We start from the raw sequence: 57,671 nt of genomic DNA on the forward strand, positions 1-57,671 counted from the left end.
GCAAGGCCCATACCCGGACTGGCCCTGAAGCTGTTGAAGATGAACTGTCTGGAAGCGGGCAGCGGCGGCGGCGTGCTGTCCGTCTCCGCATTTCAGCGCGCTTTCGTCTATCACGTGTCGCTGCCGGCCGCCTGCATCGACAGCGAGCGCCTTGGGCGCGAAATCGAAGCATTCCTGTCCAAACGCGCGCGCGCCGCGCAATGCCTGGACGCCTGAACGGAAACCAATATGTGGCCCTTTGGAACCAACCAAACCTCGGCGGCGGAGCATCTCGGCCATACCCATTGCACAGCCGGCGCCTACTCTGAACAAGAGCTCTCCAATCTCTTCGACAGCACTTTCATTCCCGCGTTGAGACTGATCCAGGACGCCGGCGCTAGCCAGTCCACCAGCCACGATACCGGCGGTCCCGGCTTACACAATGCCACGCCCACGCCCAGCGCCGACCCGTTGGGTGGCGCCAGCGGCAGCCAGCCGAAAGCAAAGAAGGAACGGCGCGGAGAACACGTCGTGTATCACGTCAACCCTGACAACTACCCGCAAGTGATGGAGGAATTCAGGGACCTCGTGCTGGAAGGCCTGAAGGAAGAAGGCAAGTCTAGCGAACAGATCGCAGCGTTACGCCGCCAGCACGACATGTGGACAGCCCTGCACGCCGAGGCGCGCAGCGGACAGCTAAGATCGAGAAAGGCACAAAAGCTGCTGTTGGGCTCGACCAAGCGCAATACCCGTTTTGTCAAGGAAGGCGAGCAATACACCGAACTGCCGGATCCCACACATCTTGGCGCGAAGGCTGCCGTAGTCGGCTATCTGCGCTTGTCGCAGCCCCGCCTCCCGCCGCCTGAGGCCAGCCAGCAATTGGCGACTGGTTATCCTTCGGTCTTGAACGAAGCGGGCGACTTTGCGGTGAATTTGGCGACGCAGACTGCGCAGTTCGCCCTCGACGAATTCCAGGCGGCGCGGGAAGCTGCCTTGTTCGGCAATTGCGAAGACCGCGACAATCGCGAGTCCTGCGTTGGCGTCTTCAGTAAAATGGAAAACCGTACGGTGAACGCCCGCGGCCAGAAGATCCGCGACGATGCGCTGAAAGGCGCCCTAAACCATACCAGCTGGCTCGGACAACTGTTCCAGACCCCGATGAATATCACCATCGTGCATCTGACGCGAAATGCAACCGCGATGGCGACGCAGATGCTGGGCAGCCAGAGCACGAAGATCAAGGGTTTCAGTGACTATCTTACGCAGAAAATGCCGCATCAGTTTCCCGCGCAGCCGGTGGGCAACGCGACTGAGCCGGCCGCCAGCACGACCGAGCCGGCTGGCAGCGCGACGACCACGGAGGGCGGTCCCGCCACCACACTGCTTGACAGCATGGTTACCTTGGCCGGGAGCGCGCTCACGGCTACGCGGACGACACTGTCGAATGGCGCCTCGGCGGCGGCCAATGGCGCCGGCTCGGTGCTGAACGGAATGGCCAACATGTTTACGCTGCCCGGCGCGGACGCCAGCACCTTGACCACGCGGCCGCCGTCGAACACGACGGCCAGCCCAGCCGCCGGTCCCTCGGATACGGTCTACCTGCGGCTGCTGTCGAGCATCCTCGACGGCTGGATCGACTATGGCAAGGCCAGGGCCCAACGCGACAAGCCGCTGGCGCTGTTGCAGGGCGTGTTCCAGCACCATGGCCGCAACCTGCCGAAAGCCTTTGAAACCGGCTTCAACGTGACCCTGCTGGAAGACGAGGGCTGGTTCGACGAAGCCGCCCTCCTCCACCACAAGCTGCAAAACCAGGCTGCGGACGACGCCGAAGACACCGTTCCGCCGTCCCTTGCCTACCTGCAGCAGCGCTTCCAGAATGCACTACGAGCGGAGTCGCAAAGCAAGCAAGCCCACGCCAATCTGATGCGCCCATCCGCCGCTGCCGCCGGCGCCCCGCAATTCGACGGTTTTTCGATCCGCAACGCTTTCAACCAGACCTTCGATGAGGTGCTGGCCATGCCTGACCTGTGGCGCGATCCAGTGCTTGCCAACGTCGGCATCGACAAGAAGCGCGAAATGCTGAAAGCCAGATTCGCCGAACTGGGGGAGAGTACACAGTACAAGATCGGCACTGCGCAGCAGTCGCTGGCCAGCACCCTCATCCGCATCGCCAAATACCGGGGGCAGCCTGTCCCTGCCGACTTTGAGAATGATGAAGCATTGCTGCTTGCCTTGAAGGAGGTGGAAGATGCCTGGGTGGCTGACCGCTCTACCTTCCCAATCCACCCGCGCCTGCTGTTCTCGATGCACTTGGCCAATGCCAGCGGAGTCGACATCATGAGCACCGCCCAGCGTTTCGAACAGTTCCGGTCGATCTTGCAACGCGGCTTCGAGGGAGCATCGCAGCATCCGCAGCGCGACTACAGGACCTTCGCCTGGATGGTCGATGTCGGCAAGAAATGGAATGATGGCCAAACTTGGTGGATGTTCCGCAACGACAGCATCAGGCGCCAGGCGCTCGCCGCCTGCTTCGAAGCCTTGCGCGCAGAAACCGGCCATCGCCGGCCACCGGAGGGGACGGGCCACGAACGGATCTGGCAGGTGGCCCAGTGGGCGAAGCAGAACAATTTGCTGGGCGAAGTGCTGCTGGGCGACACGACGAACGAAAAGCTGGCCGCCGCGCTGCAGTATGGCAGCGAGCGCCTGCAGGCCGCGATAGGGGGACCGCCTAAATTCGACCGGGAAACAGCAGCATTCGAAATCCTCAAACGCTATGGATTGAGCGATGAAGAGGCGTTACGCCTCGTGCCCGCTTTCATGGAGCGCCTCGGTGCGCCGGACTTCGTGGGAACTATGCTGCGGCTCAACCCGGGTCGCGTCATTAAACCGTACACGGAATTGTTGCACGCTGAACTGCTATTCAATGACGGCCTGCCGAACGATCCCCGGGTGCGCGCCGTGGCGCTCGAAAACCTACGGGTGCAGGGGGTCGTGCCGACCGAAGAGAAGGTGACGGCGGAAATCAATCGCATCGTGCCGGGCTTGAACACCGACCTCGAGAGCACACGTTCCCGGTCGCGGATGCTGGACAGAATCCTCGTCTTTATTCCCTTTGTCGGTAGTGTCCGCGAAGTCTATTCAGGCTGGGCGGACGGCGACCGCAGCCGGCTGGTGCTGGGCCTGCTGTCCGGCGCGATGGAAGGGGTCAACCTGCGCCAACTGAACATGATGCGGGTAGCAATGAATCAACGGCAGGGCCTGCAGGATTTCGTCAAGATCGCCAACAAGCTGGACCTGACATCCCCAGTGACGGTGAGCGACTTGCCGGCCGACCCGCTCGAAGTCGTCGGCGGCCCGCCCGCCGTCGCGGCCAGTGTTGCTGCCCGGGACGGCAATGTCCCGCCGGCTTTCCGCAGACTGGCGCAGCGGGTGCGCAACGGCGAACGCGGCATGCTTTGGCAAGGGCACGAGCTGGTGATGTTGACTAATGAAGAAGACCGCGTCGTGCCGGTCAGGAACATTGGCGGCGCCTACCAAGAGATCGACTGGCAAACCGGCCACGCGGTGGGCAACGGACGCATCATCCATTACGACTCCGCCACGCAAAAATTCCATTCCGACTTGCAGCTGAATGGCGGCGTGCGGCCGACCGTTGAGGTGCCGGTCGACTATCACGGCACCCCCATCGCGGAACGCCAAACGGTGGTCGATGTCATGCGCTCGCTTGCACCCGCCACCGATGCCAGCGTGCGCGATATCGACGCCATCTTGAATCGCCGCTTTACTTTCCAGGAACAGAACAATGCCCTGCGCGAATGGGCCAGCGAAGGGATCAACGGCATGCAGGGTTTGAAGAACTTCCTCAAGCGGATGTACGAGCGCAGCTACACCTTTCGACGCATGCTGAACTATTATGACGATACGGCTGGCGACAAGCGCTGGGATCTGCGTTTCGGCGTGCCTGGTCTGAACGGCAAAGTAGTCGAATCACCGGTCCAGTACCCGCGTACCTCCCATATAGAATTCCCACACGCCGGCGTGTACGACACCTTTACCTCAGTCGGCGGAACCGGCCTATTTACCAAGGAGAATATGGTCATTCATGAATTGATGCACGCCCTGACCGGATGGCGAGATCCGGGCCGCAATCAACCGCATCTCGGCGGCCCGAGCTGGGCAGCCGACAAGATGCTGCATGAGGCAGGTTTTACGGTTCGCAACCGCCTGCTCTACCTCAACCTGGCTGGCGGCGACAACGACGCGCGCCGTCCGCACCTGATCCAGGACATGAATGCCGAAAACATCATGCTCGACGAAGTCATGGACCGGTATCGGGCGCCGCCAATCGACGGCACGATGCTGGAAGACATACCGCTTTCCCAGCGCGTCACCGTCGAGCAATGGCGGCAGCTTGAGGACCAGCTGCAGAGGCCGCCGGACGTCACGGTCGACCAATGCTGGAGCAAACTGCAGGGACAGTTCGATTTCGGCTTGGACAACGTGGGCGACGTCTCGCCCCAGCTGAGGGAAGTGAAGCGTATCACCCAGCGCTTCCTGAAGAGCAAGACCTTCCGCAGCCTGGTCGAAACCATGCGGGTCCGGGCCGCTGGCGCCTGGAAATTCGAATTCGATCCGGCCGTCGCGCAAGAGGAACTCGGCAATGCCAAGTCCAGCACGGGCGCCAGCCCCATGCACGGCAAGATTTATCTGTACGATGCCCAGACCAGCTATCTCGCCGCCGACGGCTTGCATCCGACCGAGTATGCGCGCAAGGTCCTGCTCGGCTATATCAACGCCATGACCGACCTGTCGATGAAAGCCAAAAACCCGTTTCGCAATATGGGCGGGGCCGTGAAACTGGCCAACCGGATTCTGCACGAATCCGGTTTTCATTATCCCGAGCAATTGGTGGCGGCGCGCGCCGCGTCCGATGCTGATGCACAGCGACTATTGCTGGATTACATCACGGCCGCCCGCCGCAACGCCGCGCTGGAAAGCGCATATCTGCACAGGCCGAATTGATTTTGGGTAATTCCGTCTGAGAAAGCGCCCGGTTCAGTCTGCCATGCCCGGACTGGCCCTACCATTTTGCATCCCGTCCCCACGCACTGCATGCGCGCCAGAGCCGCTGCTCGCGCTCTTGCCGTGTGCCGGGCCGATTTGCTTGTGGAACCAGTCATGAACAAACTTAACAATCGCCCCACCACCGACGACAGCTGGGCCGAATTCACGGGCCTGCTGCTGTTGCTGCTGGCCGCCGCCTACTTTGCCGCTTGGTCCAGACTGGGACACATTTCCGGCGTGCTGCCGCGTTTCGATCTGCGCGTCGCCTATTGGCTCACACAGCACACGGCGCCATGGCTAACGCCATTGCTGCGCACGCTCAGCCATGTCAATAGTGGGCCCGCCATTGCCTTGCTGAGTCTGCCATTGGCCTTGCATTTCTTATTGAGGGGCAGGCGCGCCTGGCTGGCGGCCCTGCTGCTCGGCTTGGCACTGATCAAGCCTGCGGGTGGCGCTACCGCCATGACCATCCTGCTCATCGGCATTGGCGGTACTTACCTGGCCGGGCGCCGGCCCCCCAATTGGCAGCGCGCCGCCGTCGCCGGTTTTGCCTTGCTGCTGATCGCATTGGTCGCCGTGAGCCGGGTCTGCGTCGGCGCCCAATACCCAAGCGAAGTGCTGTCCGCACTCTGCGTCAGCGGCGCCTGGCTCGGCGTGTGCCTGGTGTCGGGCGCCTGTGCAATGCGCATGCGTCCGCAGGAACGGCCGACCCGAACCGTGGGTTTGCGCACTGCCGTGACCGGCAAGATGGGGCTGTCGCGTCTGTGCGCCCTGCTCAAGCTGGAGCTGCGTTGTCTCCCCACGCCGCGGCTGGTGCGCCGCTGGCTCGACCTGCTGAACGATTACCCGATGCGGGAATTTGCATTGACCAGCCCGCACCTGGTTCAAAAGCCGTTCCGGCCGTGGTTCAGCCGCCGGCTGGACCGCGCCGCCCGCCTTCAAGCGTTGGCCGGCCATTACCGTATCATCTGCAATCATGGCCTGGCGCCGCTGCTCATCAAGGCAGCCAGCAAGCCAGTCACGCTGGTGCGCTTTGTCGGCAAGGACGAGACGCCTTACGCCATCGAACTGTGCGCGGTGGCGGTGATGGAGCGAGAAGGCGAGCTGGCGCTGCGGCTGCGCAGCGCGCAGGGTCCGGTCTATACGGTCGCTTTTTCCTTCTTACGCGACAACGGCCAGACCTGCGTCGCCATCGGCTGCGCACAAGGCCCCGCCGCCGATGGTCTGGAACTGGTGCGCAGCGCCACCCGTAACCTGTACGGCCTGCGCCCGCGCGACCTGCTGCTGCGTCTGGTCCAACAATTCGGCCTGGTGCTGGAGTGCGAGCAGTTGCGCCTGGTCGGCAACGACAACCGCACTGTGGCGCGCGGCTCGGTGCGCCGCGGCAGGATTAAGGCCGATTACGACAGCATGTGGCGGGAGATGGGCGCCAGGGGGCGCGCCGATGGCGACTTTGAATTGCCCTGCCTGCCCCTGCCCGCACTGCACCTGGAAAGCGTCCCGTCCAAAAAACGCGCGGAAGCGCGGCGCCGCCACCAGTTGCTGCAAGCGCTCAATGACGCTGCGCTGGCACGCCTGTTTCCCGCCAACAAACGACTAAGCGCCGCATGAACGGCAAACCACTTTCCCGCGCCGCCATGGCCGCCGTACTGTTGCTGCTCGCCTTTCCCCAGTTGAGCGAAACGATCTATGCGCCGGTGTTGCCCAGGATCGCCGCCGCGTTCGCGGTGGCGCCGGGCATGGCGCAGTGGGCCGTCAGCATCGACTTCGCCGCTTTCGCTGTCGGCGTTCTCTTCTGGGGCCGCCTGTCCGACCTGCAGGGGCGGCGTCCGGCCTTGCTGGCCGGCTTGGCATGCTATGCGCTGGCCGCGCTGCTGGCCCTGGCGGCAGGCAGCTTCGGCACGCTGCTGCTGGCACGCGCACTGCAAAGCTTCGGTGCTGCCTGCGGCTCCATCGTGGTCCAGACCATGTTGCGCGACCGCTTCCAGGGCGCCCAGCTGGCGGCGGTGTTTTCCACCATCGTTGCAGTGCTGGCCCTGTCGCCGGCGGTCGGGCCGCCGCTGGGCGCCATGCTGGCGTCGCGTTACGGTGTTCACGGTGTGCTGGTCTGCCTGGCCGCGCTGTCGCTGGTCTTCCTGCTGTGCGGAGCCAGCCTGCCGGAAACCCGCCCCGCGCACGCCGCGGCGCCCGCGCCTTTGCTGCCTACCGCATGGCGCATGGCGTGCGACCGGCAGCTGTGGAGTGCAGCGTGGCTGGTGGCCGGCTTCAACCTGATCCTGTTCGGCTATTACACGATCGCACCGTTCACGCTGAACCAGCTCCAGATGCCGGACTGGATGTTCGGCGCCAGCGGCATCCTAATTGCTGTCGCCGGGGGCCTGGGCGCACGTCTCAATCGCCGCGGCTTGCTGCGGCACAGCCCGGCACATCTGACCGCACTGGCCGCCCTGGGCGCCCTGCTTTCGTCCGCGCTGCAATGGATGGCAATGACTGCGGCCGCTGGCCACCCGCTGGCGGCGGCGCTTGCCATGCTCGGCACGCAAATGCTGCTGGTGCTCGCATTTGCCTGCGCCATTCCGAACGTCCTGGCCTCGGCCCTGAGCCGCTATCGCGATGTGCAAGGCACGGCCGGTGCCCTATTCGGGCTGGCCTACTACCTGATGCTGTCGGCCGGCCTCGGCCTGCTGAGCGCACTGTACCGGCCTCAGCCCATGTTTCAACCCGTTTTCATGCTGCTTGTCAGTGCGGCCATCATGCCGTGCGCCGTCCTGGCGCGACGCCAGGCCGCGCTGGCACTGCGCACGGAGGCCAGTAGCTAAGGCAGGCATTTTTCCGCGTCCGCCACCCTCGCACCACAAGCCGGCAGCCAGACGACGCTCTTCTTCCATCATGCAGCAGGAGGTAATTTGAGTATTTGGCGTACCCTATTGATGGTCTGGCTGCTGGCCGCCCCGGCTGCGTTTGCCAGTACGCCCAAGGCCGGCGGCGACGGCGCCCGGCAAATCTGGCAGTTGCTCGATTACGTGGCGGTCGACTACGGTGGCGCCGTGGAGAATGGCGCACTTGCCAGCGCCAGCGAGTATGCCGAGATGGTCGATTTTGCGGCGCGCGCGCAACAGCAACTGCAGTCGCTGCCGCCTCATGCCGGCAAAGCCGCCATCGCAAGCGCCATCGGAAAGTTGCGCACGGCCATCGGCACCCGGGCCAGCGCAACCGACGTGGCGCGCCTGGCGCAGGAAGCCAACAGGCTGCTGCTGGCGGCCTATCCGTTTCCCATCGCGCCGCCACTACGGCCCAGCCTCGCACGCGGCGCCGAACTGTATGCCAGGCATTGCATCGCCTGTCACGGGGAACGCGGTGGCGGCGACGGGCCGCTGGCCGCCACGCTCAATCCCGCGCCAACGGCTTTGAACGATCCGGTGCGTGCGAAGCTGCGCAGCCTTGGCGCGCTCTACCAGATCGTGTCGCTCGGTGTACCCGGGACTGCCATGCCGGCGTTCAAGGAGCTGCCCGCCCAGGACCGCTGGGCACTGGCCTTCTTCGCCGGCACCTTGCCATATGACCAGGCCATGGCGCAGCGCGGCGAACAGCTGTGGCGCCAGGGCCGCCCCGTCACGCCACAGCGCGTTCCCGACCTCGCCACGCTCAGCCAGCTTAGCGAGTCGGCACTGGCCCAGGAGGTGGGCGACGCTGCCGCGCAGGCGCTCACCGCCTACCTGCGGCGCCAACCCGCCGCCATCCAATCCGGCCAGCCCGAGGGCTTGGCGCTGGCGCGCCAGCTGCTTGACGCAAGCCGGGCGGCCCTGCATGGCGGCGACCGCGCCGCTGCGTTACGGCTCGCCTTGTCGGCCTACCTGGACGGCGTAGAACCGGCCGAGCCGGTGCTTGCCGCACGCAGCAAGTCCCTGCTGGCAGCACTTGAGAGCGCAATGCTGGCTTACCGTTCCGCCCTCACTGCCGGCGATCTTGCCCAGGCCGATGCCAGCGCCGCCCAATTGTCCGAGCTAATCGATCAGGCCGAAGCTGCCAGCAGCGCCACGCGCGCCACCCCGCTGGCCACTTTCCTGGGCGCGCTCGCCATCCTGCTGCGCGAAGGCTTGGAAGCGCTGCTCATTGTGGTAGCCATGATTGCCTGCCTCAAGAAGGCTGGCCAGGAGCAAGCGCTGCCCTTCGTCCATGCGGGCTGGGCCAGCGCCCTGCTCGCCGGGCTGATCACCTGGGCGGTAGCCACCTGGCTGGTGGCATTCAGCGGCGCCAGCCGCGAGTTGACTGAGGGCCTGGGTTCGCTGCTGGCCGCCGCGGTCCTGCTCAGCGTAGGCATGTGGTTGCACCGCAAAAGCAGCGCCGGGCGCTGGCAGCATTTCATCGACACCACGCTGGCGGCCGCCCTGTCGCGCCGTTCAGCATGGGCCTTGTTCGGGCTGGCATTCCTGGCGGTTTACCGCGAAGTCTTCGAAACTGTGCTGTTCTACTCGGCCTTGCTGGCCGACGGCAACGGCACCGCGTTGCTGGCAGGGTTCGCCAGCGCTGCCGCGCTGCTGGCCGCAGCCAGCTTCGTGCTGCTGCGAACCAGCACCCGCCTGCCGATCCGCCAGTTCTTCGCCCTCACCTCGGTCGTGGTCGCCGTCCTGGCAGTGGTCCTGGCGGGCAAAGGCATCGCTGCACTCCAAGAAGCCGGCTGGGTCGGCGTGCGTCTGGTAGCCGGCCCGCGGCTGGAGATGCTGGGGCTCTACCCCACGTTGCAAACCATGCTCGCGCAAAGTGCGGTGGCGCTGGCGGCGCTGGCGGCCATCATGTTCAATCGCCGTCCGGCCAGCGAGCGCGGCACCGCAAGCAGTTAGTTGGTCCTGATTTTGATTACCGTCGCGCGCCAATTGCCAGTGGCTTTGCATACTGGAGTCCAGCCTCGTCGAGAGGCTGACGCAAGCATCCCAATCACATAGGAACCAACAATGAAATACAAGAAGTACACGTTGACCGCTTTGCTGCCGTTCTGCTTCGCCCTGTATGGCTGCGGTGGCGGCGGCCATGGCGGCGACGCTCCGCAGAAGAGTCCTACGCCCCAGACCAAACCGGTACAGCACGGCAGCAGCGCCGAAACGCAGACCGATCCTGCCGGAGAAGGCAGCAGCACCGAAACGCAAACCGACAAGGCCGACACCGTGGATGCGGGCACCATGACCGACGTCCCGCAGAATCCAATGCCTCCCGACATCGCCATGGATGGTTCGCAGGGCGTGGCAAACGGTATCTGGATCGGCAAGGCGGGCAACGGCCTGCCCGCCTTCGCGCTGGTGGCAAACGACACGCCCATCGCCAATGGGCCCGCCAATTTCTATTTCATTTACAGCTCAAGCGCCGAGCACAAGTACGACGTGCTGCGCGGCGGCAGCATGCGCATCAACAAGGGCGCCATCGCAGCCGACGTATATTCCAGGGGCGGCGCGCACTACAACGCGCTGCGCGGCAAGGTTGATCCCGCCAATACCCTGATGGGCGACCTGTACAACGATGCCGGCCAAGTGCTCAACAACTACAGTTTCAGCTACAGCGCGGACAACGCCATTGCCCCGCAACTCACGCCCCTGTACGGCAACTATCTTGGCGTGGCGGCCAAAGCAGGGGACCCTGTTCCCTCGGTCGTCATCAAGAAGTGGCCCGACCCGGCCACAGCCACCACGCAGGCCGCCATCGAAGGCAATATGCCTGGCTGTACCTTCCGCGGAAGCATCCGCGTCGGCACCGGCAAGACGGCTGTTTATGCGCTGGAAATGCACGCCGAAGGCCCACAGTGCAGCCTGCCGGACAGCACTGGCGGCAAGACACACCTGTACGGCATGGCAGCCCTGACAACCTTGCCCGGCGCTAAAGCGCCCAGCCTGGTCTTCGCCGCCTCTGCCGACCAGGTCAAGGAGGGCAAGTACGGCACCAGCCTGATCCCTCTGGCCAATCTGACCGGCACCCTGCAGAAGCAGTAAGCAAGGCCGCTCCAGAAAAAACCAGGGGCCTGCGCATCAGCGCAAGGGCTCCTGGTTTTTCAGCAGGGCGGCAGTTTCAAATGCTGCCAGCCTTGCCTGTCGGTCCAAACAACGCCGCCACCAGCGAATCGCGCCTCACCTTGCCCTGCTGCTCAGCAGCGACCCAACTGCGGCGACACTCGATCACGTCGACTTCTTCCTCCTCCTCGATTGCGATCCGCCAGGTACAGGCGATCGACCCTGGCCGCCGCGGGCCAGGCCGGATTTCGCCGACCGCGTGCAACACCTTCAAGTGAAAACGCAGCTTCGCTACCGGTACGTCGAAGATCCGTGCCATTTCCGCTGGCGTGGCGTCGCCGACCTCTTCCAGCAACATCAGCACGGCATCGCGAATGATTTCCGCGCGCTCGTCGCTCACCGTACGCGTGCTCCCTTTGGGTAACGTAAGTTTATATTTCAACATCTTATTAAGGCCAAGAATGGATGGTCGTCCGATTCTACTGACGTGCCGCCTAACCCCGGTCGTCAGCGCCCAATCTAGGACCAGGGAAGGTGGCCAAAGTAACTAAGTCCTATTTTCAGGACCGACTGCGCCTGGCGTTCATCGGTCCGATACCATGCAATTCGTCTATCTGGGCGCCTGTTTCGCCGCCCGTATTCCTGATTACAAAGAGAGAAAATCATGTTCAAAAATATGAGGCTGGCCCACAAGCTGGCGCTGGGGTTTGGCTTGACCATCGTGGTGGCGGTTGTCGTTGCCGGACAAGGGCTGCACAGCACCGGCAGGATGAACGACCTGCTCAAAGGCATCTACGAAAACAACCTGATGCCGATCAAGGATGTCGCCAATGCAAATATGCAAGCGATCTATCATCATAGAGCCCTGTACGAAGTGGTCACCGCCAGCGATGCGGCAGCCATTGCCACCACGCGCAGCAAACTCGACAAGCATGCCGGGCAAATGAACGGACTGCTCGACAAATACCGTAAGACTTTCCTGACCGATAAAGAAAAGGAATTGCTGCAGCAATTCGAAACCGCTTGGGACGCCTACCTGCAAGCGGCCGGCAAAGTCGAGCAGTTGGCCATCGCCGGCCAGCAATCGGACGCCCAGCAACAATTGAACGGCGCGGTCGCGTCCACCTTCCAGGTCGCGGATGACCTGCTCAGCGACCTGGTAAATATTAACGAAGAGCTGGGCCACGAGGCTTTCGAAAACAGCCAGGCCGTTGCATCCGCAGTCCACATCGAAAGCATTACCGTGCTGCTGCTCGGCGCCATCCTGGGCACGGGGTTGGGCTACTGGATCACGCGCTCGATCGCCAAACCCATGGGCGAAGCAGTGCAAGTGGCGCAAACGGTGGCCGCCGGCGACCTTACCAGCAACATCGAGGTGCGCAGTGCCGACGAAGCGGGCCAGCTGTTGCAAGCCCTGCGCCAGATGAACGGCTCCCTGACCAGCATGGTCGGCGATGTACTGGACGGCACCTCGCTGATCGCTTCCGCCTCCAAGCAGATTTCGGCCGGCAATGCCGACCTGTCCTCGCGTACCGAGCAGCAGGCAGCGGCCTTGGAACAGACTGCAGCCTCGATGCATGAATTGACCGACACAGTCAGGCAGAATGCCGCCGGCGCGCAGCAGGCCAGCCAGCTGGCCCACGATGCCTGCGAACTGGCGACCAGGGGCGGCACTGCGGTGACCCAAGTTGTGCAGACCATGGGCGAGATCCAGGCGTCCGCCAAACAGATCGTCGACATCATCGGCATCATCGAAGAGATTGCGTTCCAGACCAACATCCTGTCGCTGAACGCTGCCGTGGAGGCAGCGCGCGCAGGCAAACACGGCCAGGGCTTTTCCGTGGTTGCATCCGAGGTGCGCAGCCTGGCGCAGCGCTCGGCCGCTTCGTCCAAAGCCATCAAGACCCTGATCGAGGGATCTGTCGGCAAGATCAATGAGGGCACACGCCTGGTCGGCGAAGCTGGCGCAACGATGGAAGAAGTCGTGCGCAGCTCACAGCAGGTGGCACACATCATGGACAGTATCAGCGCGGCCAGCGGCGAACAGGCCGAAGGCATCGAACAAGTGCGCCAGGCCATTGCTCAAATGGACCAGGTGACGCAACAGAATGCAGCACTGGTGGAAGAAGCTGCCGCCACAGCCGAATCGATGGAAGAGCAAGCTGCCCGGCTGGCGGCCCTGGTCGCCGTGTTCAAGATCAAGCAGGAAAGCGCACCATTTGTTTCTGCTCCCAGGCCAAGGGACATCAATCCGGCATGGCGTCCGGCGTTGATGCGCCCACAGTCGACCTCAGCAGGTAATTGAAGAGCGGGCTGCCATGCGAATCTCCTATATCGAATACACCGCCGTCAAGGCCGAAAACAATGCCGCCGAAGTACGCACCGATGTCGATCTGGCGCTGCTGATGCTGGTTTCCCTGGTCAAAGCGCGCGACAATGAAACGGCCAGCCACCTGGTGCGTACGGCGCAGTACGTCCGGCTACTCGCGGAATATTTGCGCAATCATCCGCGCTTTGCCCAAACCCTGTGCGATGAAACCATCGAACTGCTGGTCAAGTCGGCGCCGCTGCACGACATCGGCAAGGTCGGCATTCCCGACCGCGTGCTGCTCAAACCAGGCCGCCTGACGCCCGATGAATTCGCGGTCATGCGCACCCATGCCAAGCTCGGCTACGACGTGCTGGCGCAAGCTGAAGCGCAGCTCGGCCATCCACTGCCCTGCCTCGCCTTCGCCAAAGAAATCGCCTTGTCGCACCATGAAAAATGGGATGGCAGCGGCTATCCGCAAGGCCTGGCAGGGGATGCGATTCCGATGTCGGCGCGCCTGATGGCCGTAGCCGACGTCTACGATGCGCTGACCAGCAGGCGCAGCTATAAACCGGCGATGTCGCATGAAGAAGCCTTACAGATCATGCGCCAGGGACGCGGTCGTCACTTCGATCCCGACGTGCTGGATGCGTTCCTAGTCCTGGAACAGCAGTTCGCGGCCATTGCGGCGCGCCATGGCGACACGGTCGGCGATCTGACCGCACTGGCCCAGCGGGTGCTGCACGGCTAACGCAGTCACGGCCAGCACCCGGCTGGCCCATGATTTCCTCTTCCCGCGCCCCCTCCTCTGGCGGCCTCCTGCTTGGGACCTTAACCGTCATTGGCGCTCCCTCAGCTCCCGGCCCAAAATGCGTACTGAGCAACTCCGCATCCATTCCAGCGCGACGTCGGTCGAACCGTTGATCCTGTAGCGCGCACTTCATTATGCGCCCAGCCCTTACTCATCCGGAAAATGTTCCGGCGCAGCGCAACTTTTGATCAATCCAGCACCGGCAGCCTTGGGAATTCCCAAGGCATGCCATTAACTCATTGGAATAAACAAAGTGAAGTTCTCAATCATTGTGCCCAATCCCGACATCGCGTCGAACCGGGCCAACAACATCGGCGAACGAAGTACGGCAAACGATAATTCAACGAATAGCGGCGGTAAAGTGCCTACCTTGCCACCGCCGTCGGGATGCAATGCGCCACACGAAGAGACGATGTTTTGGATCTATGCGAGTAAATTGGATCAGAAGGATCCAGGGATTCCCCGCTTCTGGATAACAGATCCTAAAGGACTGAAGAAGAAACTCGAAGAATTCCGAAGTTGGCAAACGCTTGGATCCGTTCATTCCAGTCGTGCGACGGTGCTGCAGGATTTTCCCGAAGTCTTTGCGCCATTCTTCAAACACGGCTTTGGCGAATTGATCCGACCGGACCTGCTGGACAGTCTGCTGACCCCTGGCGCCCCCATTCCCGAATCACTGATGCCTGTGCTGTTGCACGGTATTGCCGACATGCTCGGCAAAAGCATCCATGTGGCCGACGTCGGGCTGGCAAACGACCTTCCGCCGAAGGAAGGCATACTCAAGGATGTGCTCCGTGTCTACCAACAGGGGGAGGATGAGGAGGCCCGCTTCTGGGCCACTGACAACGGTCCCACTCCGCCCAATGTAAGTTCCGATCCGGACGGATCGAGCATTTTCAGGGCATTAATCGCCGATGCACAAGGCTTACGCGATGACAAAGTGCGTCAGGAAGATATCAATCGCTTCCGTCAAGATATTTATGAGCACTTTTGCCACAACCATGGGCCTTATCAGGAAGCTTTTGCCAAGGCCTATGGAGAGCAGAAAGAAGTCGATGACGAATACTCCAGCCGGCCACAGCCTGAACCGGGCCTGAAGCAAAAAGCGACTGCCGTGATATTTTCGGGCTTGGCATTAGGCGCCCAATTCGAGCCGGTGCTTCGGCTCAAAGCGCAACGCATGCTCGAAGGCCAGCAGGTTACAGGGCCACAAACCACGACGGTAGCGCAAGGAAGAACCGCCATCTTCGAGCAACGCCTGCAAGAGGCGCGAGCATACGAGCAACAACATCAGGAGCCGCAGCCAGCGGCACAGACTCCCAACGAGCAAAGCAAGGGCTGGCAGGAGGCCGCAACCGAGGTTGCGAAGACCGCCTTGGTGGCCGGGGCTACCATGGCCCTGACTGGCAATCCAGTTATCGCGGCAGGGGCCGCGGTTCTATCGCAGATCGGCACCGCTGGTACCGCACAACCGGTCGAAAACGTGGTTGACGCACAAACCGACGAGGCCGGCGATGATGACGTGACCATTGAAACCGAACATGAGCCTGGCGAAATGCAGGGCGAGCACACCGGCCCGAAGGCAACTTACTCAGACTATATCGATTTCAAGCACGCCATCATTGACAATGCTTCTGCGTCAGCACGGCAGCGCCGCGAACTTGCTCCTAGCGACGCGACCGCGCAAACCAACGAACTGTTCTCAGTGCCGCTGGAAACCGTCCATGCCAACGAAACGGTTTTCCGAAACGACTTTGAAGCCTATTCGCGGCTGAATGCACCAGCACCGCGCGACCCGGTGCAATTGCAACGCGACGCGCAAACGCTGCTCGATCAGCACATCGCCGACACCGAAGCTGAAGTCCAGCGACTTCATGTTCAACGAGGCAGTGGCGAGCTACCACCACCATTCCAGGGATCGAATGCCACCGATGCCAGCAGTCTTGCTGCTAAGCTCGATCGGCTGCTCGAACTGGAGGTCCTGAAGCTGCGCTACACCACAACCCCAAGCAACCACCACCATCGCCACCGCAATGCACGTCTGCATGTACTCACCCATCAGCAGACGCATGGCGCGGCGAAAGCACTTCTTCAGACATTGCAAGCGGACTGGAAGCTGAAGACCGCAGGGGACGACAGCTTCATTCTCAGCCTTCTCGGAAAAAGTCCCGCCCAGTGGTTCAGGGAACATAAGGATCAGCTGAACGGAAAGACATGTGCCCAGGCCAAGGCGGCCATGCTGGCCAGTTGTGCAGGAGAGCTGCCGGTGGGCGAGCAGGGCAAGCTTGCCTTTACCCTCGCCCTCATTGACCAGCTCGATCCTACGCTTCGCCAAGTCCCGGAATCCGTACTGGAACAGATGCAATGGGCCGATGACAGGCATTTGAACTATCGGGTCGGCTATGCAGCATTGAGCGCCGCAAACATCCCGATCAGGTCTGAAAAGGAAATGGACGCAGCGGCGCAGACCATCATTACCCAATTCATGAACGATGATCTGGGCGCGTTGGGGCAGCATCACATGGCAAGCGACTTCGCGCTCCTGACCGGGGCCTACGGTGCGGAGGGAAAATCCGACGACACCGTCCTTGCCGACATCATGAAAGACTTCGAGCAACGTCCCAATGCCGTCCGCGATCAGAAACTTGCACAGATCCGGGCAGCCCTGGTTGACCCGCCTCCATCCCTGGCTGAGATTGCAGCGGTGTTCGGTGAACAGTATATCTCGGGACGGCCCGAAAGTGTCACCACCGTCAAATACCCGGTACGGCCCGTCAGTTTCGACAACCGCGTCGTCCGTAATGAGACCCTGCTGGACGCATTCGCCCATGGCAACCATTACAGCCGCGGTTCCGACGGTAACTCATATCGACAGCGAACTTTCCTGATCGAAGTGCCTCATGGCGGACTCGCCGCTCAAGGCCAGGAAGTCACCATCGACGGCGAGCGCATTTTTGCAGAATACGATCAGCGCGCAAGGGATTATTTCAAGACAGTCGAACGTGGTGCGCATGCGCAATTGGACTTGTTGTTCGGGCTTCATCGCCAGCCAGAAGCAATTCTCAAGCCACAAGTACAGATGGGATCGCACACCGTCAAATCGCCGGATAACATCATGATCGTGATGTTGCGCTCAGATGGCGCGAACCAGCCTCAGCCTTACAGGCTTGCGTTCGATGCCGGAAGGCACGCCTCGCTCACCCCCATGGCCGCAAGCATCGAGGACATCGCTGATCATGATCTGAACACTGTCGAGGATCAAGCCATGTTCTACGTAAAAAATCATCCCGCGGAGTTCTTCGAACGAGCGCCGGATCAGATTCGCAGCGGCACTTTCGGTATCGAGCGGCGTTTCCCCGGTACGCCGCATGAAGTGCGCAGGGAAGTGTTCTCCCAGCTTGGCTGGACCCAGAAACTCGAGGCACACAAACTCAATGCTGAGCGCAGCTTGCACGCCAAGCCCTACGTCGAGGGCTTGCCACTATACGGCTGCGTCAACAGAGTCCGCGACGCCTTTACCGACCCGCGTGTTCAAAATGAGCCCTATGAGTATCCTGTTGGCGCCCGACCGCCACGAACGACACCATCCAGCAGCTATGTCAATCCCTTCCCGACCGACGAGTTCATAATCGGTCTGCAGTGCGGTGGCGCAGTTGTGAGTATGTTGGGTGGCAAGCGCACGCTCATGAATAAGGCGGCAAAGTGGGGCAAGGCTGTTGGAAACTTGCACGGCGTCAAGTTCAAGAGCCTGAAGAGACCCAGGAAGGTCTTCGTGGATGCGCTGATGAAGGGGAAGAACGAGTTCCGTGACCGGCTGCGGGCCCATGGCCTCAGCACGGCCGATTCGAACGATCTAAGCGCGAAGCTGAATAGCGTGGGCTATGGACATGCGTTCCAGCGATTCCGGGATGCGAAAGAACTTGAGGCGCTCGCAAAGCTGACAACCGATGGGTCACGTCTCCGGGACGGCGCTGACCTGCCGCACGGGATGCTGATTACGGGATCGGATGGCAAGCGCTACCTGAAGGCAAGCGGCGGCCAGGAAGGCGGTATATTCTTTGATCCAGACCGGCGTAAATTCATGCGCCAGATTGGCGCCGCCGATGCTCCTCGCTTCGCCGAAGTTGACTTGCACACGCTCACCCTCAGGCCCGGTTCGTCCGGCTATCGGCAGCGCGAGCCCGATGCCGTCGCCATCGACCGTTTGGGACAGGCCAAGACCAGCTACTATGGCGACGGCACCGACGTACGCGTTCTGGATGGACCGGGCTTGCGCCGCGCCCGCCCGAACGAGGGAGAGGCTTATCGCAACTCAGATACCGTCTTGAAACGCGACACGCGCCGCCACGCAGACGGCATCATTCGCTACGTTGAGGACGGCGCTCCAACGTCGGAGAAGACCCACTACCGCCTGACCCAGCCCGATGGCTCGGACGTTGTGACGCCACCGGCCGGCAGCATCCATTCGTATAAAGTTCCGATGCTGCGCGCCATAGGCCCCGAAGGAGATGTGCTGCCTTTCCGCTGGGAGCGCGTGGCGGCCTTTTCCATCGGATCGAAAGAGATTCTCGTTGTCAAAATTGATGGCGCACTTTACCACCTCAAAAACAAAGAAGGGCGTCTGCATGCAGTCCACGCAAGTCCGCACACGGTCCAGGCTTATAACGAAATTTCCTGCGCGCCGCGCATCGGCAATGCGAGAACCAAGCGTGCGCCTGGTCAACAATTGCGTAGGCTATGCGACGCTGGTGCATATGATAAAGCTCAACTGGTAGAGGAATTACAACGCCAGAAAGCGGCATCGACTGACGAAAAAGAAAGGACGGAGATACAGCGCAATATCAACCATCTCGAGCAACACCATATTCAGAGAGGTACCGATGCCGAATTTGCAGAGCTGGATCAGCTCGTGAAGGAAAGGTACAACTCGGTCAAGACTGGCATTAATTGCCAAGAAATATTCAACGTTGAGAATCCGTCCGAACTGGTTAAGGTTGGAAGAAACAAGGTCAAAGGAAGGAATGTGGCGGCGTTCACGATGAACGCATTCGATGGAGAGTCGACGCTCGACTCTGCCACGGTTCAAGGTGTGACCGCCCAGCCACGCATATTGATCAGCGGATCGTATGCATTCAAGGATCAACTTGATTTGCTGCCAGGAGCAGGAAACCACGCCGGTGCCGTGTCCAACCTGGGAGCAATGAACGCGGCTGGTCGACCCAGGGAAGGTCAACAGCCGATCGTCATTCCCCGCGACGGCGACACCGAATACAAGGCTCTACCCAACATTGAAGCAAACATGAGGAAATTCATGGACAGCGTTGCTTCACTTGATAGCGCCTCGGTCAACAATCCAGAGAAAAAGCTTCGCATGGATATCAAGTTTCATACCGGACTTCCACCTTGTCTCTCATGTAGTTTTGCCATGGATGAATACATGCATGGGCTGAAGGAAAAGGTCGCGAAATGGAATCTCGAGAACCTCGGGCCCGGTCGCAATGGGATCCAGATTGACGTCAGCTTCAAGTACGGATTTGATCCGACCAAGACTGAGTGATGGTGATGAAGCGCGTGGACCAGCAGCGCGCTTCGCCCGCCGGAACTGGCCCCAAATGGGGCTTGACTTCGGCGGGCAAGCTCGCGATAAAGAAAGAAAACTGAAGGTTTCGAATTCAGAGTGTATGGCGCAGACCGAGATTGAAGGCTCGGTCGCCACTGCCGTTGCCTGTGGCGTTGCCGACCGTGTAGCCTGCGCCGTTGCGATTCATCATATGGCCGTAGGCTGCATACACATCGGTGCGGCGCGACAGGTAATACCGGTAGCCAAGCGCCAGCTGCGTAGCATCCTGGCGGCCGATGGTGTTGTCGTGCTTTCGCAGCCAGGAAGCCATCCATATGCCTGCGCCCTGGGGAATGGACAGGCCCAGCATGATGCTGCGGCTGTCGTGGCTTGGCCCTGGCGGGACAGCATAGCCGAAGGAATTGGCACTGTCGCGCATCTGCGTGCTGTCCGGACCTTTGTCCCTGCCGACTGCAATATGGGTTTTCGCCACGCCAAAGTCATACACGGCAGCCAGCAGCGTGTTGCTGGCTGGCTCCTGGTCCGGCTCGGGCGCCGGGGCGGCCGGATTGCTGCGCCGATGGTGGCCCACGTGCACCGCCAGAGGCCCACTGGTATAGGAAAAAGCGCCACCGGCCGCGTGGCCGCCGCGCTGTTGGCCGCTTTTGTCACCGCTGGCATAAGCCAGTTCCACGTTCACCCCGTGCCATCTCGGCGAGGCGTACTTGACCGAACTTTCCATGGTACCGGCGAAGCCCATCAGGTTTTCGGTATCGCCCGCCATACCGGTGTCGAAAGGATCGGCGGCCGCCATGGCGAGGTACTGGGGCGTGAGCTGCAGCCCCAGCGTGACCGTGCCCAGCCGGCTTTCCAGGCCGACGTAAGCCTGGCGCCCAAACAGGCGGCCGCCCTGCCCCGCCTGGCCGGTATCGGCGCGAAAACCGCTTTCCAGCACAAAGACGGCGGCGCGGCCGCCGCCCAGATCTTCCCTGCCGCGCAGTCCAAAACGCGAGCCCGACTCGACGCCGCTGGTCAGCTTGGTAAGCGCCGCCTGTCCGCCGCTTTCATGCACCAGCGCCATGTCGATCACGCCATACAGTTCTACGCCCGTCCCGGCCGCCGCGGTCCCTGCCGATGCGCTGGCCGCCAGCGCTAGCATTACTTTCCTCATTGATTCGCTGCCTCATGAAATGGCCTGCGATGAGGCCGACGATCCGATGCTGCGCGAAGCGTCGCGCCGCTGCTGCAGCGCGCCGATTTCCCGGACCGAATGAAGCAGCGGCGGCGTTGCGTGCTTAGAACAGGACTCGCGCCAGGCCAGCTTTCTCGAACAGGTAATCGCGCGAAGCTTCCAGCTTGCGCGTCAACGAAGGCACATCGACGCCGACCAGCCGTCCCTGCCACTTGCGGATGCGGCCGGCCACCATCACGGTGTCGACGTTGCTGCGCTCCATCAAGGTCACCACCGCACCCGGCGCATGGTTGAGGGGGCTGACGTTCAAGGCTTCGCTGTCCAGCAGGATCAGGTCGGCCTGCTTACCAGGGCTCAGGCTGCCGGTTTGCGACGCCAGCCGGAGCGCCCGGGCGCCGCCAATGGTCGCCCACTGCAGCACTTCCCGTGCCGACACGGGAGCAAAGGTATGATCGCCTTCCAGTGCCAACTCGTTGACCAGGCCACGCTGCAGCGTCAGCGCGCATCGCATTTGCGTGAAGAAGTCGGCCGTCATGGTGCATTCCACATCCGAACTCAGGGATGGCATGATGCCTGCCGCCTGCGCGTGCAGCAGTGGCGGCGTGCCGTGGCGCATTGCCATTTCAATCGGCACCGCCAACGAGATGGCGGCACCGGCTTCGGCCACCGCTTTCCAGGCAGGCTGGTTGATACCGGTCATATGAATGATCAGGTTATCGTCCCGCAGCAGGCCGCGTGAAATCAGATCGTCCATCACAGCCTGCGATCCCATGCCGCCTACGCAGTGGAAGACTATCTGCAGGCCCAGTTCACGCGCGAGCTGCCAGGCGCGCTCCCATTCCGGCAGATAGACTTCGCCGCCCATCGCCAGCGTGACCTGGCTTTGCGTGCCGGCGAAGTATTCGCGCTGCAGGCGAAAAATGTCATGCGGGTACCTGCAAGCCAGGCCTTGCCCCTCAAAATACCCCAGGACAGCCCGCCGTCCGGCGTCGAGTAAAGCTGCTACGGCAGCGTCGGTATGTTCCGGCGAATGGTGGATCTGCGACACGTCGAGTACACTGGTGACCCCGGCATCGAGCTGGCTCAGCGAGCCATACAGCTCACTGATATACACATCTTCCGGGCGGTAGGCAGGCGCCAGCCGGCCCAGGATGCGCTCCATGTAGTTCGGGTATTCCGGCTGCGCCGGATCGCCGGACAGGATACCGTCGGCCAGGCTGCTGCGCAACGCCGTTTCAAACTGGTGGTGGTGGGTGTCGACGAAGCCCGGCACGACAATCTTGCCGCGTCCATCGATCGTTTGGACCGGGGCGCTGATACATTGCGCCAAACCGGATCCGATAGCGGCAATCGTGTCGCCGTCAATCAGGATGTCGGCACATGCGTAATCACCGATCTGGTTGTCCATGGTAAGGATGCAGGCGTCTTTGATCAAGACCTGGACGTGATCCTTGCCGCTGTCCTGCGGCATCGCTGCGGGCTGCGTTGGCGACCGCCCGGCTTCCGGCCGCGCGAGCAAGATGGCGCCGGTCGCAGTTCGGCCATCGGCTTTCGAATGATGCTGGCACATTGGGGAATTCCTTTCTGGGTTGCAGTGTTCAACCTATCCTAGGCTGCGCATGCCGGACGGTGCCTGAGCAAGCTACTTTCCCGGACCGATTTACGGACTGCGATGGAACTTTCCCGCTGCTTGATCCACTACTTGACCCGCTGTTTGCCGAGCTTGCGAACCAGCGAACGGCGGTGCATGCCCAGCTGGCGCGCCGCCTCCGAGATGTTGTAGCCTGTCTCGGCCAGGACCGCATGGATATACTCCCATTCCAGGGTCTTGACAGAAGTGGCACGGCTACTGGCCGCAATGTCCGTAGTGCCGGCCACGTGGCCAAGTGCCGCTTCGATCTCATCGGTGTTGGAAGGCTTGGACAGGTACTGGATCGCGCCCAGCTTGATCGCTTCCACCGCCGTATTGATGCTGGCAAAGCCAGTCAATACTACGATGCGCATGGCGGGATCACGCCGGTGCAGCAGCTGCACGCAGGACAAGCCTGTCGCGTGGCCTTTCAGCTTGAGGTCGACCACGGCATAGGCAGGCGCATGGCACGCCAGCCGGTCGCAGACCTCGTCCAGGCTTTGCGCCAGCAGCACCTGGTAGCCGCGGCGTTCGAACGAACGCGCCAGCGTGCGCGCAAATGCGGCATCGTCTTCCACCAAAAGCAGGATGCGCCCGGCATCAGTTGTCATGGAGCTCCTCCAGCGTAATCGCCGCCAAAGGCAGGCGCAGGCAGACTTTGGCCCCGCCCCGGCCCAGATTGGCGGCCGCCAGCGTTCCGCCTAGCCTGCGCGCCACGTTCATGGCCAGGAATAGTCCCAGTCCACCGCCCTCGCGCCCTTTGCTGGAGTGGTATGGTTTGCCGAACTGGGCCAGCATTGCGGCAGTGAATCCAGGCCCCGCGTCTGTCACCCGCACTGCCAGCATTTCGCCGTCGATGCTTGCTTCCATGCGCAGCCATTGCGGCGAGGCTTCGAAAGCATTGTCCAGGAGATTGCAGATGGTCTGTTTTATGATGGAATCGGAAACGATACGCACATCGCGCCCGATCCGGTTGTCGAACTCGAAGTCCGCTACCGTCCTGGCGATGCGCCATTCCGCTGCCAGGCCGGACAGGAAGGCATTGATGGTGGTGGGTCTCGACAGCTCGCCACGCGTCTGGCCTGCGCAAAGCAGGATGCTGCTGACCGTCGTCTTGCAGCGTCGAAGCTGCGCTTCCATCTCGCCGAGCTCTGCGCGCAATGCACGATTGCTGCTGAATTCCGGCATCCGGCGCCAGTCGCCCAGAATGACCGCCATGGTCGCCAGCGGAGTGCCCAGTTCGTGCGCCGCGCCGGATGCAAGCAATCCCAAACGGACGACATGCTCCTCTTCTACCGCCTGCTGGCGCAGGTCGGCCAGCTTGCCGGCAGTGCGGCGCAGGTTGCAAATGATGCGGCCAGTAAACATCACCAGCAGTCCTGCGATGAGCACGAAGCACAGCAACACGCCTTGAATGTACAAGCTGAAGATGCCGGAGCCAAGGTCCGCCGGCAGCTCCAGCGGCCGCGAAAAGACCGCCAGCGCGGCCAGGCAGGCGGTGCTGGCGCCGACGACCAGCCAGCTCGAACGCTGGTCGAGCAGCAGCACGCTGAGCATCACCTGCAGCAGATACAGGAAGGCAAACGGATTGGAGATGCCCCCGCTCAGGTGCAATTGCACCGTCAGGCAGGCGACGTCGGCCAACAGTGCCCACAGCAGCTCGCCGTTCGAAACCGCGGCTTCGCCCCGACAGCGCAGCACGCTGGCAATATTGAAGACGGCCAGGCATCCGAGCACACTCAGCATGGCAGGCAGCGGCAGCGGCACGCCGCAGCTTACGCTGCAAACCATGATCGCCGCCCCCTGCCCCAGCACAGCCAGCCAGCGCAGTGCAATCAACTGCCGCATGTTCTGCCGTCCGGAGGCGTGCAAGATGTTGCCGGCGACGGTGGATGCGGCACCGGCCGCGCCGTCCTCGCTCGCCAGGGAAGCCTTCATGGCGTATGGTGCATCATGCCATTGGTCATGCCTGGCATCATGTTGCTGTTCAGGTGATGCATGACCCAGAGCGAGCCACTGAGCATGATCGCCACCAGCACGAAGGTGAAGATGAGTGCCAGCAAGTTCCAGCCCCCTTCCGACCTGGCATTCATGTGCAGGAAGCACACCATGTGTACCACGATCTGTCCAACGGCCAGGCCAAGCAGGACATAGGCCGCCGTGCTGGAGTGGACGAACACATTGCCCATCACCAGCCAGAAGGAAACGGCGGTCATGATGGCAGCCAGTACGAAGCCGATGATGTATCCGCGCAGGCTGCCGTGCGCCGGATCGTGCTGCAGGTGTTCGCTCATGGCAGCACTCCCATCAGGTAGACAAAGGTGAACACGCCGACCCAGACCACATCGAGGAAGTGCCAGAACAGCGAAAGGCACATCAGGCGGCGCCGGTTCTCCGGCGACAGGCCATGCTTCTTCAGCTGGAACAGCAGCGTGACCAGCCACACGATGCCGAAGGCGACGTGCAGCCCATGGGTGCCGACCAGGGCAAAGAACGCGGTCAGGAAGCCGCTTTGCTGGGGCCCGGCGCCTTCCTGAACCAGGTGGATGAATTCAAACAGCTCGAAAAAGACGAAGGTTGCGCCAAGCACCCCGGTGATGGCCAGCCAGCCCATTACCTGCTTCAGCTTCTGCCTTTGCATCTCCAGCATGGCAAAGCCATAGGTGATCGATGACAGCAACAGCAGCGTGGTGTTGATGGCCACCAGCGGCAAGTCGAACAGTTCGGCCCCGGATGGCGCGTTCGCGTAGCTGCGTCCCAGCACCGCATACGCGGCGAACAGCACGGCGAAGATCAGGCAATCGCTCATCAGATATAGCCAGAAGCCCAGCATGGTCCCGTTCTGCGGATGATGATTGCGCACCAGGAAGCGCGCGCAAGGGTCGGCGGGCATCGCGCCCGCGACGATAGGATGATTGGTAGTCATAAGTTCAGGCGATTTTCAGGAGACGGGTACGCATTTCTTCCGTGTGCGCGACTTGATCCGCGGGAATGTAGTAGTCGCGCCGGTAGTTAAAGGTGTGGGCCACGATTGCCGCCAGCAGCACGGCAAAACACAGCCCGGCCGGCAGCCACATATGCCAGATCAGCGTGAAGCCGAGCGCGAAACTGAGCGCCGCCAGGATGAAGCCGGCGCGGGTATTCTTCGGCATATGGATCGCAGAAAATCCGGCCAGCGGACGCTGGAAGCCGTGCCTTTTCATATCAGTCCAGGCATCATTGTCGTGTACGCGCGGCGTGATGGCGAAGTTGTAATCCGGCGGCGGCGACGCGGTCGACCACTCCAGGGTACGGCCATCCCATGGATCGCCTGTGAGGTCGCGCAGCTGCTTGCGGCGCTTGAAGCTGACCGCAAACTGCACGGCCATCGCCGCAATGCCGACAGCGATCAGGACGGCGCCCACGGCAGCGACGATAAACCAGGGCTGCAGCGATGGATCGTCGAAGTGGCTCATGCGGCGCGTCACGCCCATCAGGCCCAGCACATACAGGGGCATGAAGGCCAGGTAGAAGCCGATCACCCAGCACCAGAACGAAACCTTGCCCCAGAAGGCGTCGAGCTGGTAGCCGAAGGCCTTTGGAAACCAGTAGTTGATGCCTGCGAACATGCCAAACAGGACGCCGCCGATGATCACATTGTGGAAGTGCGCGATCAGGAACAGCGAGTTGTGCAGCACGAAATCGGCCGGCGGAACCGCCAGCAGCACGCCGGTCATTCCGCCAATGACGAAAGTGATCATGAAGGCGACGGCCCACATCATCGGCAGCTCGAAGCGGATGCGGCCGCGATACATGGTGAACAGCCAGTTGAAGATCTTGGCGCCGGTCGGGATCGAAATGATCATCGTCGTAATGCCGAAGAAGGAATTGACGCTGGCGCCGGACCCCATGGTGAAGAAGTGGTGCAGCCACACCATGTAGGACAGGATCGTGATAACTACCGTCGCATACACCATCGATGTATAGCCGAACAGGCGCTTGCCGGAGAAGGTCGAGACGATTTCCGAGAAAATGCCGAAGCACGGCAGGATCAGGATGTAGACCTCGGGATGGCCCCAGATCCAGATCAGGTTCACGTACAGCATGGAATTGCCGCCAAGGTCATTGGTGAAGAAGTTGGTGCCGAACATACGGTCCAGGGTCAGCATGCCCAGCACGGCCGTCAGCACCGGGAAGGCGGCGACGATCAACACGTTGGTGCACAGCGCGGCCCAGGCAAAGACCGGCATCTTCATCAGCGTCATGCCGGGGGCGCGCAGCTTGACGATGGTGGCAATCAGGTTGATGCCCGACAGCAGCGTCCCGACGCCCGAGATCTGCAACGACCAGATGTAGTAGTCCACCCCGACATCGGGACTCGCCAGGATTCCGGACAAGGGCGGATAGGCCAGCCAGCCGGTGCGCGCGAACTCGCCCACGAACAGTGAAGTCATGGTCAGCATGCCGCCGAATGCAGTCATCCAGAACGAGAAGTTGTTCAGGAAGGGAAAGGCGACGTCGCGCGCACCGATCTGCATCGGCACCACGTAGTTCATCAGCCCCGTCACCAGCGGCATCGCGACGAAGAAGATCATGATCACGCCATGGGCCGTGAAAATCTGATCGTAGTGGTGCGGCGGAAGGTAGCCCAGGTTCTCGCCAAAGGCCATGGCTTGCTGCGCACGCATCATCAGCGCATCGGCAAAGCCGCGCAGCAGCATCACCAAGCCAAACACCATATACATGATGCCTACCTTTTTATGATCGACACTGGTGATCCAGTCGCGCCACAATGGCCCCCAAAGCCGGTAACGGGTCAGCAGGCCCAGGATGGCGGCGCCCGCGAGCGCCACCATGATGAAGGTACCCAGCAGAATCGGCTCGTGGATGGGAACCGCATCCCAGCCCAGCCTGCCAAATATCAATTGTTTCAGGTTAGCTTGTTCGTACATAGTCAGTTCTTTCTGGTTTCAGGGCTGGCGCACTCCACCCCGCTCGCGGCCTGGGTCAGGCGCTGCGCAGCGCGCTCCGCAGCCAGTTCGGCACTGCTGCGGTGGCGGGCGACCCGGGTCGCGTTTTCGGACATCATCTCGTTCATGCATACGGCGTTGCGGTCGACACAGCGGTTGACGATGGCGCTGTACAGGCCGTCCTCGACGGCGCCGTAATAGCGCACCTTGTCGCGCGTGCTGGGTTTTTCCAGCGCCGCATATGCGGCGCGGTCCAGCTGAACGGTACTGCGCTTGGCGCCTTGCACCCACTGCGCGAAGTCTTCGCCGCTCAAGCCATGGAACTTGAAGCGCATGCCCGAGAAACCGGCCCCGCTGTAATTGGAGGAAAAGCCGTCGTAGATGCCAGGCTTGTTGATCACGCCGTGCAGCTGGGTTTCCATGCCGGGCATGGCGTAGATCTGTCCGGCCAGGGCAGGAATGAAGAAGGAGTTCATCACGCTCGATGCGCTGATCTTGAAATTGATCGGCACGTCGACCGGAGCCGCCAGCTCGTTCACGGTCGCGATGCCTTGCTCCGGATAGATGAACAGCCATTTCCAGTCCAGCGCCACCACTTGCACCTCCAGCGGCTTGACCGTAGCCGGCAGCGGGCGACGCGCATCCAGGCGCTGCAGCGGGCGATAGGGGTCGAGCGTGTGGGTAGCGATCCAGGTCAGCAGCCCCAGTACGATAATGATCAGCAGCGGACCGCCCCAGATCAACAGTTCCAGGACCGTCGAGTGATCCCAGTCCGGCGCATAACTGGCTGCGCTATTGCCCTTGCGGTAGCGCCAGGCAAACAGAACGGTCAAGGCGATGACCGGGACAATAATCAACAACATCAGCAAGGTGGACACCGCGATCAGGTGGCTTTGCTGAGCAGCGATGTCGCCCGAAGGCTTCATCACCACCGTATTGCAAGCGCCAAGTGCAGCCAGTGGCACCATGAAGAGCCCGCGAAGGAATAAGGAACGTGGCATACGAATAAGTCCTGTGTTGAATGGATTCGTGCTGCCACTCTATTCCTGCCCTGCGGTCCTGCACATTGGACACTTTGTCCGCTTCGTCGCGCAAACCTCGGACCGGATGACTGCCGCCAGGGCGCACACCGGTTTTCAACCCGAATTATTGCGAATTGGAAACTCAAAGCCGGCTTTGCCCCGCGTAAACCGGACCGATTAACGGCTTTGGCTGCTTGGCGCCGCTTGTGCGGCATCGGTAGCGATGACGATACTCAGCTTGCTGGCATCAATGTGCTTGCGGAAGGCGGCATTGACCTGCCGCAGGGTGAGCGCATTGAGCTGCGCTTCCTGAGCCTTGTTCCAGGCGAAGCCGCGGGCCATCTGCATCAGGCGCAGCCATTCCCAGGCCAGGGCGTCATCCTCCGCCCGCTGCTGGGCGCGCAGCCGGAGCATGGCGGCCTTGGCACTTTCCAGTTCAGCCCGGGTAAAGCCCTGCTTGAGCGCCCGCTCCAGCTCCTGGCGGATGGCTGCCTCCAGCCTGGCCATGTTTTGCGGCGCCGCCACCGCTTCGACCGTGAAAATGCCGGCATCGTCCCGCTCGCCGGCCCGCAGTGCAGAGCCCCCCCAGTACGACAGGCCGTCCCGTTCCCGGATCCGGTCCATCAGGCGCGACTTCGCCGCGCCGCCAAACATGAAGTTCGCGGCCTGCAGCGCCAGATAATCCGGATCGTCCAGGTTCAAGGCGACGTTCATGCGGGCACCGTACATGGCGTTTTCCTTGTCCGCTGCGGCAAGCACTTTGCGGACAGCCGGGATGGCGGCGTACCGGTCGAGGACAGGGGCGTATTCCGAATTGCTGCGCCAGCCGGCCAGCTCCTCGCTGACGGCGCCGAGCAATGCCTCTTTGTCGAAGTCGCCCACCACCGCCAGTGCGCCATGCGAGGCGCCATAAAACGCGGCATGAAATGCCTTCAGGTCCTCCAGGCTCAGGACCCGTACTTCGGCGATCTGTTGCTCGAGCGTCAGCACAGCCCGCGGGTCGCCTTTGGGCCATTGATTGAAATGCAGCTCCAGTTCGCGCCGCACCATCGATGTCGGCTCACCGCGCTGCGATTCAAGGCTGAGCAGCCACTGCTGGCGCATCTGGTCGAATTCCATTTGAGAGAAGGCCGGCTCCTTCAGCACATGGGCCATCAGGCGCATGGCGGCCGGCAGATGCTGCCGCGTGGTTTCGAAATTGAATGGCGTGCCGGTGATCTTCAATGCCGCCATCTCATCGGCCAGCTGCGCCCTTGTGTATTTGCTGGTCCCGCGCATGAGCATGGCGTTCACCGCCGTCGCCACGGTCTGCTTGCCGAACAGCGTATTCTCGTTCCCCCAATGCAGCTGCAGCTCCACGGTCACGGTCTCGCCCCGGTTTTTCTTGGACAACAGCGCGAGCTTCAGTCCTCCGACTTGCGTCAGCTGCGTGCGCGCCAGGATGTTGTCGTGACTGGTGTCGAAGTACGCCCCGGCTTGTTTCCCTGCCTCGCCGCGGTAGGCTCGCAGCAATTCGGCGGCAGTCGGCGCCGTACCGATCAGCGCGCGCTGGGGCGCGTCATCCGGCAGGAAGGTGCCTACGGTGCGGTTATCGCGCCTGTAATAGCGTTCCGCCGCCTGCATGATTTGCTGCCCCGTCACCGAGGCAATAACCTCGCTTTGGCGGAACAGCAGACGCCAGTCGCCCAAGGCAATGGCTTCGCTTAACGCGATGCCCAACTGCTGCGGATTGCTCAGCGCCTTGTCAAGCGAATTGGCAAACTCGCGCCGTGCGCGCTCGACCTCTTCCGTCTCTGGTGGTGCGCTGGCAAACCCCTCCACTGCGGAGACCAGCGCATCGCGTACCGGCGCTACCTCCTGCCCCGACCTGACGACGGCGCCGAACATTTGCATGCCGGGAGCCATGCCCGCCTGGCTGATCGCAAAGACATGGGCCGCTTTGCCCGTTTCCACCAGCAGTTTGTGCAGGCGGCCATTCGGGGCGTCGCTGAGGATGGAACTGGAGAATGCCAGCGCTTCGGCATCGCCGTGCAGGCCGGATGGCACCTTGTAGCCGACCATGACGATCTGCTGGTCACCGCTGCGCCGCACGGCAAACTGGCGCTCGCCATCCTGGGCCGGCTCAACGGTCCAGAATTGCGGCAGCTCGCGCTTGGGCTTTGGGATGGCGCCGAACGCCTTGCCGATCCAGGCCAGGGTTTGCGCCGGATCGAACTTGCCGGCGACCAGCAGTACCGCATTATCGGGCTGGTAATAGGTGCGATAAAAGGCGCGCAGCCTGCCAATGTCCACATGCTCGATATCGCTGCGGTTGCCGATGGTGGCGCGTCCATAGCTGTGCCAGTCGTAGGCCACACTTTCCATGCGCTTGTGCAGCACCTCGTAGGGATTGTTTTCGCCGAGCTCATACTCGTTGCGGACCACCGTCATTTCCGCGTCCAGGTCCTTCTTCGCGATAAAGGCGTTGGTCATCCGGTCGGCTTCCATATCCAGCACCCATTTGAGGTTGTCGGGGCTGGCCTGGAACACCTGGTAGTAGTTGGTGCGGTCCTGCGAGGTGGTGCCGTTGAAATCCATGCCGCGTACCGTGAATTGGTGCATGAGGTCGCGATGCCGTGGCGAGCCCTTGAACATCAGGTGCTCGAGCAAATGCGCCATACCGCTTTCGCCATAGTTCTCGTGGCGCGAGCCCGCCAGATAGGTCATGTTCACGGTCGCCGTTGGTTTGCCCGCATCGGGAAACAGAAGCACTTTCAGGCCGTTTGCCATGCGATATTCTGTGATGCCAGCCAGCGACGGACCTTGCGTCATGCCCGGCGGGATCGCCTGCCCGAACGCAGGAGGGAGGATGCATACTCCAAGCAGCAGCGGAGCCAGGTACCGGGTTGCCATTGTGTTTTAGTCCTAGAGTGAAAACCGCATTGGAATAGAGGGCAGTCCGACAGTCGCCCCGCTGCGCAAATTCCCAGACCAAAGGAAGCCTGCCCAAGCTTCATTTGGTCCGAATTCCTGACGGGGCATCAAGGCGCAAGACTGTTGTCGGATAAGCTACGGTTCGACTCTCTCCCCTCCATCCGGTGTCTTATGCTCCCCACCCGCCCCTTGCGAGCAGTCCATACTGCCGTATGCAACTGGTTTCGCGCCAGCTTCGACTTCATGCGCGTTGCACGCGTCGTGCTGCTGATGGCCCCTACGCTGGCGTGCTTCCTGTCCACTGGCGACAGCAGTAGCCTGAAAGCTGGCTTCCTGGGTGTGCTCTTGCTGTCCGCGGCGGAAAAAACACAGCCTTCGCTGTTCCTGCTCTTACTGCACGCTGGAGCCATCCTCGGTTCCGTTGCGCTTTTCAGCCTGGCTTATCCATATGCCTGGCTGTTTGTGCCGCTGTGCGCCGCTTACGGCGCGGCAGCCGGATGGCTCGGCCGCTGGGGGCCAGCCTGGCAATCGCTTGGCAATTATGGATTCCTGGCGGCGCTATACCTGGGCTGCGAGCTCAACGCAGGCGGCGGCATTATGCTGGCGGGCTACCTGCATTTGCTGTCCTGGTCGGGACTAGCGCTGGTCCCCACAGCGCTGGTGCTGGTGTGGAAGCTGTCCGCCAGCGAAGCCGGTGCTGCAGCCGCCCTGCGCGTCTTCTGCCGTCGCCACAATATGCTGCCGGCGCGCGCATCTGACACCGAGCGGGCCCGCACCGCCAGCGATGCCGCCGTGGTGCGCTGCGCGGCCGTGCTGCTGGCCGCAGCCCTGGTGCGCTATCTGCACCTGCCGGCCGGGGAATGGCTGATCTGGTCGGCTGCCAGCGTCGTCACCGGTTCGATGCCCAGCGTGCGGCGCAAGGCTGGCGACCGTGCCGTGGGCGTGCTGTGGGGCGCCGGCGCCGGCATGACACTGTGCTGGGTGGCCTTGCAGGCGGCACCCGCCATGCTGCACACCGGTCACGCACTGCCAGCCGTATGCACCCTGGTGACCGCCATTTCCCTCGGTTGCTGCCAACGCTATCGCCTGGCGTTTGGACTGCGCAGCATGATGTGCGTGGTTCTGGCGGCGACGTCTGGTTATGGGGTTGGGGTGGCCGTGCTGCGCTCAGCCAATGTGCTGGTGGGCGGGATGATCGGTGCCGCGCTGACCCTGCTGTATGAACAGCGCGGTGCCCGCATCCCAAGGCTCTGAATCTAAGGCAGGTCAGGCTGTTCCGAGCGCCTGAATTGACGCTCCAGCTTACGGCGGTAGTTCCGGTCCGTCGCCAGGCGCGCCTTCAACTCACGGTCCTTTGCCGCATTGACGTTCATGCTGACGCAATCTGCGAATTCATCGGTACCTGTGCGATAACCATACTGCATGCAGGACGCCGCAGCGCGGCCGGCATAGTCGGTCTGCACCGGATAGCGGTGGTGGGCGCAAGCTGTCGCGCCCAGGCAGGTAGCGAAAGCCAGCAAAAGCGTACGCGCCAGGGGGCGCTTGCCGGAGTGGGAGTGTTGCATAGGTTTTCCTTGGAATCAGGGCGAATCGATTCGCCCCATGTCCGGACACTGTAGGGCCGTCGCCAAGACTGCCGGTGCGAAGCGCCAGATTTCAGACCAGTCCGCCGGAACCGGCGCGCGTAGGTTAATGGGTCCGAAAGTTCCGCTCCGGGCGCTGCGGTCCGTGCAATTGCAGCGATTATTTACTGGCGGCCTGGCCGCACGTTACCTTCGCATGCCAATTGATCGCGGCGCCCGCGCCGCCACGCCTATGTCCAAATACCGAACAGAAAATCCAGACTTCAATCCCAACCTGCTGCTCGACACCATGAAGGAATGGCTGGGAGTGCGCACCGACTGCCGCCTGGCACAGCGCCTGGCCGTTGGCGGGCCTTCGATTAGCAAGCTCCGCCACGGCAGGGTGCCGGTCTCCGCAGACCTTCTGGTGAGCATGCATGAGGAAACAGGCCTCAGTATCCGCGAGCTGCGCTTACTGGCCGGCGATCTTCGATGGCACACGGGAAAGTCCGCGCCAACGATGTTGCCGGCGCAAGTGCCACGGATGTTGTCCGATCATGCCCGTCTTTGCGCCGAAATGGCACGCGTCCGAAAGCGCGTTTCCAGCGGCGTCGCGCTGCGCATTGCCGCCGGCACACCAGGCATGCACGATGCCCTTTACGGGTAACCATACGCCGCTCAATCATTGTTCCCCCCGGCGTAGCCGATCCGCAGTTTCCCACCATCGTTAAAAGGAGTAAGTTAATGAAAGCGCAGAAATGGGAAGGAGTCTTCCCCGCAGTAACCACCAAATTCCACGCGAATGAGGAACTGGACCACGCGGCAATGGAACAGCACTTTGCCTTCATGATCGACAGCGGCTGCCACGGCCTGGTGACCTGCGGTTCCCTGGGCGAAGCGAGTACCCTGTCCTTCGAAGAGAAGCTGGCTGTCGCCAAGACCGCCGTTAAAGTAGCCGACGGCCGCGTGCCGGTGCTGGCCAACGTCAGCGAAACCCGTACCGCCAATGCCGAGCGCTACGTGCAGGAAGCGCGCGACCTGGGCGTGGACGGCTTCATGGTGATGCCCTCCGTGCTGTACGCCGCCGACGCTTTCGAAGCCAAGGCCAACCTGCGTACCATTGCCAAGGCTGCCAAGCTGCCGATCATGGTGTACAACAACCCGGTCACCTACAAGGTCGACCTGACCCCGGCCGACTTCAAGGAGCTTTCCGACTGCGAAGAACTGGCCGCCATCAAGGAATCGACCGACAATATCCGCCGCGTCACCGACCTGCGCAACGCAGTGGGCGAGCGCTACCAGATCTTCATGGGCGTGGACGACCTCTCCTTTGAAGGCCTTGCGGTGGGTGCAAACGGCCTGCTGGCCGGCCTGGTGGTGGCCTTCCCCCGAGAAACCGTGGCCCTGTACGAACTAATGAAGGCTGGCCGCTACGCCGAAGCGCTGAAGCTGTACCAGTGGTTCATGCCGCTGCTGCACCTCGATGTCTCTAGTAAGCTCGTGCAAAACCTGAAACTGGTCGAGGCACTGGTCGGTGTCGGAAATGAAAACGTACGCCGCCCACGCCAGCCGCTGCGCGGAGCGGAGCGAGAGTTTGTCATCACGCTTGTCGAACAAGCGCTCGAGACCAGGCCATCGCTCACTTCGCTTGCAATGCAGACCCAGCCTCCGCAAGCATGATGCTATGGGCCTGCTCAAAGTCGAATCCATCCAGGCAGCGCTGTATTGCTGAAGCGCGCTCCTCCCCATAGCGCGCCGCGAATTCGCCGCGCAGGCCGGCGAAGCGCTCAATCGCTTCGCCATCCATGGCAGCCAGCAGTTGGGCAAGCTCCTGTAAGGCGTCGTGCCAGGCTTGTGGATCGCGCAGCGTCTGCGCCTCTTCCGCGCGCTGCTCCGGCAAGGCGGCAGTAATGCCCTGGCACACGCGCAGCAATTCCTCCTCCAGCGCCGAGACGTCGCCCTGCACCTGCGCCCATTCCAGATGCTTTTGCGCCGTCACTTCGGCCATTCCCGCCAATACCTGCACCTGGCGTACGCCCAGGTTGCCCGCTACCCCGCGCAGCGTGTGGGCCAGGAGTTCCGCGCCAATGTAGTCGTGCTGCTGGAAGGCGGCGGCGATGCGCTGCGCCGTACCGCATTCGTCGCGGGCAAAACGCCGCAGCAGGTCAGCCAGCAGCCCGGCATTGTCGCCGGCCACGGCACGCGCCGCATCCAGGTCGATGCCTGGCAATTCGGCAGGCAGTTCGCCGCTGCCGTCCATATCTGCGCTGGCGGGGCCTTCGTCGCTCAGGTAGTCTCGCAGATACTCCCGCAGCAGACGGTATAGTTCGGCCGGCTGCAAAGGCTTGCCAAGGTGCTCGTCGAAGCCCTCTTCCAGGCAGCGTAAACGGTCCTCCTGCATGGCGTTGGCGCTCAAGGCGACCACCGGCAGGTCGTCAAACGCCTTGTCGTCGCGCACATGCCGGATGGCCGAACTGCCATCCATTTCCGGCATCTGCAAATCCATGAAGACCAGCTTGTAGTATGCCGGGCCCACCAGCCGCAGACGGTCCAGCGCAATCCGGCCGTTGACCGCAGCGTCCACTTCGATGCCGCAGCCTTGCAGCAGTTCGGTGACGATCTGCCGGTTGATGTCGTTGTCTTCCACCAGCAGCACCCGCACATCGCGCAAGTGCGGTGTGCTCATGATCGTGCGGCGCACATGGGTCCCGGGACCTTCGGCCGCGTGGGCCCGTTCGAATTCGAGTTCGAAGTAGAAGCGGCTGCCGACGCCGGCTTCGCTTTCGACGTCGATGGTTCCGCCCATTAGCATGATCAGGTCGCGCGAAATGCTCAAGCCCAAGCCCGTGCCGCCGAATTGGCGGCTGGTCGAACCGTCGGCCTGCGAGAACGGTTTGAACAGCCGGTCCAGCTGCTCGGCCGTCATGCCGATGCCCGTATCCTGCACGCTGAATTCGAGCCGCACCCGGTCGGAGCGTGCCGGCGTGGCGCGTACGGTCAAGGTCACGGCGCCGTCGGATGTGAACTTGATCGCGTTATTCAGCAGGTTGATCAACACTTGCCCAAGGCGCAGCGGGTCGCCCCGCAAGTGGCGCGGCATGTCCTCTGGAAACTCGAAGCGGTAGTCCAGCCCCTTTTCGGCGGCGAAAGGCGCAGTCAGGGACAACACCTGCTCCAGGGTTTCACCCAGCTCGAAGTCGGTATGCTCGATATCGAGCTTGCCCGCCTCGATCTTGGAAAAGTCCAGGATATCGTTGATCACTCCCAGCAGCGTCTTGCCGGCCAGGTGGATCTTCTGCACATAATCGCGCTGCCTTGCCGACAGATCGGTGGACAACGCCAGGTACGACAGGCCCAGCACGGCATTCATCGGTGTGCGGATTTCGTGGCTCATATTGGCCAGGAAGCGCGACTTGGCTTGCGTGGCCTCCTCGGCCTTATCGCGCGCCGCCTGGGCTTCTTCCTTCTGCTGGAGCACTTCGGCGGTGCGCGCCGCCACTTCGGCAGTGCGTTCCTCCACGACGCGCTCCAGTGCAGCGCGCTGCGCGGCCAGCTGCCGAATGCGCCAGCGATAGAGTCCATACAGTCCACCCAGGAAAATCAAGCCTATGATGCACAGCGCCCACCAGGTCTGGTACCACGCGGGCAGCACGTCCACCTCAATCTGCAGCGGCGCCTCGACCCAGTTGCCGTTGTGGTCCGATCCGCGCACCTGCAAGGTATATCGGCCCGGGGAGAGATTGGTGTATGAGGCGATGCGGCGCCCCGCATCAGTATTGACCCAGTCCTTATCGAAACCGACCAACCGATACGCGTAGCGATTCAGCTCGGGGGCGTGATAGTCCAGCGCCGCAAACTCGATCGCTATGCTGTTCGCGTCGGAGGCCACCGTCAGTGGAGGCCCTTTTCGCACATTCGAATACTGCAGCGGCAGCGGCTTTCCTCCGACCCGGATCGCGGTCGTAACTACCGGTGGCCGGCATTGGCGCGACTTAAAGCGCTCCGGCCAAATAATGCTGGCGCCACGGTCACCGCCGAACACCAGTTCACCTTCTCCAGTACGTGCACCGGCCTGCGCCCAGTAACTTGCAAGCGCCGCGCCTTCATTCTGCTTCAGCCTGTCGATTGCAAAAGTGGCGGGATCGATCCGGACAACGCCATCGTTCGTGCTGGCCCACATCATCCCTGCTGCATCGAGGCGCAGGTCGTTAATGTACCCGTTGAGCATGCCTTGGGCAGCCCCCAGCCAATGGAGCTGGGGCCGCCCGTCGGTGCCTCGCCTTTCCAGGATCTGCAACCCGCTGGCCGTACCGATCCATAGGCGGCCCTGTCGATCCGAGGCGAGCGTAGTCACATAATCGCTGACCAAGTGATGACCGTCGTCCGCCCCCGACCTGATCTGCTCCGACACGGTGCCGTTTGCCAGATCAACCCGGTTCAGGCCAGTACCTGTACCTACCCACACCGTTTCATTCGATTCCGGCAGCAAGACGCTGACGCGTGGCCCGCTCAGCCCCTTCACCGCCCGCATTCCTGTCGGCCGCGCAAGAGTTCCGCCCATGATGAACAGCCCTTCGCGAATGGTACCGATCAAGAACGTGTGTCCCGCCAACCCAAGTGTACTGACGCCTGAACGAATTTCAGGCTCTGGCAACCGAACTCTCGCCACCCGCCTCCCGTCCGGACTGGAACGGTACAGATCTCCGCCAGCGCTAATTCCTATATCGCCGTTCGCGTCCGCAGCCATGGAATAGATGAAGCCGCGACGAATCCTGCTGTGGCTTTCTTCAGAAGCCACGCCCAGCCGCCTCACGGATCCCTTGGAGGGATCGACGATGTCCACCCCTCCGTTACTGGCCCCCAGCCACAAAGTACCGTCGGGACGCGCAAGCACTGCAGGATAGCCGTCCTGCATTGGAATGCCTGCGGTTACCTCGCTGATGATCAGCGTTTGCACCGCCAGCCCACCTTCATAGCGGGCAATTCCATGATCGCTTCCTAGCCAGAAGGCACCACTTCTGTCATGTAGAAAGGCGTAGACCGAATTCGACGGCAGGCTATCCTCACGAAGCGGATCATGTTTCAGCGTGCGGTACCGCAGGGTCGTTCCGTCAACGGCCACAACACCGACGCCAGGCACACTCGCCCAAATCTCGCCCGCAAACGGTTCGCCGAAACAAAAGACGGGCCCCGGCATTGGCACTTGCCGCGCAGTTCCAGTAGCCGTATCCAAGACAAAGACGCCGTCGTCTGCAGCCACCATCCAAAGCTTGCCGTCGCTGGCCAAAAACATCGTAACGATGACCGGCGGCCTCCCTGAGCGAACCGGCAAAGGCACCTCGACGAATTGCTCCCTTCCGGCGGCTTTTCGAACCAAGCCACGTGGCGAACCAACCCAAAGCGTCCCCTTGGCATCGCGCTCAAGCGACAGAACCACCTCCAATGGCTCCTCATCACCTTTACCCGGCTTATAGGGACGATGGTGAGTTGTGGCGCCTGCGGTGGGCGTGGCGCCGGCCGGCAAATGGTCAAGGCCTTCGTCAGTGGCAAGCCACAAGCCGCCGGCGCCGTCATCAACCATCTGATGCAAAGTCGCCGACGACAAACCAGCATTCTTCGGGTTGAAGACAATAAAACGGTCCCGTTCGCGATCATAGCGGGCCAGTCCGCCGCTAGCTGTTCCAACCCATACGTTGCCCTCCCTATCGATCAAGATGCACTTGATATAGTTATCGGGGAGGGAGTAGGGGTCACCCGGAATCGATTGGTATTTGATGAACCGGTAGCCATCCCAGCGCGCTAAGCCACCCTGGGTTCCGATCCATAGAAATCCATCCCTGTCCTGTGCGAGGGCGACGACAGGGGCGTTGGCCAATCCGACCCGGACGGTTTGAAACGTCGGCGGTATCAGCGCTTCCCAACGCTTCGGAGCGCGCTCGGCGGTGGCTGCGCAAGATGCGGCCACGAACAGCAGGCCAAGTAAACCTGTGACGACGCGCAAAGCCGCAAACATTCGTTCAAAGTAGCAATTGTGAATGAACGCCATGGGCGGAACACTTCGCATGAAATGGTGGCCAGCACAAAGCCGCGTGCAAGAACTCTCCTCCGCGCCGCAGAGGATTACTTTCTATTTTACAACGCCAAGGCTATCACGTAACTTATTTCTAAAACAAGTGCCAAAGGGACTCGGCTAGGGGCCATCGACATTCTGCATGCACGCCTGGCTCCGTTCGGCGATGTTGACTACCCCGATATCGGACCAGGGGCGGCCCCTAGTGCAGAAACACCTGCTTTTCCAACGTCGCGGTCAAAATATCGTGGGCGCCGTCGAAATCAAACATGTCCAGGCAACGCTGCAGGTCAGCGGTTCTTTTCGTGCCATAGCGCGCTTGAAACTCACCACGCAGCGCAGCGAAACGTGCATTTGCTTCGCCATCCATGGCCGCCAGCAGTTGGGCCAGTTCCTGTAACGCCTCCTGCCACGCTAGCGGGGCACTCAATGCCGGCGCTTCTTCGAGCACCTGCTCCGGCAAGGCGGCTGCAATGCCTTGGCACACGCGCGCCATTTCCTCTGCCAGCGCCTCGACGTCGCGCTGCACCTGCGCCCATTCCACGTGGCTTTGCGCCGCCGCTTCGGCGGCTCCCGCCAGTTCCTGCACCTGGCGTGCGCCCAGATTGCCCGCCACGCCGCGCAGCGTATGCGCCATGAGTTCCGCGCTTGCGTAATCCTGCTGCTGGAACGCGGCCGCGATGCGCCGTGCCGTGCCATCTTCTTCCTGGGCAAAGCGGCGCAGCAGTTCGGCCAACAGACCGTCATTGTTGCCCGCCACCGTGCGTGCCACCGTCAGGTCGATGCCCGCTAGTTCGGCGGGCAGCTCCGCGCCCTCTTCCGCCCCCTCGTCTACCTGCGCCCCCTCACTGGCGGGAACGTCGTCGCTCAGCTTGTCTTTCAAATATTCGCGCAGCAGGCGATACAGTTCGGCCGGCTGCAACGGCTTGCCAAGGTGGTCGTCAAAGCCCTCTTGCAGGCAGCGCAAGCGGTCCTCCTGCATGGCGTTGGCGCTCAAGGCGATCACCGGCAAGTCGTCGAAAGCGCGGTCGTTGCGCACATGCCGGGTGGCCGAGCTGCCATCCATTTCCGGCATCTGCAGGTCCATGAAGACCAGGTCGTAATAGGCCGGGCCCACCAAACGCAAACGGTCCAGGGCGACACGGCCGTTTACGGCGGCGTCCACTTCGATGCCGCAGCCTTGCAGCAATTCGGTGACGATCTGCCGGTTGATGTCATTGTCTTCCACCAGCAGCGCGCGCGCGTCGCGGAAGTGCGGTGTGCTCATGATCGTACGGCGCACACTGGCGTCCAGGCTCACCGGCTGGTGCGCTCGCTCGAACTCGAGCGCGAAGTGGAAGCGGCTGCCAACCCCGGTTTCGCTCTCCACATCGATCGCGCCGCCCATCAGCGTCACCAGGTCGCGCGAAATGCTCAAGCCCAGCCCCGTTCCGCCGAATTGGCGGGTGGTCGAACCGTCCGCTTGCGAGAACGGCTTGAACAGCCGCTCCAGCTGCTCGGCCGTCATGCCGATGCCGGTGTCCCGCACGCTGAATTCAAGCCGCACCCGTTCGGCTGCCGCCGGCATGGCGCGCACCGTCAGCGTCACGGCGCCTTCGGCAGTGAACTTGATCGCATTATTCAGCAGGTTGATCAACACTTGCCCAAGGCGCAGCGGGTCGCCGCGCAGGTGGCACGGCACATCGTCGGCCAGCTCGAAGCGGTACTCCAGCCCTTTCTCGGCCGCGAAGGGCGCGGTCAGCGACGACACCTGTTCCAGCGCTTCATCCAGATCAAAATCGGTGCTTTCGATGTCGAGCTTGCCCGCTTCGATCTTGGAAAAGTCCAGGATGTCGTTAATCACGCCCAGCAGCGTTTTGCCGGCCAGGTGAATCTTCTGCACATAGTCGCGCTGCCTGGACGAAAGATTCGTGGCCAGCGCCAGGTACGACAGGCCCAGCACGGCATTCATCGGTGTGCGGATTTCGTGGCTCATATTGGCCAGGAAGCGCGACTTGGCTTGCGTGGCCTCCTCGGCCTTATCGCGCGCCGCCTGGGCTTCTTCCTTCTGCTGGAGCACTTCGGCGGTGCGCGCCGCCACTTCCGCCGTACGTTCCTCCACTACCCGCTCGAGGGCCGCGCGTTGCGCGGCGAGCTGCCGTATGCGCCAACGATATAGGGCATACACCCCGCCCAGGAAAACCACGGCAAACAAGAATTGCGCCCACCATGTCTGGTTCCACGCCGGCAAGACGTCGACGTCGATTTGCAGCGGCGTTTCGACCCAGTTGCCGTTATGGTCCGATCCGCGTACTTGCAAAGTATAACGACCAGGAGACAAGTTGGTGTATGACGCGACACGGCGGCCGGAATCGGTTTCAACCCAATCCTTATCGAAACCGACAAGCCGATACGCGTAGCGGTTCAGTTCAGGCACGTGATAGTCCAGAGCAGCAAACTCGATCTCAACGCTGTTAGCTTCCGGCGTGATCGTGAGCGGGAGCCGCTTTCGGTCTGCAGCGTGTTGCATCGGCAGTAGCTTCCCTCCGACTCGTATTGCGGTCGCGACCACTGATGGCCGGCATGGGCGTGCCTCGAATCGGCCTGGCCAGACAATCGTGGCGCCACCTTCGCCTCCGACTACAAACTCGCCAGCGGCCGTGAGTGTACTGGACGCCCAATAGTCGGGAAGCGCGACGCCTTCGCTTCGACGCAGTCTCTCAATGGCTAAATTGTCAGGATTGATACGAATAAGGCCATCTGAGGAGACGCCCCATATCATGCCCACCGCATCTACTTTCAGATCGCCAAATTGAGCATCGGGTAATCCTTCCGCGCGCCCCATCCGTCGCAACCGCGGCAGCCGTTCGGCAGTGCGGCCTTCAAGAATTTGCAACCCAGCAAGTGTGGAAATCCAAAGACGTCCTTGGCGGTCCGTGGCAAGCGCATGAACTCTGTCGTTGAGTAAATGCTGCTCGTCGGGGCCTGACCTAATCTGCTCCACTACCGTGCCATTGGTCGGATCAACCAAGTATAAGCCGGTACTTGTTCCCACCCAAAAAGTACCATTCGGCCCCTGTTCCAGTGCGCTTATCTGCATCCCGCTCAATTCTTTGATTGCTTCAACTTTCTCCGGTTTTGCCAAAGTGCCGCTGACCATGTACAGCCCATTGTCGAACGTACCCATCAAAAGTTTGCTGCCCGCGCGCGCAAAACGCGACATCCCACCCGTTGAGTTTAGCGTTGGCAAATGTACTCTTGTTACGGTCTGCCCATCGGCTGTAGCGCGGTAAAGACCTCGATTTGTGCATATTCCAACCTCACCAATTGCATCTACTGCAATGTCGAGGACTGCGGCTTCAGGAAGACGACGCTCCAGTTGATTGGGACTGGTTTCGAGGCGCATGATCGATCCGGTAGTGGGGTTGACGATATCCACGCCGCCGTTGGTCGCCCCCATCCAAACGGTACCATTAGGATGAGCGAAGACAGTGGAATACCCATCCTTCATCACGAGTCCGGGTTTCAATCCATTGAAGTCGAGAGACGTCGCCGCCAATCCGGGTTCAAACCTCGTGATACCACGTTGCGTCGCAAGCCAAAAAGCGCCGCTCCTGTCGCGTAAAAAGCCATCCACCATGTTTGAAGGCAGACCGTTGGCGCGCAGCGGGTCATATTTCAACGCGTCCCACTTTAATGTGGATGCGTTCACGACGATAATACCGTTCGCGAATGTATTGAACCAGATCTCACCGGGATGAGGCTCATTGATGCTGCGGGGGAAAGCCGTAACGGTGATGCTCCGAATAGTTTTTGTACTCGGATCAAGAACATGCATCAGGTTGTCTCTGGTACCGATCCAAATCTTCCCGTCGCTAGCGACAAAGACGGCTGATATGTTAGGGGGCGCGCCGTTGCTAGGGGGTAAAGGGACGTCTTCGAAGCGTGGACTGCCGGCATCTTTTCGCATCAGCCCCCGTGCAGTACCCATCCATAGTGTTCCGCTGGCCTCGCGTTGCAAAGAGGTAACTTTGATAGACGATATGTCACCATTGCTTGAAATACTACTTTCGCGATATCGGGTGACGGCGCCACTGCCTGGCACAGCATCCCTGGGAACGTGCACCAAACCGCCTAGCGACCCGACCCAAAGCCCCCCGGCGCCATCGCTAACGATGCCGGTTATTCGTCCAGGGAGCAAATCACCGCTGGCCCTGCTGAAAACGACAAAGCGATCACGTGCGCGGTCGAATCGAGCCAGATTCCCAGTAACTGTGCCTACCCATAAGCGGTCCGCGTCATCAAAAAACAACTTGACGACATAGTTATCGGGCTGCGCCACGCCATCGCCTGAACTTGGCTGGAAGATCTGGAAGCGGTAGCCATCCCAACGGGCTACGCCCCTTTCGGTCCCTGCCCAGATGAAACCATCGCGGTCTTGTGCCAATACCTTCACGCCGGCGCCTCCCACCTCGGCCGGCGTTGAGTATGTCTTAAATAACGGCGGCGTCATCGCGGGCCACCGCTGCGCCCCCAATTCTGTGTGAGCGGCGGAGCTTGGTCGCGATGCCAGCAAAAACAACGCCCCGACAATAAAGCGAAGGACGGCGATGAAGCGTAGCAGCTGGCGACGAGATTTAAATTCCATATGCGTAACACTTAGGTAAAACATGAATTGAGTATAAAGAGCTGCGTGCAAAAAATCTCCTGCCTATTGTTGAAATGCCTTGCAAATGAACAATATTCACCAATATAAAACATGCAATGAATTATTTGCAAGTTTTGGAACGCAATTGCCGGCCGATGAACTCAATTACCCGGAAGGGCCACTTCGGAATAGACGTTCAGTATGGTGCTGGGCGTCCCGGAGGTAATCGAAATGTTAAAAAAAAATGTAAATGGCCTACGTCTAGGCATCGAGTGCAACCTTGACCCCAACCAAGCCGCGGGGACAAGCAATCCTGTGCAAGCCCGATTTGATCGGTTGGGGCAAGAAACGCTCAAGATGGAGCATCGCACTGATTCGACCTGGCTCAGCGGCTTTAACAACATATATCTCAGTCGCGGCAACCTTTGCGATAGCAGTGGCAAGGACTTCAACGGCCACCACGTTGGCAGGAATACGATCATCTGTGGCGAGCCCAACAGTCGGGACCACGCGAAAATGTGCCAATTCGCGGATATATTGAACTCGCAGAATGTCGCCTACATCATCGACCTGCGGCAGCAGAATGAGACGGTGGGGGCTGACTACACGCCCTTTGAGCCAACGAAGTATACGACCGGAGAGCAGTCCGCCGCATTCCACTTGACAAGGCAGCAGGTTGGCATTCCCCACTATTCTGATTCGTCCGCAAAGATGGGGCTATTGAAAGCCTCATTCGGCGAAAGCCTGCAAGATATCAAGTATTTGAACTTTCCTATTCCCGATTTTAAGGCTCCTCAGTCTATCAACGACTTGCACAAGATCGCCAGTAAAATCTGCAAAGCGCGGGATGAGGTCGCTGACCAGGGTTCCGACAAAAAATTGCTCGTTCATTGCAGGGCTGGTGTGGGCCGTTCAGGCACGCTGACCGGAGCGGCAGATGTGCTGCAGCTCTACAAGGACAGGAAACTGACAGCAGACAATTGGGAGGATCAGGTCGACAACTGTATCTTGGACCTGCGCAGGCAGCGCAGCAATATGATGGTTCAAGACTTTAGTCAGTATGTCGCGCTACGCAATTACGCGGAAAGACTGGTTGCCGGCGCTTTCGATACTTCAATAAGGGGCGCAAGCATCGGTGACGATTCCAAGACACTTCCACAGGCTCAACTGCATCAGATTGGACGGCAATTTCAATTTACGGACGCAGGTGTCCCACCAAACGCTAGTCGTCCGACGCCACCGCCGAGGCCATCCAAGGGCCAAACAAGCAGTGCAGAGCAAGCAGTTTCGCAAAATCAGCCCACGGTCCTTGCTGCCCCACCACCAACTGGAGATCGTCGGCCGCCGCCACCGCCACCGCCCAAGCCAGGCCGTGTGAGCGCAGAATTTGCAAAGCAAACAGGTTCTCATGTTCAGCGCACTGGAGAGCCTGGTGCACCGCAACCCAAGGCATCCCCGGTCCAAACAGAGAATACAGAGCAAACAGGTTCATTTAAGTCGAACCGCCCCGTCTCACCACCCGCAGGGTCGCGGAGCCCTGTGCACACGCCGCAAGCGACGCGCACTTCCGTTACCAGCGCCGTGACGAAATCGAAAAAATCCCAGGTTAAAAATCAGGAACTGCAAGATGAACTTCAACGTTGGGTCGACACAGGGAAGGAGCTTGATGCGCAAATCGATAAACTGAAATCCCAACGACGCACTATTCGTTTCCAACTTCGAAAATTCCTCCGTGGTGGCAAAGGGAACGAAGAAATTAATCAGGCAATTCGGTCACTGACAGTTGCGCGCGATCGAGTTTACTCGCACAGGACCAGACTAGATATGCAAAATGCTGATATTTTGCTGGCAAAGAGAAGGGCTGAAGCTACTCTGCAGCAAGCCGGAAAAGGCCGGTAGTGTTGACCACCGACGGCATGACTCTGGCGCCATAAAGGTTCCAGCGATAGTCCGGGCGATTGGGCACGAAAGTGCCCAATCGCCCGGACAAAGGTGCAGTTGTCTGCGTTGTGGCATCTCACGCCCATGCATCGCAATCGGTGGTCGCGTTATTAAGCGATTGCGGGAAACGTACGCCACGAGCCCCCCTCAGCATCGCGCGCCACGAAGGTCTTTTCAGATCAAGACATGCTGGCCCCGGTTCTTCGAAAACACAGACTTAGTCATCGTCACATTCAAGGCGAACTTCGTCGCCTGCACGAAACATCCCCAACCAAACGCAACGATCCAACGCCCTCAATCGCCTTAACAAGTCTTTTCTGGCCCAGAAACGGACTTTCGAAAACAGATCGTTAGGTACGGCCGCCTTGCATCAGGTGACTTTGTGCAAATGGACGTTTGCAACATCGGGCCGGGCTCATTTATTCAACAGTCATGCGATGGACTTCGCTGCCCTTATTGGACTGAGAGAACGAAGCGGATGCTGAACGAGGTTTATTGGCTGGCCGGCATGGATGGCCCCTGCACCGGCGCTCCAGCCGTGCCAGCGACAGGCGGTATCATGCCGCCAGAGGAAATCACGCCCGGGGCATTCATCAGGTCAAGGCGCTTTTGCACGCCGCCTTCCATCAGGATCACGTGGCGCGGCTGCAAGTCCTCCACACTGACGCCTGGCGGCAGCATGGAGCCAACCGGAAGGACCTGGGCAGGCTGCCCATCGGCCGAAATGATCGCCACGCTGCCACGGCCGCGGGTATCGGCCACCACGCCGCGCAACTGGCAATTGCTGACGGCTGCCAGCGCGGTATTCCCGCCAAACAGCCCGCGTGCAGCGTCCATGTTCGCTTCCGGCACCTGCGCCACCGGCACCGCCGCGATCGGGCGCTGCTTCGGCTTGAATAGCTGCATGCCCCAGTAGGCCAGCGAGGCAGACAGCACCGCGACGGCGGCCACACTGCAGATCAAAGGCAAACGTTTCAATTCGATTCTCCAGGTTCAGCGCACGAGCTGATTGATTTCGATGATCGGCATCAGCACGGCCAAGACGATCAGCAGCACCACGCCCATCGCCAGGATCAGCATCGGTTCCAGCAGGCCGGCGATGGTCAGCGTGCGGCGCTCCAGGTCGGACTCCTGCGCGCTCGCGGCGCGGTCCAGCATGGCGGGCAGTTCGCCGGTGATTTCGCCGGCGCGGATCATGTGGATCAGCATCGGCGGGAAATGTTTTTGCGCCGACAGCGAACGCGCCAGGCTGGCGCCTTCGCGCACCGAGTCGCTGGCCTGCTCGACCAGGTCGCGCATGGCCACATTGGACAAGGTGTCGCGGCTGGTTTCCAGTGCGCGCAGGATAGGCACGCCCGAGCCGGTGGTGATCGCCAGCGTGCTGGCGAAGCGCGAGGTGTTCAGGCTGCGTTCGAACTTGCCGTACAGCGGCGCCGTCAGGAGCCAGGTGTGCCAGCGCAGCTTGATGTCGGGGTTTTGCAGCATGCGCCGCACCACGAAGCCGCCGGCCACCAGGAGGCCCAGCACGGCAAAGCCGTAACTGCGCACGAAATCGGAAATCGCCAGCATGATCACCGTCAGCAGCGGCAGCTTTTGCTTGGTGTTGGCGAACACCGACACGATCTGCGGCACCACATAGGTCAGCAGGAAGATCACGATCAGGAAAGCCACCACGGTCACGATGGCCGGGTAGGTAAAGGCCAGCTCGACCTTCTGCACCAGGGCGTTGCGGCGCTCGATGTAGTCGGCCAGGCGCGACAGCACGCGCGACAACTGGCCGATCTGCTCGCCCGAGGCGACCAGCGCGCGGTAGATTTCCTGGAAATCGCGCGGGTGGCGCGACAGGGCTTCCGACAGCGAGGAGCCGCCCATCACTTCCGAACGGATCGAGGCGACCAGGTCGCGCACGTATTGGCGCTCGGCCTGTTCCAGCAGGGCGGTGAAGGCTTGCTCGAGCGGCAGGCCGGCTTCCAGCAGGCTGGCAAGCTGGCGCGTGAACAGCGCCAGCTCGGTGGTGCTGAGCTTTTCGCCGAAGCCGCGGCGCGCGGTGGCGCCGCTGGCATCGACTTGCGCCGAGATGGCGTCGACCTTGATCGGCACCAGGCCTTGCGAACGCAGGTCGGCGCGCGCGGAACGGGCGCTGTCGGCATTGACCACGCCTTTCTTTGGGGCTATTTGGTGGCTTGGGAAATGGGGAGCAAAACCGTGTGCTGGCGAAACTAACTGCGGACAAGGGCACAATTAGGGAGTTGACATCAGACTTCAATGCAAAAGAGAATCAAAGGCGGGTGGACCTAGTTAGAAGCTATGGAATCGGTACAGTATCTAAAACAGAAAAAGCTCAACCCTCGCGGAATAGTGATGCTACAACGCATTCACAGCCATCCGCACCTCGCCCCCCGCAATTTCCTGGTGTAAGTGACCCAGCACGCCTGAAAAAGGAGATCGCCCGCTTGCAAAATAAGACAACATCCCTTTCCTATCGCTTTCGCGACACGTTTCTCGGCGGTATTGGAAATAGATCTACGAAACGTAAGCTGGACGCGTTGCTTGAGAAGCAAGGTGCAATTAACCGTGCGAGAACGGCTCGCGAAGCCGAGGCCGCAGATGTGAGTCTCCAACGAGTGAGAAGCGCTAGAATCGGCTGAACGCCTAATATCGGAACCAATCCATCGAAGAGTCCTAAAATGGCGTAAGGCTGAATCGGTATGCCGTGCGGCGCTCAACCGCAACAGCATATCCGAGCAAACGTTGACAAGGGCGCCGGACCGAAAGTCCAGCGCTCCCTGCCACTTAGCTAAACTTACTGCTGCTTGACCAGGGCACCGCTAGCGCCGACCAGAGGCATCGCAAAGCCTTGGCCTGAGATCATCCCAGCAGTCACATACGACGCGCCGAAAATCAGGCTCGGCGCGCGGTCGCCCGGGCGCAAGTTAACCAGCGCCGCCAGGCCATTCAGACTGCTGCGATCTCCCTGCGCCGGGCAAGCGGCGCCCTCGCCGTGCAGGTTGATGTTAAAGAGATTCTTGCCCGCACTGCTGGGAATGATCATGCCGCGGAAGGTGCAGCTTCCGATGGTTGCCCTGACCATCGCCATCGTAGCTCCCGCAGGGCCGCTGATGGTCAAAACTGGCCCTTCCCCCGCGGTGCCATAGCTGCCGTGCAGCAGATCCAATTGTTGCGCCTGATCGGAAGTGGCGCTGTAGTTGAATTGGTAGCTCGCCTGCTTCTCGCCCGCTTGACCGACCAGTTCGACAGTCAGGGAGTTTTGCGGATTGAAGCGCCCGCGCAAGATACCGCGCTGAGCTGCGCCCGACGCACCTTCCGGCGCGTACAGCTTGGCTTCCACGGCGCCGTCATTAAGGTTCATATAACCGGTGACCAAGTCTTCGCGCAGCGTTCCGGTGACCTCGGCATAACCGCCCGGCGCGCCGCCGCCCGCCGGTGCCGATGAGAGGAAGAATGGCGTGCTGGGCGTACCGTTTGCCACCAGGGCAAAGCTGGCACGACCATCCGCTGCGGCACCGATCCAGATGCCGTTGGCCAGATTTTGATCGCCGCTCCCCGGCTTCGATTCATCAGGCTTGGTTGGATCGGTTACGGTACCGCCGCCGGTGTCTGGCTTGGTTGGATCGGTTACAGTGCCGCCACCGGTGTCCGGCTTGGTTGGGTCGGTTACGGTGCCACCACCGCTATCCGGTTTGGTTGGCTCGGTTGTGGTGCCGTGCCCGGTGTCGGTACCTGGGTGTGTCACAGTTGCCGTACCAGTGGCCGCACCACCACCACCTCCGCCTCCGCAACCAAAGAGAGCAATGCAAAGCGGTGCGACCGAAGCCAGTCGTACGATCTGTTTGTTCATGATGCCTTTTCCATTTTGATAGTTGTAGGGAAGCGGGCCCTGTGCCCTGCTTGATTCGGAATCGAGTATGGCCCAGGCTCTATGGCAAGTTTCCAGCGGGTGATAAAAACAGGACCGTTTAACGTCCGTCTTTTCTAAATGGTCTGGCCGGTAAACAATGCGTTGTAACGAGGTTCATGTGGCTGCCACGCCGGCGGGAGTCCTCCCGCGCCCGGTCGCGCCTCCGCGGACGCGGTATTTAGTTTGCCGACAGAACTCACGCGCTGATCATTCATCAGGTCAAGGCGCTTCTGCACCCCGCCTTCCATCAGGATCACATGGCGCGGCTGCACTTCCTTCACGCTGACACCGGGCGACACCTCGGAACCGACCGGGAAGGCCGTGGCAGGCTGGCTGTCGGTCGAAATGATCGCCACGCTGCCACGGCCGCGGGTATCGGCCACCACGCCGCGCAACTGGTAATTGCTGACGGCTGCCAGCGCGGTATTCCCGCCAAACAGCCCACGCGCAGCGTCCATGTTCGCTTCCGGCGCCTGCGCCACCGGCACCGCCGCGATCGGGCGCTGCTTCGGCTTGAATAGCTGCATGCCCCAGTAGGCCAGCGAGGCAGACAGCAGCGCGACGGCGGCCACACTGCAGATCAAAGGCAAACGTTTCAATTCAATTCTCCAGGTTCAGCGCACGAGCTGATTGATTTCGATGATCGGCATCAGCACAGCCAGCACGATCAGCAGTACCACCACGCCCATTGCCAGGATCAGCATCGGTTCCAGCAGGCCGGCGATGGTCAGCGTGCGGCGCTCCAGGTCGGACTCCTGCGCGCTCGCGGCGCGGTCCAGCATGGCGGGCAGTTCGCCGGTGATTTCGCCGGTGATTTCGCCGGCGCGGATCATGTGGATCAGCATCGGCGGAAAGTGCTTTTGCGCCGACAGCGACCGGGCCAGGCTGGCGCCTTCGCGCACCGAATCGCTGGCCTGCTCGACCAGCTGGCGCATGGCCACGTTGGACAGCGTGTCGCGGCAGGATTCCAGTGCGCGCAGGATAGCCACGCCCGGCCTCCCACACGCGCACTTCCATGGCGTTCGCGCCGGTCTGCAGGTCCACCGCCGATTGCGCGCCGGACTGGCCGATCGCCGCCTGTCACAGCGCGTCCAGCTGCACCAGTTCGCGCGTGACAGCCGACTCGCTGCGCGACAACACACCGTCGCGGATGATGTAGCTCACTAACTGCAGCTGGGACGCTGCATTCTCCGACAACACGGTGCGGATGAAGACCAGGCGCGAATTATCGGCCAGGATGTTCTGGTGTTCGCGCAACAGCGGCTTGTCGGCAATCTGCTCCAGGTCGCTCTGCAGCTGGGCGAACGTGAGCTGGATGCCGCGCGTCTGCTCCATGTTTTGCGTGAGCTGCTCGCGCGAGCGCACGATGCCGTCGAGCCCGCGCCAGCCCATCACGGCGACGATCGCCAGCACGGTGATCGCGACCAGCAGTTCGACTAGGGTAAAGCCGCACGTATTCTTCATTCCTGCAGCACCAGTTGGACTAGCTTGACGATGCGCCGATCGGGTGCGCCCGCCTCGAACACGCTGACTTCGACCCGGCGCATGCGCGGGTTCGGCGAGATGATCACTTCTTCCTCGCAGATGAAATGCAGATCGGCCTGCGGGCATTCGTAGGACGTCTTGCCCGGCGCCGGCCAGCTCTTGGCAAGGCGCACCTGCACCAGCCGGTTCTCGGCCGACCAAGTGGCCATCATGGTGGTGCGCAGATTTTCGCTGTTCTGTGTCAGGCTGCCCATAGCACGCAGGGCTGCGCCCAGTGCGGTGCCGACAATCAGCAGCGCCACCAGCACTTCCAGCAGGGTGAAGCCTCGTTGCCGCATTATTGGTCCACAACGAAATGGCCGACGCCGTCGGCGCGGATGGAAGCGCGCAGGTCACCGCTAGCGATGGTCAGCACGAAGGGCCGGTCGACCGGCTCGCGGCCGAAGACAATGCGCAGGGTGCCGGACACATTGATCGGCGGGTCCGGCACCAGGGTCACGGGACCGAGCTCGAATGGGCGCTCGCGAAGCAGGTCATCCTGCGGCAGGGTCTCCCAGGTCCTGTCGTTGCGCACCAGGAAGCGGTAGCTGTCCGGTGCCGCCTCGAAGGCGATCGGCCGGTTGCGCACGATCGCCTCATCGCGCGCCCGCTGCAGCAGGAGCGCGATGCGCTGCGTTTCCTTCTGCATGGCCTGCGCCTGGGACGGCGCGACATTCATCACGGTCAGGCCGAGCGTGATGCCGATGATGACGAGCGCCACCAGCAACTCGATCAGCGTAAAGCCGCCTGAGCGTTCAGATTTCCCAGGAGCCGATATCAATATCATCGCCGGTGCCGCCTGGCAGGCCGTCGGCCCCATACGAGAACACATCGACTTCCCCCTTCACGCCCGGGGACAGGAACTGGTACGGATTGCCCCAGGGATCCTTCGGCATCTTCTCCAGGTACGGGGCCTTCCAGCCGTTGGCCACTGGGCCGGCGGTTGGCTTGGTCATCAAGGCTTGCAGGCCCTGTTCCGTGGTCGGATAGCGCCGGTTGTCCAGCTTGTACATCTTCAGCGCCTGCATGACGGTGGAGATTTCGACCTTGGCGGCGGCCGTCTTTGACTGGCCGACGCGATCGAGCACCTTAGGCAGCACTAGGGCCGCCAGCACGCCCATGATCACCACGACCACCATGATCTCGATCAATGTAAAACACCCGAATGGTGTTTTGTTCAAGTCCGCACAAATCAGCTTTCGTAAATCCGACGAAGTTTCGCAGTCTATCGGCTTCGCACACTTCGGAATAGGTGAACTGGTCCGAAAAAACCCACTCTGCTGCCTTTCTGTTCGCCGACACAGAAGGAAGACCAGAGTTCATGGCGAGCGAATTTGAACGGTGAAACGGTCTGACTTCCGCAGATCGACGCCCAAAGACCGGACGCCTCAAACAAAATGGCGCCCCAGCAAGAGTCATCACAAATCATACTTGCCTAAACCGAAACCACATCTTTAAACAAAGGACCTATTCTATGAATACTCAAGAATGGCAGGGTGTTTTCCCCGCAGTAACCACTAAATTCAATGCGGACGAAGAGCTCGACTACGCGGCGATGGAACGACACTTCTCGTACATGATCGATAATGGCTGTCATGGCCTCGTGACCTGCGGCTCCTTGGGCGAAGCGAGCACATTGTCCTTTGACGAAAAACTTGCCGTTGCACGGACTGCCGTCGCCGTCTCCAAAGGGCGCGTTCCCGTACTCGCCAATGTCAGCGAGACCCGTACTACCAACGCCGAACGCTACGCGCGTGAAGCACGCGACCTTGGCGTGGACGGTCTCATGGTGATGCCCTCCGTTCTGTATGCCGCCGACGCATTTGAAGCGAAGTCCAACCTCCGCACTATCGCCAAAGCTGCCAAACTTCCGATCATGGTCTACAACAATCCCGTTTCCTACAACGTTGACCTGACGCCGAGCGACTTTCTGGAGCTGTCCGACGTCGAGGAAATTGTCGCCATTAAAGAATCGAGCGACGATATCCGTCGCGTGCCGGATCTTCGCAGCACGGTGGGTACTCCCCTCTTAGAGGTGCTGACATGGCCAGGATTTTGGTTATCGAAGATTCGCCAGTAAACATGGAGGTGCTCACTGTCCTGCTTTCGAATGAAGGCCATGGACTGTTCCTCGCTGAACGCGCCCTTCCCGGAATCGAGATTGCCCGCCAGCAGCCGCTAGACCTGATACTCATGGCCATCAACATGCCAGGTGTCGACGGTATCGAAACAGCAAAGATGCTACGCGCACACCCAACAACGCGCGCCATTCCACTGATTGCCGTAACGGCCTTGGCCATGGCTGGCGACCGGGAACGCATTTTGGACGCCGGGTTCGATGACTACATTGCGAAGCCATTTGATCATGGCCAACTTCTGCAAAGGGTTGGGTATTTCACCGATCGCAGTTGACGGTGATCCTCACACCATCCTTGCGCTACGGGGTATCAATGCACTTGTCTCTTGATATGTATCTTGCCGTACAGACTAAGAGCGGACTGCGTGCTACAAGAAAATTAGTGAACCTGAATGGAGGTCATCATGAAGACGCTAATTATCCTATGCAGCGCTGTCATCAGCTTAAGTGGCTGTGTCGTTTCGCCACTTTACGGTGTCGAGGGACGGTACCACTCTCGAAGCTATGACCGGAGAGACGGCAACTACAATTACTATCACCACGGCTACCGTTATCGAGACAGCAGAGAGTATCAGGGAGATCCATACCGAAATTAAGTAGTTCCAAGATGCGCCACTCGATCCATCTCTACTACCGCTGAACGCTTAGCTGAAGAGGCATAAGCGCAACTTGGTATTTCAATTGCGCGAGAATGTGAAAGCAATGGGGACTGCATGCATACGATTACTCGCGTCGACCTGTCCGCCTCTCTCCAGTCCGCAACCGGCTTCACTTTTTCGAGGGATGCACAAAAATTCATCGAAAACCTTTTCGAAGAAATTGCACTCGCGCTCGAGCGGGGAGAAGAGGTCTCACTCCAAGGATTTGGCAAGTTTAGGATCCTCGCAAAAGCTGCGAGACCAGGCAGGAATCCGAGGACGATGGCGCCATGCACCGTGTGTGCCAGGCGGGTGGTGGTGTTTCATCCGGATTCCACGTTAATCAAGAATTGCCAACGCACTTGATTCGACTCGCGGAATTCGCCTCCAGGGAAATGGCGCCAGCCGGCTACTGTCAGTTGGACGCAATACCAAGATGCCGTACAATCGCTCGCTTTCCGACACCACGCAATGCAAAGATTGCCTGCTGAAATTTCAAACGCGGAACGGCGGCGCCATCTTCCCACTTGTGCACAGACGGGTCAGACGCGCCAATGAGTCGTCCCATTTCTGCGAGGGATAGTCCTAATCGACCGCGCACGGCGCATGGTAGCGAAAGCTTTGGCGGTGAAGCACTGCCGCGATGTTTTCTGCACTTCAGATGATTTGACAGCCGGTGGTCGCGGGGGCGTTTCTAGTGCCCTTTATCTTGCTTTTTAGCGCGCCAACTTCATCGCGCAGAAATCCCAGCTGGGCCTTGAATTGCCGCCCATCTCATTAATGATTCCTACTTTGCCTTCAATTCTTTGCAAGCAAGCAGGGAGATTGGGCCTTTAAAGCCTTAGAAATAGCGAAGCAAGACACTTCCATTGCATCAGCGTGAATTACCGCTTCCTGAGCGCGAACTATAGCTAAGTTGCCGCACGACAGCATTATCGGATTCTTGCGATTCTGACGCATATGGTAGTTCAGCATGTTGGTCTGAACAGTCATGCTTCCGGTGCTGATCCTGGGAACCACTCAGCACACGCGCAATTGTCTCGTCGCCGAATTTCTGATTGCGAAGATATGTTGACGCATAAGACAAGCCATGCGTACAGACCAAGTCAATGGCATGATCAATGACGGTTGTCTTCACTCGCTGTTGTCGGCGTTCCGTGGGAACTAACATGATCCAACTCCAATCTGATCCGACGGCACCAAGATAGCATATCCATAGTCCCCTTGCATGGTTGCCCTTTCGAATCGAACAAGGCCACCGGAAGACTTTGCATCTCGGCGTTCGGCACGGCCAGCCACTGACCAGGCACCGCGTCAGGCACCAGGCTACTCAGTATGTTCGCGGGACGCGAGCGGGTGTCGAGTGGCCAATCCTTTATCGATGCGGAGACCATCCAAGTCAACCACCTCGAAATCCCACCCCTGCCAGTGACAGATGTCGCCTGTTCGCGGAATAGTCCCGAGCAGAAGCATGATCATGCCACTGAGGGTGTTATACCGACTCTTTTCCTCTTCGGGCACGCTTTGAAGTGCCAGCCGGTCCTTCAGTTCGGGGACCGGAATCAATCCCTCTAGGAGCCAACTGCCATCCCTACGGACAACCGCCCAACTGTCTTCCGCGCACGGAGGTTTGAACTCGCCGGTAATGGCCTCCAAAACGTCTTGCAGCGTCACGATACCTTGCACTTCGCCATATTCATCCACAATGAACACGAGGTGGGTGCCAGTCTGCTTGAAGTGCTCCAGCAGCTCCATGCCCGTCAATGTTTCCGGAACGAAGACCGGCAACTGAAGATGGACTCCCAAGTCCAGTTGGGCACCTTGCCTTGCTTGGGTAAGCATTTGGCGCGCGCTGGCGATTCCAATTACCTGATGCCAGCCGCCCCTGAGTACCGGGAAGCGGGAATGTTCGCAATTGTCGAAGCGCGCCATATTGGTCACCAGCTCGTCATCAAGGTCAAAGTAGATGACATCATTGCGCGGTACCATAAAGGACGCCAACTGGCGATCCTCCAAACGAAAGACATTACGCACCATCTGGTGCTCCTGGACTTCGATAACACCGGATTCAAATCCTTCTTCGAGCATCATGTGCAGTTCCTCTTCCGTGATCGTCTGTGGACCAGCCTGTCGCACGCCCAAGCCTCGCAATATCAGCTGAGTGGATGCCGAAAGCAGTTTGACAAATGGCTTGACGATCCCTGCCAGAATCAGCATAGGACGTGCAACGACACGCGCTACCGGCTCTGGATTCAGTTGGCCCAGGCGCTTGGGAACTAGTTCGCCCAGCACGATCGAAAAATAGGTGATTGTGAGGACGACCAGAGCCGTTGACAGATTGTTGGACCAGGCAGAGGGGATGCCGAGAGACATCAACCATTCGCCAAACGGACGGGCAAGGGTCGCTTCGCCGACAATACCATTCAGGACACCTATCGACGTGATGCCTATCTGTACTGTGGACATGAATTTATTGGGATCAGCAAACCTGCCGAGGTATCAATTGTGATCCGGCTTGGCGGCAGAATTTTCAGTCCCCAATCTGCTCGGTCATTCTAACGCGCCTGACACATGATCCCTACTCCCTAGCCAGGCAATGTCTGGTGCCCCGTTTGCGTAGCTAGCGGTACATTGACCTTACCACTGCATTAACGATCACATTGACGAGATCGGAGGGACCTACGCCTCGCTCATCTTGTTAAAGAAAAGGCTTCCTAAAATGATGCTGTGCTGGCGTCGGAGAATTTCGCCCAGAGTGTCCGGTGATTCGGTCACTATCATTGCTGGGTTTCCCATCTATACTGATAAAGCAGAAATCATTTTCAATTCTTGGTCGATCGCACTTGACCAAGTCTTGCCGCCCGACGTTTGTGTGCTCGATTGGGCCATAAGTGCGGTAGGGAGCCAGAGATGCTGCACGAATTCCTGTCCAACAATCGCAGTGAACTCGTCGATCGCTGCAGAGCAAAGGTCGCCACACGTGAACATTCCGCGACAGCCGAGCAATTGCAAAATGGCGTCCCGATGTTTCTTGAACAGTTGATTTATACATTGAGGTCAGAGCAAGCAAGTAGCACGCTCCAGACTAAAACAATCTCGGTCAAGCTGGAACCCGCTCGCACTGAGGTTCAGGCATCGGCGACTCTGCACGGTCAGGACATGCTCGCACTGGGCTTTACGGTCGACGAAGTGGTTCACAACTATGGCGATCTGTGCCAAGCGATCACCGACTTGGCGGTCGAGCGCGACGCCCCGTTTGCCGTCGACGAATTCAGGACCTTGAATCGATGCCTCGACAATGCGATTGCCTATGCAGTCACTGCCTTTAGCCTGCAGCATGATTTCATTGAATCGGGCCGCCACAATGCCGAAGAAAACAAGCGGATGGGCTTCTTTGTCCACGAGCTACGCAACCTGCTTGGCACCGCCAAACTTGCCTATACGGCCTGCCGGACTGGCAACCTCAACCTGAATGGGGCAACTGGAGGAATTTTGGACCGCAGCCTGGACGGCTTAGACAGCCTGATTCAAACCACCGTTTCACTCGTGCGCAATGAGCACCTGGACGGAATGCGGGACATCTTTTCGGTTGCAGACTTTGCCGCAGAGATCGAAGCAGCATCAGTTTTGGCGGCAGTTGCGAAGCAGTGCCGGCTGACGATCATGCCAGTCGATCCGGAATTGGCGATAAAGGGCAATCGGTCGATGCTGTTGGCGGCCGTCGTGAACTTGTTGCAGAATGCCTTCAAGTTCACGCATCCGCACACCGAGGTCACGTTGACCTGCCATGCTGTCAATGACAATGTCCTAATTGAAGTATCCGACCATT

Annotated in this window: 38 protein-coding genes and 3 pseudogenes (2 of these 41 cut by a window edge); 17 read left to right on the forward strand and 24 right to left on the reverse strand. The window is 60.7% G+C overall.

Annotated elements, in window-relative coordinates:
• The 6 genes from ACN9MY_RS20690 to ACN9MY_RS20715 form a co-directional block, all read left to right on the forward strand.
• Positions 1-216, forward strand: partial view of a CesT family type III secretion system chaperone gene (locus ACN9MY_RS20690; RefSeq protein ID WP_426336065.1) — the 3' portion only. The gene continues 186 nt to the left of window position 1, outside the view; 216 of the gene's 402 nt are visible here — the last part of the coding sequence; the start codon falls outside the window, past its left edge; its stop codon occupies positions 214-216.
• Between the two features lie 12 nt (positions 217-228).
• Entirely contained in the window at positions 229-5,001 is a 4,773-nt protein-coding gene (locus ACN9MY_RS20695; RefSeq protein ID WP_426336066.1) for a hypothetical protein, read from the forward strand.
• Positions 5,002-5,157: 156 nt separating this feature from the next.
• Positions 5,158-6,654 (forward strand): DUF535 family protein, encoded by a 1,497-nt coding sequence (locus ACN9MY_RS20700; protein WP_426318490.1) that lies wholly within the window; start codon positions 5,158-5,160, stop codon positions 6,652-6,654.
• Positions 6,651-7,862: an MFS transporter gene (locus tag ACN9MY_RS20705; RefSeq protein WP_426318491.1), complete on the forward strand. Its 1,212-nt coding sequence runs from the start codon at positions 6,651-6,653 to the stop codon at positions 7,860-7,862. Before ACN9MY_RS20700 ends, ACN9MY_RS20705 begins: the two co-directional genes overlap by 4 nt.
• Positions 7,863-7,973: 111 nt before the next feature.
• Positions 7,974-9,884: an FTR1 family protein gene (locus ACN9MY_RS20710; protein ID WP_426323815.1), complete on the forward strand. Its 1,911-nt coding sequence runs from the start codon at positions 7,974-7,976 to the stop codon at positions 9,882-9,884.
• A gap of 111 nt (positions 9,885-9,995) precedes the next feature.
• Positions 9,996-11,021, forward strand: a complete 1,026-nt coding sequence (locus tag ACN9MY_RS20715; RefSeq protein ID WP_426318492.1) for a hypothetical protein — start codon at positions 9,996-9,998, stop codon at positions 11,019-11,021.
• Between the two features lie 76 nt (positions 11,022-11,097).
• Here ACN9MY_RS20715 and ACN9MY_RS20720 read toward each other — a convergent pair whose 3' ends face one another.
• Positions 11,098-11,439 (reverse strand): hypothetical protein, encoded by a 342-nt coding sequence (locus ACN9MY_RS20720; RefSeq protein WP_426162418.1) that lies wholly within the window; start codon positions 11,437-11,439, stop codon positions 11,098-11,100.
• Between the two features lie 264 nt (positions 11,440-11,703).
• On the opposite strand from ACN9MY_RS20720, the gene ACN9MY_RS20725 reads away from it, so the two are divergent.
• The 3 genes from ACN9MY_RS20725 to ACN9MY_RS20735 all read left to right on the forward strand — a co-directional run bounded on the left by ACN9MY_RS20725 (position 11,704) and on the right by ACN9MY_RS20735 (position 19,715).
• Positions 11,704-13,344, forward strand: coding sequence for a methyl-accepting chemotaxis protein (locus ACN9MY_RS20725; RefSeq protein ID WP_426162419.1), 1,641 nt, complete (start codon positions 11,704-11,706; stop codon positions 13,342-13,344).
• Between the two features lie 13 nt (positions 13,345-13,357).
• A complete protein-coding gene (locus ACN9MY_RS20730) occupies positions 13,358-14,098 on the forward strand; it encodes an HD-GYP domain-containing protein (RefSeq protein WP_426162420.1) in 741 nt (246 codons plus the stop codon).
• Positions 14,099-14,411: 313 nt separating this feature from the next.
• Positions 14,412-19,715, forward strand: coding sequence for a hypothetical protein (locus ACN9MY_RS20735; RefSeq protein WP_426162421.1), 5,304 nt, complete (start codon positions 14,412-14,414; stop codon positions 19,713-19,715).
• Between the two features lie 115 nt (positions 19,716-19,830).
• Here ACN9MY_RS20735 and ACN9MY_RS20740 read toward each other — a convergent pair whose 3' ends face one another.
• The 9 genes from ACN9MY_RS20740 to ACN9MY_RS20780 form a co-directional block, all read right to left on the reverse strand.
• Positions 19,831-20,889 carry a porin gene (locus ACN9MY_RS20740; RefSeq protein ID WP_426336067.1) on the reverse strand — a complete coding sequence of 353 codons (1,059 nt, stop codon included), beginning with the start codon at positions 20,887-20,889 and terminating at the stop codon, positions 19,831-19,833.
• Between the two features lie 124 nt (positions 20,890-21,013).
• Positions 21,014-22,480 carry an amidohydrolase family protein gene (locus tag ACN9MY_RS20745; RefSeq protein WP_426336068.1) on the reverse strand — a complete coding sequence of 489 codons (1,467 nt, stop codon included), beginning with the start codon at positions 22,478-22,480 and terminating at the stop codon, positions 21,014-21,016.
• Between the two features lie 128 nt (positions 22,481-22,608).
• On the reverse strand, positions 22,609-23,151 hold the full coding sequence (locus ACN9MY_RS20750) for a response regulator transcription factor (protein ID WP_426336069.1): 543 nt from the start codon (positions 23,149-23,151) through the stop codon (positions 22,609-22,611).
• Entirely contained in the window at positions 23,141-24,478 is a 1,338-nt protein-coding gene (locus tag ACN9MY_RS20755) for an ATP-binding protein (protein ID WP_426336070.1), read from the reverse strand. Before ACN9MY_RS20755 ends, ACN9MY_RS20750 begins: the two co-directional genes overlap by 11 nt.
• The gene (gene cyoD, locus ACN9MY_RS20760) at positions 24,475-24,834 is read right to left on the reverse strand and encodes a cytochrome o ubiquinol oxidase subunit IV (RefSeq protein WP_426336071.1); all 360 of its coding nucleotides are present in this window, start codon (positions 24,832-24,834) and stop codon (positions 24,475-24,477) included. The genes ACN9MY_RS20755 and cyoD overlap by 4 nt, the downstream gene beginning before the upstream one ends.
• The gene (cyoC, locus tag ACN9MY_RS20765) at positions 24,831-25,433 is read right to left on the reverse strand and encodes a cytochrome o ubiquinol oxidase subunit III (RefSeq protein ID WP_426172259.1); all 603 of its coding nucleotides are present in this window, start codon (positions 25,431-25,433) and stop codon (positions 24,831-24,833) included. The genes cyoD and cyoC overlap by 4 nt, the downstream gene beginning before the upstream one ends.
• Before the next feature lie 37 nt (positions 25,434-25,470).
• Entirely contained in the window at positions 25,471-27,471 is a 2,001-nt protein-coding gene (cyoB, locus tag ACN9MY_RS20770; RefSeq protein ID WP_426336072.1) for a cytochrome o ubiquinol oxidase subunit I, read from the reverse strand.
• A gap of 2 nt (positions 27,472-27,473) precedes the next feature.
• Positions 27,474-28,490 (reverse strand): ubiquinol oxidase subunit II, encoded by a 1,017-nt coding sequence (gene cyoA, locus ACN9MY_RS20775; RefSeq protein ID WP_426336073.1) that lies wholly within the window; start codon positions 28,488-28,490, stop codon positions 27,474-27,476.
• A 198-nt stretch (positions 28,491-28,688) separates the two neighbouring features.
• On the reverse strand, positions 28,689-31,403 hold the full coding sequence (locus ACN9MY_RS20780; protein WP_426336074.1) for a M16 family metallopeptidase: 2,715 nt from the start codon (positions 31,401-31,403) through the stop codon (positions 28,689-28,691).
• A 192-nt stretch (positions 31,404-31,595) separates the two neighbouring features.
• Between ACN9MY_RS20780 and ACN9MY_RS20785 the strand changes: the two genes are divergently transcribed.
• Entirely contained in the window at positions 31,596-32,678 is a 1,083-nt protein-coding gene (locus tag ACN9MY_RS20785; protein WP_426336075.1) for an FUSC family protein, read from the forward strand.
• A gap of 2 nt (positions 32,679-32,680) precedes the next feature.
• Here the strand turns inward: ACN9MY_RS20785 and ACN9MY_RS20790 are convergent, their stop codons facing one another.
• A complete protein-coding gene (locus ACN9MY_RS20790) occupies positions 32,681-32,989 on the reverse strand; it encodes a hypothetical protein (protein ID WP_426162431.1) in 309 nt (102 codons plus the stop codon).
• Between the two features lie 163 nt (positions 32,990-33,152).
• On the opposite strand from ACN9MY_RS20790, the gene ACN9MY_RS20795 reads away from it, so the two are divergent.
• Complete coding sequence (locus ACN9MY_RS20795; RefSeq protein WP_426318501.1) at positions 33,153-33,653, forward strand: helix-turn-helix domain-containing protein; 501 nt, start codon at positions 33,153-33,155, stop codon at positions 33,651-33,653.
• A 77-nt stretch (positions 33,654-33,730) separates the two neighbouring features.
• The gene (locus ACN9MY_RS20800) at positions 33,731-34,666 is read left to right on the forward strand and encodes a dihydrodipicolinate synthase family protein (RefSeq protein WP_426162433.1); all 936 of its coding nucleotides are present in this window, start codon (positions 33,731-33,733) and stop codon (positions 34,664-34,666) included.
• Here ACN9MY_RS20800 and ACN9MY_RS20805 read toward each other — a convergent pair.
• On the reverse strand, positions 34,626-39,032 hold the full coding sequence (locus tag ACN9MY_RS20805; RefSeq protein ID WP_426336076.1) for a two-component regulator propeller domain-containing protein: 4,407 nt from the start codon (positions 39,030-39,032) through the stop codon (positions 34,626-34,628). The two genes, ACN9MY_RS20800 and ACN9MY_RS20805, sit on opposite strands and share 41 nt — an antisense overlap.
• Positions 39,033-39,258: 226 nt before the next feature.
• Complete coding sequence (locus ACN9MY_RS20810) at positions 39,259-43,734, reverse strand: ATP-binding protein (protein ID WP_426336077.1); 4,476 nt, start codon at positions 43,732-43,734, stop codon at positions 39,259-39,261.
• A 180-nt stretch (positions 43,735-43,914) separates the two neighbouring features.
• Between ACN9MY_RS20810 and ACN9MY_RS20815 the strand changes: the two genes are divergently transcribed.
• Positions 43,915-45,582 (forward strand): protein-tyrosine phosphatase family protein, encoded by a 1,668-nt coding sequence (locus ACN9MY_RS20815; RefSeq protein WP_426336078.1) that lies wholly within the window; start codon positions 43,915-43,917, stop codon positions 45,580-45,582.
• 534 nt (positions 45,583-46,116) lie between these two features.
• On the opposite strand, the gene ACN9MY_RS20820 is transcribed toward ACN9MY_RS20815, so the two are convergent.
• The 9 genes and pseudogenes from ACN9MY_RS20820 to gspG form a co-directional block, all read right to left on the reverse strand.
• Entirely contained in the window at positions 46,117-46,602 is a 486-nt protein-coding gene (locus ACN9MY_RS20820) for a type II secretion system protein N (RefSeq protein ID WP_426162437.1), read from the reverse strand.
• 15 nt (positions 46,603-46,617) lie between these two features.
• Positions 46,618-47,799 (reverse strand): type II secretion system inner membrane protein GspF, encoded by a 1,182-nt coding sequence (gspF, locus tag ACN9MY_RS20825; RefSeq protein WP_426337649.1) that lies wholly within the window; start codon positions 47,797-47,799, stop codon positions 46,618-46,620.
• 628 nt (positions 47,800-48,427) lie between these two features.
• A complete protein-coding gene (locus ACN9MY_RS20830) occupies positions 48,428-49,483 on the reverse strand; it encodes a hypothetical protein (RefSeq protein WP_426336079.1) in 1,056 nt (351 codons plus the stop codon).
• Between the two features lie 134 nt (positions 49,484-49,617).
• Complete coding sequence (locus ACN9MY_RS20835) at positions 49,618-50,142, reverse strand: type II secretion system protein N (protein ID WP_426336080.1); 525 nt, start codon at positions 50,140-50,142, stop codon at positions 49,618-49,620.
• A 15-nt stretch (positions 50,143-50,157) separates the two neighbouring features.
• Positions 50,158-50,535: pseudogene (locus ACN9MY_RS20840) on the reverse strand (type II secretion system F family protein); the annotation flags it as partial.
• Between the two features lie 88 nt (positions 50,536-50,623).
• Positions 50,624-51,007, reverse strand: coding sequence for a PulJ/GspJ family protein (locus tag ACN9MY_RS20845; RefSeq protein WP_426162440.1), 384 nt, complete (start codon positions 51,005-51,007; stop codon positions 50,624-50,626).
• Positions 51,004-51,366 (reverse strand): type II secretion system minor pseudopilin GspI, encoded by a 363-nt coding sequence (gspI, locus tag ACN9MY_RS20850; protein WP_426162441.1) that lies wholly within the window; start codon positions 51,364-51,366, stop codon positions 51,004-51,006. The genes ACN9MY_RS20845 and gspI overlap by 4 nt, the downstream gene beginning before the upstream one ends.
• Positions 51,366-51,854, reverse strand: coding sequence for a GspH/FimT family pseudopilin (locus ACN9MY_RS20855; RefSeq protein ID WP_426336081.1), 489 nt, complete (start codon positions 51,852-51,854; stop codon positions 51,366-51,368). Before ACN9MY_RS20855 ends, gspI begins: the two co-directional genes overlap by 1 nt.
• Complete coding sequence (gene gspG / locus ACN9MY_RS20860) at positions 51,823-52,260, reverse strand: type II secretion system major pseudopilin GspG (protein WP_426337650.1); 438 nt, start codon at positions 52,258-52,260, stop codon at positions 51,823-51,825. Before gspG ends, ACN9MY_RS20855 begins: the two co-directional genes overlap by 32 nt.
• 281 nt (positions 52,261-52,541) lie before the next feature.
• Between gspG and ACN9MY_RS20865 the strand changes: the two are divergent.
• From ACN9MY_RS20865 to ACN9MY_RS20875, 3 genes and pseudogenes are all read left to right on the forward strand, one after another.
• Positions 52,542-53,087 (forward strand): annotated as a pseudogene (locus ACN9MY_RS20865) (dihydrodipicolinate synthase family protein); the annotation flags it as partial.
• A gap of 23 nt (positions 53,088-53,110) precedes the next feature.
• Positions 53,111-53,479, forward strand: a complete 369-nt coding sequence (locus ACN9MY_RS20870; RefSeq protein ID WP_426336082.1) for a response regulator — start codon at positions 53,111-53,113, stop codon at positions 53,477-53,479.
• 438 nt (positions 53,480-53,917) lie between these two features.
• Positions 53,918-54,208, forward strand: coding sequence for an HU family DNA-binding protein (locus ACN9MY_RS20875; RefSeq protein ID WP_426162443.1), 291 nt, complete (start codon positions 53,918-53,920; stop codon positions 54,206-54,208).
• 960 nt (positions 54,209-55,168) lie between these two features.
• Here the strand turns inward: ACN9MY_RS20875 and ACN9MY_RS20880 are convergent.
• Both ACN9MY_RS20880 and ACN9MY_RS20885 read right to left on the reverse strand, forming a co-directional pair.
• Entirely contained in the window at positions 55,169-55,879 is a 711-nt protein-coding gene (locus ACN9MY_RS20880; RefSeq protein WP_426337651.1) for a hemolysin family protein, read from the reverse strand.
• An 18-nt stretch (positions 55,880-55,897) separates the two neighbouring features.
• Positions 55,898-56,314: pseudogene (locus tag ACN9MY_RS20885) on the reverse strand (CNNM domain-containing protein); the annotation flags it as partial.
• Positions 56,315-56,752: 438 nt separating this feature from the next.
• Between ACN9MY_RS20885 and ACN9MY_RS20890 the strand changes: the two are divergent.
• On the forward strand, positions 56,753-57,671 hold the 5' portion of the coding sequence (locus ACN9MY_RS20890; RefSeq protein ID WP_426336083.1) for a sensor histidine kinase. The gene runs 212 nt beyond the window's last position; only the first 919 of its 1,131 coding nucleotides appear in the window; the start codon lies at positions 56,753-56,755; the stop codon falls past the right edge of the window.

It is taken from the genome of Pseudoduganella sp. R-31, from assembly GCF_049913235.1.
GTDB lineage: Bacteria > Pseudomonadota > Gammaproteobacteria > Burkholderiales > Burkholderiaceae_D > Rugamonas.

Bases quoted from the DNA above. Each gene is read 5' to 3' on its own strand.
- ACN9MY_RS20695 (WP_426336066.1), top strand. From the start codon at position 229: ATGTGGCCCTTTGGAACCAACCAAACCTCGGCGGCGGAGCATCTCGGC.
- ACN9MY_RS20700 (WP_426318490.1), top strand. From the start codon at position 5,158: ATGAACAAACTTAACAATCGCCCCACCACCGACGACAGCTGGGCCGAA.
- ACN9MY_RS20705 (WP_426318491.1), top strand. From the start codon at position 6,651: ATGAACGGCAAACCACTTTCCCGCGCCGCCATGGCCGCCGTACTGTTG.
- ACN9MY_RS20710 (WP_426323815.1), top strand. From the start codon at position 7,974: ATGGTCTGGCTGCTGGCCGCCCCGGCTGCGTTTGCCAGTACGCCCAAG.
- ACN9MY_RS20715 (WP_426318492.1), top strand. From the start codon at position 9,996: ATGAAATACAAGAAGTACACGTTGACCGCTTTGCTGCCGTTCTGCTTC.
- ACN9MY_RS20725 (WP_426162419.1), top strand. From the start codon at position 11,704: ATGTTCAAAAATATGAGGCTGGCCCACAAGCTGGCGCTGGGGTTTGGC.
- ACN9MY_RS20730 (WP_426162420.1), top strand. From the start codon at position 13,358: ATGCGAATCTCCTATATCGAATACACCGCCGTCAAGGCCGAAAACAAT.
- ACN9MY_RS20740 (WP_426336067.1), bottom strand. From the start codon at position 20,889: ATGAGGAAAGTAATGCTAGCGCTGGCGGCCAGCGCATCGGCAGGGACC.
- ACN9MY_RS20745 (WP_426336068.1), bottom strand. From the start codon at position 22,480: ATGTGCCAGCATCATTCGAAAGCCGATGGCCGAACTGCGACCGGCGCC.
- ACN9MY_RS20750 (WP_426336069.1), bottom strand. From the start codon at position 23,151: ATGACAACTGATGCCGGGCGCATCCTGCTTTTGGTGGAAGACGATGCC.
- ACN9MY_RS20755 (WP_426336070.1), bottom strand. From the start codon at position 24,478: ATGAAGGCTTCCCTGGCGAGCGAGGACGGCGCGGCCGGTGCCGCATCC.
- cyoD (WP_426336071.1), bottom strand. From the start codon at position 24,834: ATGAGCGAACACCTGCAGCACGATCCGGCGCACGGCAGCCTGCGCGGA.
- cyoC (WP_426172259.1), bottom strand. From the start codon at position 25,433: ATGCCCGCCGACCCTTGCGCGCGCTTCCTGGTGCGCAATCATCATCCG.
- cyoB (WP_426336072.1), bottom strand. From the start codon at position 27,471: ATGTACGAACAAGCTAACCTGAAACAATTGATATTTGGCAGGCTGGGC.
- cyoA (WP_426336073.1), bottom strand. From the start codon at position 28,490: ATGCCACGTTCCTTATTCCTTCGCGGGCTCTTCATGGTGCCACTGGCT.
- ACN9MY_RS20780 (WP_426336074.1), bottom strand. From the start codon at position 31,403: ATGGCAACCCGGTACCTGGCTCCGCTGCTGCTTGGAGTATGCATCCTC.
- ACN9MY_RS20785 (WP_426336075.1), top strand. From the start codon at position 31,596: ATGCTCCCCACCCGCCCCTTGCGAGCAGTCCATACTGCCGTATGCAAC.
- ACN9MY_RS20790 (WP_426162431.1), bottom strand. From the start codon at position 32,989: ATGCAACACTCCCACTCCGGCAAGCGCCCCCTGGCGCGTACGCTTTTG.
- ACN9MY_RS20800 (WP_426162433.1), top strand. From the start codon at position 33,731: ATGAAAGCGCAGAAATGGGAAGGAGTCTTCCCCGCAGTAACCACCAAA.
- ACN9MY_RS20805 (WP_426336076.1), bottom strand. From the start codon at position 39,032: ATGGCGTTCATTCACAATTGCTACTTTGAACGAATGTTTGCGGCTTTG.
- ACN9MY_RS20815 (WP_426336078.1), top strand. From the start codon at position 43,915: ATGTTAAAAAAAAATGTAAATGGCCTACGTCTAGGCATCGAGTGCAAC.
- ACN9MY_RS20830 (WP_426336079.1), bottom strand. From the start codon at position 49,483: ATGAACAAACAGATCGTACGACTGGCTTCGGTCGCACCGCTTTGCATT.
- ACN9MY_RS20845 (WP_426162440.1), bottom strand. From the start codon at position 51,007: ATGAAGAATACGTGCGGCTTTACCCTAGTCGAACTGCTGGTCGCGATC.
- gspI (WP_426162441.1), bottom strand. From the start codon at position 51,366: ATGCGGCAACGAGGCTTCACCCTGCTGGAAGTGCTGGTGGCGCTGCTG.
- ACN9MY_RS20855 (WP_426336081.1), bottom strand. From the start codon at position 51,854: ATGATATTGATATCGGCTCCTGGGAAATCTGAACGCTCAGGCGGCTTT.
- ACN9MY_RS20870 (WP_426336082.1), top strand. From the start codon at position 53,111: ATGGCCAGGATTTTGGTTATCGAAGATTCGCCAGTAAACATGGAGGTG.
- ACN9MY_RS20875 (WP_426162443.1), top strand. From the start codon at position 53,918: ATGCATACGATTACTCGCGTCGACCTGTCCGCCTCTCTCCAGTCCGCA.
- ACN9MY_RS20880 (WP_426337651.1), bottom strand. From the start codon at position 55,879: ATGGTGCGTAATGTCTTTCGTTTGGAGGATCGCCAGTTGGCGTCCTTT.